This window comes from Hymenobacter aranciens (assembly GCF_030580865.1).
In the GTDB taxonomy this organism is placed as follows: Bacteria; Bacteroidota; Bacteroidia; order Cytophagales; family Hymenobacteraceae; genus Hymenobacter; species Hymenobacter aranciens.
On sequence record NZ_JAUQSY010000018.1, the window covers coordinates 57,280 to 114,950 of the forward strand.

Below are 57,671 nucleotides of genomic sequence, written 5' to 3' on the forward strand. Positions count from 1 at the left end.
TTTCAGGCCGAAGCCGCGGATGAAGGCTACGGCGGGCGGCACGCCCGGCTGGTAGCGATTGACGACGGTGAGTTTGAGAATATCCTGGGCCGCGTCGGGCACCAGCAGGCCGTTTTCGGCAGGCACCGGCAGGTTGAGGCGGGCGGTAATGAGCTGGCCGTCGAAGCATTCGATGACGGGTAGCATGGACTGTTGGCCGGTGGCGGGTAGTGCAAAATCAGCCGCTGTGAAGGGTTGGGCATGGAAGTTGTTGACCACCTCGATGGATGTAGCGGGCAGCCGCGACTGGCCGTTTTCGGCCACCAGCTCGCCATTCAAATAGGTTTGCAGCACTTGGAAATCCTGCAAACCCCGGACGACGATAAAATCCGCCGGGTCACCGACTTGCAGCAGGCCGACGGGCAGACGGTAGTGATGCACGGGATTGACGCAGGCTACGCGCAACACACTGAATACGTCCTGGCCGAGGGCCACGGCGCGCTGCACCAGCTGGTTGATGTGGCCCAGCACCAGCGTATCGGGGTGCTTGTCGTCGGAGCAGAACATCAGGTTGGGGTAGTGCTGGGGCAGCAGCTCGATAAGGGCGGCGAAATTGCGGGCCGCCGAGCCCTCGCGAATGAGGATTTTCATGCCCACGGCCAGCTTGTCGCGGGCCTCATCGGCGGTGAAGCACTCGTGGTCGGTGCTGATGCCGGCGCTGGCGTAGCGGGCGGCATCGGTGCCGCGCAGGCCGGGGGCGTGGCCGTCGACGGGGCGGCCGGCCTGCTGGGCCAGGGCAATTTTCTGCATTACATCGGCGTCGCGGTGCAGCACGCCGGGCCAGTTCATCATCTCGGCCAGGTAGCCGATTTTGGGGTTTTCGAACAGCCTTTCGATGTCGGCAGCCGTGATTTCGGCCCCGGCCGTCTCGAACGGCGTGGCCGGTACGCAGCTCGGCGCGCCGAAGCAGAACTTGAAGGGCGAGTGAGCCGCGTTTTCGAGCATGTACTCCACGCCCGCCACACCCAGCACGTTGCCGATTTCGTGCGGGTCGCTTACGGTGGCCACGGTGCCGTGCGTCACGGCCAGGCGGGCAAATTCGCTGGGCACCAGCAATGAGCTTTCGACGTGCACATGGGCATCGACGAAACCGGGCAGGGCGTAGGGGAGGGCCGGGTCGATTGCGGCCGCGCTGGTGGGCGTGATAGATGCGATATGGCCATCGACCACGCTAATGGTGGCGGGCTGGATGGAACGGGCAAAGATGTCGACAACGTTGGCCGTGAGAGTAAAAGAGGCGGGCATGGGCGCGGAAGTGAGGCAATAAAACCGGCCCCGGGCCGGTTACAGGCCCGCAAAGAACTTATATTTGAGCAAACAAACCCCCGTGGTCGTGAAAAAGATGGTGTCCGTGTTGCTGCTGCTGGCGGTGATATTCGGGGTAGCAGCCAGCAGCGGCTGCGCCCGCCGCACAAGCCTGCAGAAGAAAACCAAGATGTACAAGCGCCGCGCCGCGCACGGCAATGCGCCGTGTCCGTGCGATTCGCATTAGTTCTGCTTTTATGTTGCGTGTAAGCCTACTCGCCTTGCTGCTGGCGCTACCGCTGTTCGGCTCCGCCAAGCCCAAGCCGACGCCCATCGTGTACCAGGAAGGGCGCTACCGCCTGGCCAACGGCCAGCAATTGCGCGGCCGGCTCTGCCTGGTGAGCGACAACGACCTGCTGATAGCCGCTACCGACACCACCCCGGCGAAAAAGCTCGCCGCCGCCGAGGTCCGCAACTTTGTGATTGGCGCCGACTCGTTTGCCACGCTCCGCAACTACGACGTGGTGGTGAACGGCGTGGTGACGCACTACACCCACGGCATGATGCAGGTGTGCCCGGCCGGCGCGGGCCTGGAAGTGTACCGCGTGCAGGGCGTGATGGAAGTGCTGCGCGGCGTGCAGGACCCGGCCATGAAGTACGTACTCCGGGGCATTTCGGGCGGCGCGGCCGGCATTGCCACCGGGGCCCTTCTCGATAACCTGAATGACGCCCCCAACGGTTATTTTAAGGAAGAGCTGGTGACCTTGTACCTGTTGCGGCCGGCCAATGCGGCGCCGCTGCTCACGCTCCAGCCCAATACCAGTGAGGCCCGTAAGCACCTGAAGCTGGCAATGGCCGGCGATGAAGTGCTGACCAAAAAACTGCGTAATGCCATTATGAGCGAAGAGGGAATTGCCAAGCTCCTCGCCGAATACGCTACCCGCCATCCCCGCTAACTTATGCCCGATTCTCCCCAAGTAGTCGCCCTGCAAACCGCCGCCGAGCAGGTGCGCCAGCAGCTCAACCTCCCCGCCTTCAACGCCGATGCCGTCACGCACCTCGCCCGCTTCATCGAGGTGCAGCGCGCGGAGCTGCCCGCCGCCGAGCGCGAGGGCGTGGTAATGGCGCTGGGCTGTTTTCTGGGGCAGTGCCTGGTGCAGACCTACCGGGGCGAGTGGGCCGCCGGGCGCGACGGCACCACCGGCGTGGGCATCGCGAACCGATTTTTTTTCAATCCTTTCCAACTGGTGAATACTCAGCTGAATGAGGGCGAAAGCGCGTCCGTTGCCACGTTTTTTGCCTCGGTTCCGGCGCGGCTGGCGGCCCCACCCGCCGCTCGTAAGGGCTGGATTTCGTAATCTTGCGGGGCCAATGGCCGTTCCCGCGTCGTTATATGAAACCACTCGTTATCGCCATTGACGGCTACTCTTCGTGCGGTAAAAGCACGACAGCCAAAGCCGTAGCTGCCGCCCTGCATTACGCTTACGTCGACACTGGCGCCATGTACCGCGGCGTCACGCTGTATCTGCTCGAAGCCGGCATTGCCTTCGATGATATGGCGGCTATCGAGCAGGCTTTGCACGACATTCACATCAGCTTTAAGCGCCACCGCACCACCGGGCGCAATGAGCTGTGCCTGAACGGTAAGATTCGCGAAGACGACATTCGTCAAATGCGCATTTCCAACCTCGTAAGCGAGGTGTCGGGCATTCCGATGGTGCGGCACGCCATGGTGGCGCAGCAGCAGCGCATGGGCCGCAAGCGCGGTGTGGTGATGGATGGGCGCGACATCGGCACTACCGTTTTTCCCGATGCGGAGGTGAAGGTATTTATGACGGCCGAAGTGGAAATCCGGGCCCGCCGCCGGCAGGAAGAGCTGGCCGCCAAGGGCGAGCACGTGGAGCTGGTTGATATTATCGAAAACCTGCGCAAGCGCGATTACCTCGACTCGACCCGCACCGAGAGCCCATTGCGCCGGGCTGCGGATGCGGTATTGCTGGATACCACGCACATTACCATCAGCGAGCAGGTCGATTTTGTGCTCGACCGGGCCTCATCGGCGCTTTTTGCCACGTATGGCGCGTGGGCGGGCAAGACCAGCGCCTGAACATTTTCGTACCTTTGCAACCCGGCGCACAGGCCCGGTGTTGACGTAGGAACATGAAGGTCACGATTGATAAGAATTCCGGTTACTGCTTCGGCGTCGAGTTTGCCATTCAGATGGCCGAGGACGAGCTGGCGCACGAAAACACGCTGTATTGCCTCGGCGATATCGTGCACAACCGCATGGAGGTGGAGCGCTTGCACCAGCAGGGCCTGCGTATCATCGACCGCGAGCAGCTGGCCGAAATTCACGACTCGAAGGTGCTCATCCGGGCCCACGGCGAGCCGCCCGAAACCTACCAGCTGGCCCTGCGCAACAACCTGGAGCTGATTGACGCCTCCTGCCCGGTGGTGCTGAAGCTGCAAAACCGCGTGAAGCACGCCTTCGACGCAACCACGCGCCAGGATGGCCAGATTGTCATTTACGGCCAGCCCGGTCACGCCGAAGTAGCGGGCCTCACCGGCCAGACCGGCAACCGTGCCATCATCGTGATGAACGAGGCCGACCTCGACCAGATTGACTTCGCGCGGCCCGTCACGCTCTTCAGCCAGACCACCAAAAGCACGGCCGGCTTCTATAAAATGAAGGCGCTGATTGAGGCTCGCATCGCCGCCGCCGGCGGCGATTTGCAGAGCTTCGACGCCAACGACAGCATCTGCCGGCAGGTGAGCAACCGCGAGCCGCAGCTGGCCCGGTTTGCCGTAGAGCACGATGTTATCGTGTTCGTGAGCGGGCGCAAAAGCTCTAACGGCAAGGCGCTGTTCACGGTAGTGCAGCAGCATAATTCGCGCAGCTACTTCGTGGAAAACGAGGCCGAAGTGGAGGACGAATGGTTTGTGGGCGCCGAAACCGTGGGTATCTGCGGGGCCACCAGCACGCCGCTGTGGCTGATGCGCCAGGTGCAGGAGCGCATTGAGGCGGTGGACGTAGTGCTGGGCTAGAACGACAATTCCCCTCCTTGGAAAGGAGGGGATGTTTTGCCGCAGGCAAAACGGGGGTGGTTCGCCCGGTCGCGCCGCCTGGGCTTTTGTTGCTTCGGATAAAGAATTACTGCGTCGTTCGGGTATTGTTCTGACGGCGCGAGCGGGCGAACCACCCCCGTTCGCTGCTCAGCGCAGCTCACATCCCCTCCTTTCCAAGGAGGGGAGCTTTGTTCTCACTTCTTCTTCAGCATCCGCCGATATACCCGCGCAATGGCCGGCTGCGGCAGGTGCAGCACGTACATCGTATGCACCACAAGGTGCGTAAACTCGGTGCGTACTACCCCGTGCTGCAGATACTTGCGGGCCGAGGTGACGACGCTCTGCGGCAGCACCACGAAGCGGGCGAGGCGCTTGATGCGGTCGACTATTTCGACGTCTTCCATCAGCAGCAGCTGCTCGTTGAAGGGACCGAGGCGGCGGAAGAGGCGGGCTTGCACAAAGAGGCTTTGGTCGCCGAACTGAAAGTGGGGGGCGTTGAAGCGCGAGGCCCAGCTGCTGGTGCGCAGCACCCAGTGCCGCACGTTGAAGCGCAGGCGAAAGCAGCCGCTGCGGAACCCGGCCGCCAGGGCGCGGCGGATGATGTGGCCGAAATTGGCGGGTGGCAGCGTGTCGGCGTGCAGGAAGTAGAGCACTTCGCCACGGGCGTTTTCGGCGCCGTGGTTGAGCTGGGCGGCGCGACCCCGGCGCGGGGCCAGCAGCAGTTGGGCCCCGTGGGTGTGGGCGATGGCGGCAGTGCCATCGGTGCTGCCGCCGTCGCAGACCAGGATTTCGCAGGCGATGCCGGTGCCGATGTTGGCCACCAGGTGGGGCAGGGTGGTCGTCAGAGCCTCGGCTTCGTTGAGCGCGGGGATGATGATGGAGAGGTAGGGCGCGGGGGCTAGGGTCGGGTCCATACGTCGGAGAGGATAACAATGACCATGAACGAAATAAACAACGCTTTGTAGGTGATGGAGCGGCGGCGGCTGCGCACGGGCTTTGGGCCGCCCCACCAGCGGAAACCACCCAGCGCGGCGAAAATAGCCAATACCAGCAGGTAAAAGCCGACGTCAAGGATGTCGAAAGTGCCGTCGGTGATGTGCAGGAGTTGCAGCAGTTCGATACCCAGGGCCATGCCCAGCGGCAGCAAACTGAGCAGGCGGCTGCGCGAGAACGAGCCGAACCACAGGAAGGCGTACATCCAGAGCGCGCCGGGCAGATTGTATACCAGCCACTGGCCGTAGCGCAGCCGCCACATGGGCGGCTCGATGGCCAGTAGTGAATAAATCAGCTTATTGACGATGGTGTCGGGCGAGCGAAACAGCACGTAAATCACCAGCGCCACCATCAGCGGCAGCAGGCAGGTAAACAAAAGCTGACGTTTGCTTTTCATGCCAGGGGCCGGGGTTTGGTGATTTGCACGATGCTCCAGTAGCCAGGTTTGAGGGTGGTTATTTCGGGGTGCTGCAGGCCGGCGGTGAGGGCGCTGAGCGGGAAGTAATTCCGGAAGCCCAGAATTTTGCCGATGGGCGTCAGCAGTCGGTCGGCCAGCCGGAGCGGGCCGTGGGCGGGCGTGAAATGGTTGAGCAGGTAGAGCCGGCCGCCGGGCCGCAAGGCTTCGTAATAGGCCTGTAATAGCTGCGCGGGCTCCTGCACCACTGAGAGCACGCTGCAAAAAACAATCTGCTCATAGTCAGCGGCCCGACTGGCGTAATCCTCGGCCGAAGCTTCCTGCAAGTCAAGCGGCAGCGTGGTAAATTGGGCGGATTTTTCCCGCGCCGCCTGCAGCATCGGCGCCGAGCAGTCGATGGCCGTGACGTGCTTGCGCTGCGCATTATAAAACGGCAGCGAGATGCCCGTGCCCACGCCTACCTCCAGCACGCGCCGGCCAGGCTGGGCATTGACGGCTGCCACCAGCTGGCGCACCAGCGGCTGGTAGAAGCGCCGCAGCGCCAGGTCGTACACCCGGGCAAAGAGGAAATAACGCAGGTTATTCAGCCGGGTGCTCATGCGGCAGTAAGGGAAGCAAAGGGCGTACGACGAGGCAAGATAGGCGCTGGGCGGCGGCTGGCCGGGGCCGCCGGTTTTGCCGTACCTTTAAACAACCGCTAACGGCCTGCTCCTATGAAAGCCTACGCCCACCTAAACCCACCTGCCGCTGCTACGCCCGCCCCCCAAAGCTGGTGGCGCCGGGCTCGCTACAACACCGCCGGCCTCATTAGCATCATCCGGGGCGATATTATGCACAACACCCTGGGCGCCTACCACGTGCTGCGCCTGTGGCATGTGCAGAAACTCACGGCCGGCCTGGTGAGCAAAACCCACCCCTGGGCCACTGGCCTCAACCCCGACACCGCCGCCCCGGTGTGGCCGCAAAACGTGGTGTTTCGGACCGCGCCCACGCCGGGGCTCGACTGCGAGGCCGACGAGGTAATTCTGCGCAAGGTGGGCAATTTCCTGGCCGACATGGTGAAAAAGTCGGCTCAGCTGCCCGAGATTCCGCATGGGCCGGAGCGGCGCATGCCCCACGTGGTGAACTACCTGCACGGCTCGGTGCACTACAATGGCCTGTGGCTGCTGTTCAACGACTTTGTGGAGGCCAAGCAGCTGTTTTCGGACCCGACGTTCCGGCGGGAGTTCCGGCGGGTGGTGCGGCAGGAAAAGCGTGAAGTGACCCTGATTTTCCGCGAGCGCAAGTACAGCCCGCTGGAGTACGCCTACTTTTCGGGCTTCATCATGGCCAATCTGCCGTGGTTTGCCAACGTGAACGGGCCGGGCAAAAAGGTCATGTGGGGCAACCCTTCACCTTACCCGGCCATGAACATCATCAACGGCAGCTGGGTGCGCGACGTGGAGCGGCTGCGGCGCGGGCGGCCCGGCTTCCAGCGCCCACCAGTGCAGGCCGAACAGTATTTCACCGGCAGCTACGGGCGGCCGGTGCAGCCGTACTACTTCTCGGAGCGGCTGGTGGCCTACGTGGAGAATGAGTGGGTGCGCCGGCGCGGCTTTGATGCGGGCTTGTTCTTCATCAACCGCAAGAAAATTGACCCGCGCATTTATGAGAAATACCTGGCCGACAAGGCCACGCTGAACGAGCGACATACGCTGGTGCCGAGCCCGTTTAAGAAGAAGTAGGGGAGTGGTAGTACGAATTCCGCGTAGCGGTTCGTGCTACCACTTTGTCGTTTGGTGCGGTTGTGCGGTCATAACAACGTCAGAGTGGTAGTACGAACCGCTGCGCGGAATTCGCCCGACCACTTCGCCCATTTACGCCAACTCCCGCTCGTAAATTCGCCGGCTTTCATCGTCAAACACCACGAACTCCACCACCTGCGGAAACTCATTCTCGCTCAGAAACTGCCGCACCTCGCGCACCGCAATGGCGGCGGCTTCTTTTTTGGGATAACCGTAGATGCCGGTGCTGATACCGGGAAAGGCGACGCTCTCCGACTGCCGGCCCGCTGCGATTTTCAAGCAACTCTGATAACAAGAAGCTAATTCCTCTGCCTCATGCTGATGGCCGCCGTGCCAGACTGGACCTGCCGTGTGAATAACGACTTTTGCTGGTAGTTTCCCTCCGGTAGTGGCAACAGCTTTGCCCGTTGGCAGGCCTAAAGGGTATAGTCGTTCGCGCAGATGCCGGCACTCCTCCAGAATCTGGGGGCCGCCGGCGCGGTGGATGGCCCCATCGACGCCGCCCCCGCCGAGCAGGCTGGAATTGGCGGCATTGACGATGGCCGTGACCGGGCGGCTGGTAATGTCGCCCTGCACGAGGCGCAGGCGGGAATCGGGAGGAATGGGCATAAGAGGCGGACGCTTAGGGAGCGGTTTTCGGCGTTTCAGCCAGAAAAGTTGCGGCTTGGGTAACGGGAATTTGCGGCCGGGGGGTGAAAAAGTGCTGTTTTACATCATCAACCACCACAAAATACCTCTCTTATGGAACCCACGAACCTCATCCCCGCCCGCGACCCGCAACTCTGGCAACTGGCCAAAAGCCGCGCCCGCTTCAAGTCGCACCTGTTTACGTACCTCGCGGTGAATGCCCTGCTGTGGCTTATCTGGGGCGTGACCGACCACGGGCACTACGACCCTCTGCCCTGGCCGGTATGGTCTACCGTATTCTGGGGCATCGGGCTGTTTTTTCAGGGCGTGCGCACCTACGGCGGCTGGAACAAACAGAGCTTGGCCGAGCGCGAATACGAGCGGCTGACGCGGGAGCGGCAAGGATAGCGCGTTGCACCCTGGCTGCTGGTACGCGCTGTGCACTAAACGGCGGTCAGGCTGACTATTGTGTAACCTTGCCTGTCCCGCCCCGGTTAGCAGGCCATGAATACTTTCCGACTGCTGGCCGCCCTCGGCCTGCCCACGCTGGCGCTGGCCGCTGCCGTGGCCGCCCGCCCTGCACCCACCGCCCCCGTGGCCGACGCCAACCTAGCCAAAATCAAGCTGCCGGCAGGCTTCCGCATCAGCTACTTCGCGCAGGGCGTGAGCGGCGCCCGCGAACTGGCCGTGGGGGCCAACGGCACGGTGTACGTGGGCTCGAAGGAGCAGGGCAAGGTGTATGCGCTGCCCGATAAAAACCACGACGGCAAGGCCGATGAGGTCATCGTCATCGCCAAAGGCCTCAACAGCCCCAACGGCGTGGCCCTGCGCCAGGGCAGCCTTTACGTGGCCGAAATCAACCGCATTATTCGCTTCGATAACATCGCGGCGAACCTGAAAAAGGCCCCGAAGCCCAGCGTGGTGTACGACAAGCTACCCGCCGACGAGTGGCATGGCTGGCGCTATATTGCTTTTGGTCCGGATGGGCTGCTCTACGTGCCCGTGGGCGCGCCCTGCAACTCCTGCCAGCCCAAAAAGCCGGTGTACGCCACCATCAACCGATTGAAGGCTGACGGCACGGGCTTCCAGAACTACGCCAGGGGCGTACGCAATACGGTTGGTTTCGACTGGCACCCCGTCACGAAAGAGCTGTGGTTTACTGACAACGGCCGCGACAATATGGGCGACGACCAGCCCGCCGACGAGCTCAACCGGGCGCCCAAGGCCGGGTTACACTTTGGCTTCCCGCACTACTTCGCTGGCGACGTGCCCGACCCGGATTTTGGCCCCGGGCAGTCGGCCGACAACTTCGTGAAGCCCGCCCGCAAGCTGGGCCCGCACGTGGCCGCGCTGGGCATGAAGTTCTACACCGGCAAGCAATTCCCGGCCGCCTACCGCAACCAGATTCTTATCCCCGAGCACGGCTCCTGGAACCGCAGCAGCAAAAGCGGTTACCGCATTATGCTGGTGAAGCTCGACGCCACCGGCACCAAAGCCCTGAGCTACGAGCCCTTTGCTGAAGGCTGGCTACAGGGCCAGCAGCCCTGGGGCCGCCCCGTGTGCCTGCTGGTGCTGCCCGACGGCTCGCTGCTGGTGAGCGACGACCAGAACGACGCCGTGTACCGGATTTCGTACGGCGGCTAGGGCAGCGAAAAGAACGAAAACTCCCCTCCTCAGAAGAGGAGGGGATGTTTTTGCGCAGCAAAAACGGGGGTGGTTGAAGTCGTGCGCGCCGCCTGGGCAGCTCCGGCGCGCCCCAACCCACAACCCTTGATGCTCCGCCGATTACGAGACGCTGCTGGTGCTGTCTACCACCGGGCAGGCGCTAGCGGGCTTTGCGCCCGGCGCCTCATCGCCCGGCGCTACCTCTACGCGGCCGATTCGTGCCTGACGCTGCGGGTGGAAGGGCCGCGCTAAAAGCCCGTGCCGCTACTGCCAGCACCAATGTGGATACTGATGCCACCAATGCAGCTGGCACTGTCAGTAATACGCCTGATGGAATAACCAATACGGCTGCTGGCACAACCATTACGTTTAGTGCTGGCGCCGATGTGGCTATTTGTGCATTCAATTTGGCCGCTAGTACCGCCTAAATTGATAATGAGGCCACCAAAGTTGCTATGCACGTAGCTGATACAGCGAATAAAGTAACCAATAAGGCTGTTATTGCCAGTGATTGGGTGACTCATGTAGCCAATATGTATAATTAATACATTAATACCGCCAGTTGTCACCTTAATACGTTAAGTAGTGCTGGGGTCGACGACCAGGCCGCCGGTACCCGGTTCGGGTAGCGTAGCAACGAAACTCCGTGCTGCAAAAAGAAATGCAGTAGCTTAGCCCTCGATTAGCCCGCTTTCTCCTTATGTCCGCTGCCCGCCCTCCTAAACGACTGCTTGGCCGCCGCGAGCTGGTCGACTTTCCTGCCTTTGCATTGGTGGGGATAGAGGCCAAGGTCGATACCGGCGCCTATACCAGCGCCATCCACTGCACCGACATTCACACCGAGGCCGACGCCCAGGGCCGCCCCGTGCTGTGCGTGCGCCTGCTCGACCCCGACCACCCCGGCTTCGACGGCCAGCCCCTGGAATTTGCCGATTTCGGGCTGCGCGACATCCGCTCCAGCAACGGCGAGGTGCAGGAGCGCTACGTCATCCGGGCGGTGGTGCGGTTGTACGGCGAAGATTTTACCGCCGAATTTTCGCTCTCCGACCGCTCCGACATGAAGTACCCCGTACTGCTGGGTCGCAGTCTGTTGCGGCAGGGCCGCTTCGTGGTCGACGTGGCCCGGCGCAATCTTTCGCGCCGGGCGCAGGAACGCGCCGCTGGGCGGCGCCGTTCGTCCTGACCTAATTTTGGGGCGGCGGAGCCCCCCACCCATCCACCACCCACCCCACCCAATGAAGCTGGCCATCCTATCCCGCGAGCCCAAATCGTACTCTACCAAGCGGCTGGTGGAAGCCGCCGCCGCGCGCGGCCACGAGGCCCTGGTGCTCGACCACCTGCAGTGCAATCTGGTGCTGGAGAAGGGCCGCCCGGGCATCATCTACCAGGGCCAGCCCGTGGAAGACATCGACGCCATCATCCCGCGCATCGGCGCCTCGGTCACGTTCTACGGCACGGCCGTGGTGCGGCAGTTTGAGATGATGAAAGTGCGCACGGCCGTGGATAGCCAAGCCATTGTGCGCTCGCGCGACAAGCTGCGCTCGATGCAGATTCTGAGCCGCGCCGGCGTGGGCATGCCCAAAACCGCCTTCACCAACTACTCCGAAGACGTGCCGGCCATGATTCAGCAGGTGGGCGGCGCGCCGGTCATCATCAAGCTGCTCGAAGGCACGCAGGGCCTGGGCGTGGTGCTGGCCGAGAGCGCCAAAGCCGCCCAATCGGTCATCGAAGCCTTCCACAACCTCAAGGCCCGCATCATCGTGCAGGAGTTCATCGCCGAAAGCAAGGGCGCCGACCTGCGCGCCTTCGTGGTGAATGGCGAAGTGGTGGGGGCCATGAAGCGCCAGGGCAAGGAGGGCGAATTCCGCTCGAACCTGCACCGCGGCGGCACCGGCACCCTCGTGAAGCTGAGCCGCGCCGAAAAAGCCGCCGCCCTGCTGGCCACCAAGGCCCTGGGCCTGGGCATCGCGGGTGTGGATATGCTGCAAAGCGCCCGCGGCCCGCTGGTGCTGGAAGTGAACTCCTCGCCGGGCCTGGAAGGCATCGAAAAGGCCACGGCGCTGGACATTGCCGGGCGCATTATCGACTACACGGCGGCGCTGGCGGTGAAAAAGAAGGTGAAGAAGGTGAAGAAAGGACCGGAGGCCGTGGATATGCAGTCGGATATTCCGAAGGGGCGCTAGCTCGCGGGGCTGGCCATGAAGAACCGCTACCTGACGTGGCTGCTGGTGCTGCTGGTGCTGCTCGACCTGGCGCACACTTTTGCCCAGAGCTATTACCTGCCGCTCGACGGCGACCTGGCGGCGATTGTGTTGCCCAGTGCGTGGTACCAGCCCGTGCTGCACGACCCTTTTGGCTGGGCCGTGCTTTCCAAAAACGCTGTTTATGCGGCGCCCAACCGGTTTTTTGCTCACGCGGCGATGGTGGGCTACTGGCGGCAGGTGCCGCGTTGGCTGCAGGCCGTCGCCGCGCCCATCGACAGCATTTACCTGGCCGCCGCGCTGTTCAATGCTGCCGTGCAGGCCCTGCTGCTGGGGCTGCTGGCGGCTCACGCGCGGCGGCTGCTGCCCACGCTGGGCCGCGCCGGTAGCTGGCTGACGGCGGCCCTGCTCACGCCGCTGTTTCAGCTCACCAGCTTCGGCGCGCAGATGGGCATTCTCTCCCGTTCGCTGACTTACACCTTCTTTTACGCCTTTCCGCTGGCCTTGCTGCTGCTGTGGCTGCTGCCGTTTGGGCGGGCGGCTAGTCGGGCGCAGCCGCTGCGGCTGCCAGCCCCGGTGGTTGGGCTATGGGCGATGCTGGCGGTGGTGCTGGCCTTCAACGGGGCGGTGGTGACGGCCGCCGTGGCCGTGCTGGGGCTACTGATGGCTGGGCAGGGGGCCGCGCAGCGGTACCGTACCGGGCAGTGGCCGGCGTGGTGGTCGGGGCAGGCGCTGGGGCTGGGCTTGTGGCTGGGGGCGCTGTGCGCCTACTCGCTCTTCATTGGGCGCAACAATGCTGAGAACAGTCATCTCTACACCCTGGGCGCGCTGTATCAGCGCCTGCCGCAGGGCATCTGGAATGCGCTGACGGGCAAGCTCGGGCTGCCATTGCTGGTGCTGTTTGTGGTGCTGAACGGGCAGTTGGTGCGGCGCTTCACGCGGCCCACGGCCGAGGGGCAGCGGGTGCGCCAGCTGCTGCGCTGGATGGCGGTGTTTGCCGGGCTCTACCTGCTGCTGCTGCCGCTGGGCGGCCATCGGCCCTACCGCGACTACCTGGTGCGCAACGACTCGGCGCTGCCGGTGCTGCTGGGCCTGCTGCTGGCCTACGGCGTTTCGACGCTGCACCTGCTGGGCAACCTGCCCGCCCGCGCCCGGCGCTGGTACCTGGGCGGCGTGCTGGCGCTTACGGGCGTTTTCGTCGGGGCCGATTATCACCTCTGGTACCGCGGCGAAAACAACCATTGCGAGCGCGCCGGCCTGCAGCTGCTGGCGCAGTCACCAGCGCCAGTAGTGCGCCTGCCCGCCGATTGCAAGGTAATGTCGTGGGTGCCTTTGACCGACCCGCAGCAATCGGCCACCAATGCCGAGCTGCTCTATTACTGGAGCGTCACCCCCACACGAAAACTGTATTATCAGTAGATTAACGGCGGGCGTTGTTACTTGCAGGCTTATCACCCTGCCGATGCCCGATTCCGACGCTATCCACCTCAACGGCCTCGCCATTCAGCCCGGCGAGCGGGTACTCACGCGGCTCGTGATTTCGAAGCTGCCCTCCGGCACCGTTATCGACGTGCCGGTGCATGTGCTGCGGGCCCACGAGCCCGGCCCCACGCTGCTACTGATGGGCGGCATGCACGGCGACGAGGTAAACGGCATCGAAACCATCCGGCGCATGGTGCGGCGCGAGCTGCTGCAGCCTACGCGGGGCACCGTCATCGCCATTCCCATTCTCAATATCTACGGCTTTTTGAATTTCAGCCGCGACGTGCCCGATGGCAAGGATGTGAACCGCTCGTTTCCGGGCTTCCCGCGGGGCTCGCTGGCGGGGCGGGTGGCCCACCGCTTCATGCGCGAGATTATGCCGCTGATTGACTACGGGATTGATTTTCATACCGGCGGCGCGGCGCGGGCCAACTTCCCGCAGGTGCGCTGCCAACTGGGCGTCGATGCCGAGACGGATGCGCTGGCGGCGGCCTTTGCGGCGCCCTTCACGCTGCACGCGGCCCTGCGGGCGGGGTCATTGCGCGAGGCGGCACAGGCGCGGGGCAAGCGCATTATCGTGTACGAAACCGGCGAAAGCCTGCGGCTGGATGAGCACGGCATCGAGGAGGCGGTGGCGGGTACGCTGCGGGTGCTACACCACCTGGGCATGGGGGCCGAGGGGCCGCCGCCGGCGCGCCCCACCATCGTGTGCCGGCGCCAAACCTGGCTGCGGGCGCGCTACGCGGGGCTGTTCCGGGCCCACGTTGAGAACGGGCAGTACCTCGAAAAAGGCCAGATATACGGCTCGGTGGCCGACCCTTACGGCGAGCAGGCCGTGCGGCTGGAATCGCCGGTGAGCGGCTACGTGATTGGGCTGAACCACATGCCGGTGGTGAACCAGGGCGACGCCCTGCTGCACGTGGCGGTGCCCGAAGTAGCGCGGACTTTGTAGTCCGCGATTGATAACGTTCAGACTCGCGAACTGCAACCGAAGGTCGGCGAAGCCAAAGTCCGCGCTACCGCTTATGTCATTCACCTTATTCACTTCCCGCCTTACGCTACGCCCCCTGCGCCCCGCCGACCTGCCTGCTTTCCTCGCCTACCGCTCCGACCCTAATGTGGCCCGCTACCAGGGCTTCGAACCCTACACCGAAGCGCAGGCCGAGGCTTTCATTGCCAGTCAGACCAATCAACCCATTCCGGCGCCGCCCGGCGAGTGGGTGCAAATCGGTATTGCCCGCGCCGAGGACGATTTGCTGCTGGGCGACTGCGCCCTGCACCTCGACGGCCACGACCCGCGCCTGGCCGAAATCGGCATCACGCTCAGCGCGGCGTTTCAGGGGCAGGGCTACGCGCAGGAGGCCTTGCGGGGCCTGCTACGGTTTTGTTTTGAAACCCTTGAGCTGCACCGCGTGATAGCGAATATGGACGTGCGCAACGCGGCCGCCGTGCGGCTGGTGGAGCAGCTGGGGCTGCGCCGCGAGGGCCATTTTCGGCAGAATGGGTGGTACAAGGGCGAGTGGTGCGACGAGTACCAGTACGCCCTGCTGGGCCGCGAATGGGCCGCGCGGGCGTAGCCGGACGGCGGGTGTACTTTTGTGCTTTACTCACTTGATTTTCCCAATGAAAAACCCCTTGCAACTGGCCATCAATGCCGTTTTGTTCATTGCTGTGGCCGTGCTGTTTTATTTGCATTTCAGCTCCACGAAAGCGCCCAAGGTGGCTAAAGCCACTGCCCCGACGGCCGTGGTAGCGGCCGATTCGGCCGCCGCGCCGGTGGCCGAGGAAGAAACCGTGGTAACCGAGTCGGCCGATACGGCGGCGGCGGAGGTGGCGGCCGCCCCAGCCGTGGCCGGCGAGAAAATTGCCTACATCGAGTCGGGTCGCCTGCTGGATGGCTACCAGGGCATGAAGGATGCCCGCCGCTCATTTGAGGCCAAGGCCAAGGGCTGGGAGCGCCAGAACCAGGCCCTCATCAGCAGCTTCCGCACGGCCGTGGAGGCCTACCAGAAGCAGGCCCCCGGCATGAGCGCCGAGCAGCGCGCCGCCGCCGAAGAGAAGCTCCAGGCCCAGCAGCAGGAAAGCGGCATGCAGCAGGAGAAAATCGGCCGCCAGGCCCAGGAGGAAGAAGCCAAGCTGACCCAAACCGTGCTGGAGAGCGTGAACAAGAAAGTGGAAGCCTACGGCAAAGCCAACGGCTACAAGCTGATTCTCATCGCCGCGCCCAGCGGCACCATTGCCTACGGCCGCAAGGATATGGACATCACGGTGCCGGTGCTGGCGTACCTGAACGGGCAGTACCGGAAGCGGTAGGGGCCTGCCAGAACGATAGAAACAGAACGTCATCCTGAGCCGCGCAGCGGCGAAAGGACCTCGCCCACGCCGCGTGCAGCAGTAATTAATTACTACCACAACGAAGCGGGCGAGGTCCTTTCGCCGCTGCGCGGCTCAGGATGACGTTCTTTTTGTGCGCCTCACAAGCTGGAACGAAGTTTGCCAACCCACCCCCGGCAGCAACACGCGGGCGCAGTTTTCCTTGAAAACCGCCACGTTGCGTAAGCGCGCACAACCCGGGGCCCAGGGCTGCGCGGCTTATCCCGCTATTCGTTCACTTGGTTTATCGACCTGTTTTTATGCACATCAAATCGATGCTTGGTGCGCTGGCTTTGCTGGCGCTGGGCAGCTTCGGGGCCTCGGCCCAGGTGCAGGTGGTGGTGGGCGGCGGTGGCTACTATGGCTACGGCCCGCGCCACTGCCTGCCGCCTCCGCCGCCGGTGGTGTACTACGCGCCCCCGCCGCCACCGGTGTACTACGCCCCGCCGCCGCCGCCGCCGGTGGTGTACTACGCGCCCCCGCCGCCGCCCCGCTACTACAATGGCGGGGGCTACTGCGGCCCGCGCCGGGGGGGCTACCACGGCCACGGCGGCTGGCGCGGTGGTGGCCGCCGCTGGTAGCTGAGGGCTGCTGATTCCGTACCGGTATGTTTGGGAAAGCCCCGCCACGCTGTGGCGGGGCTTTTTTGGTGGGGGTAGGATTGCGTTTTGCCGATTATAGGGCGCGGGCGAAGGGCGACGTGGGTCGGAACGGCGGCGACGGGCATCGGGAAATCGGCGACGCGTATCGGGGAGCCCGCGACGTGACTCGGGATGGCGGCGACGGGTATCGGGAAGGCCGCGACGGGTATCGGGGAGCCCGGCGCGCGAGTCGGGACGGCCGCGACGTGGGTCGGGACGGCCGCGACGGGTGTCGGGAGGGGCGCGACGTGAGTCGGGATGGCGGCGACGTGACTCGGGACGGTGGCGACGAGCATCGGGAGGCCCGCGACGCGTGTCGGGACGGGGGCGACGGGCCTCGGGACGCATTAGGATATTATCGAATAATTTCCTACGTTTGGCTCGTTCATTTAACATCCTAAACGTCATGGAAAATAACCGCATGAATAGTCTGGTGCTGCGCGATAAGGCCACGGTGGAAGGCCTGGCCGACGACAAGCCCCATTACGAGCCGCTGGAAGAGGATATTGCTCCCTTGCGCGACGAGCACGCCGCCAATACTCTCCTGATAGCGCCGCTGGCGGAGACGCTGCTGGAAACGGCTACGGACGATGCTACTGAGCAGAAAACCAGTTCGAAAAAACAACTCAAGAACCTGGGCGAGCGGCTGGCGGGGGCCATGCAGGGCTACGCCGCCAGCAAGGCTAATACCGATACCGACCTACCCGGCAAGGTGAATATCAACCGCACCGACCTCAACGAGGCCGATGATGCGAGCTTCGCGACTATTCTGCGCAATTTGTTGAAGGTGGCCGAGCCCTTCGCTACCCAGGTGGCCAAGCGCGAGTTTTCGGCCGAAGACCGGACGGAGATGGAAAAGCTGTTGGACCGCTTCGAGAAGAAACAGGTGAAGCAGCAGGTGAACCGCACGGCCGGCAGCACCGACCTCAAGAAACTGGAGGCGCTGCTGCGCCGCAACGCCAGCCTGATTAAGGAAATCCGCAAGCAGCTGAAGGCTTACAAGAACTCGAAAACCAAGCACGCGGTGTGGGAACGGTTTGTGAGCTACACCAAGATAATTAACCGCCCGGGCGGCGGGGGCAGCAAGCCGCAGCCCTAAGAAACGGGAAGGCCCCGCCGGTAAGGCGGGGCCTTTTCGGTTATTGGCTACATTTGCGCCCATGCCCCAAGCCCCCGAAACCGCCCCCAAGCCCAGCGAATTGCCGATGCGCCTGACGCGGCTGCGCGTCAAGAATTTCCGCAGCATCGCGGAGCTGGATATTCCGCTCTCGCCCCTCACCGTGCTGGTGGGCCCCAACGGCTCGGGCAAAAGCAACGTGGTGGATGCCCTGCGCTTCGTGCGCGACGTGTTTGCGCGCGGGCTCGACCAGGCGGTGATGGATAGGGAGGGGATGGGGGTGATTCAGCGGTGGGGGACGGAGGGAGAGGGAATTACGATTGGGCTGACGTTCTCCCTCAAAGAATATATTGAGGTTGAGTTTAATGGAGTGGATGAAGCAGGGGAACCTGAATTTTCTGCTACTGGTATAAGTCCAGTGGTACAGCTTAAATATGAGTTTGTAGTAAAGAAATCAGCCTATGGCGAGGCCTATACTGAAAAGCAGACATTGGCTCTTTCGGCAGAGCAAGACGAATTTCCCAAACTTACTATATTGAAGAAAGGGAACGTCGTTTCGGGGAAATTGGGGGATGGAGAATGGGTGGCTGATTTGGGGAAAAGAAGATTTTTGCCACCATCAGTAGATGCCCCATCAGGGGATACTAAACTTGTAGACCTATTCCATTTCAGTAAGTCCTTATTTGGTGCTAAGGTTAGGTCATCGCACAGCTTCACAGAGCAAGATTTACTTGAAAAAGAAGTAAAATGGTGGACTAAATTCCGAGAAGCTGTTAACCGATTCGTGGAAGAAATAACTGATAGTAGCTTTTTTACATTAAATCCTACTGACTTAAGGCAGCCCCAGCAGATATTAAAGGAAAGTCCTTTTGACGAAAGTGGGCGTAATATGGCTGCGGTAATACGCCGAATAAAGCGTTATGATGAATCGAACTGGCCTGATTTGCAGTTTGCCTTACGTCAAGCTGTAGCAGGCTTTGATACCATCGAAATAGAATCCGTAGGCGGCTACCTCGCCACCAAACTCCTTTACCACACCGACGACCCTACCAAGCCCCGCGCCTCCTACCTCGGGCAGGAATCGGACGGCACCATTCGGATGCTGGGGCTGCTGGCGGCGCTGTACCAGGAACCGGCCCAGCCGTTTATCAGTATTGAGGAGCCGGAGGCTAATATCCACCCCGGGGCGCTGGCGGTGCTGGCGGGCGTGCTCGACGAGGCCAGCCTGCGCAGCCAGGTGCTGGTGACGACGCACAGCCCCGACATGCTCGACCACCTGCCGGCCGAGTCGTTTCTGGTGGTGGAGAAGGTGGGCGACGCCACCCGCGTGGGCCCGCTCGATGCGGGGCAGCTGGAGTCGGTGCGCAAGCGGCTGTTTACGCCCGGAGAGCTGCTGCGCATGGAGGGCTTGCAGCGGCAGGCCGACAACGATTCAGCCGAGTAGAGTATGCCGACGCTGCATCTTTTGGTGGAAGGGGAGGGCGACATTCAGGCCGCGCCGATTCTGCTGCGGCGGCTGCTACATGAGGAATATGGGCGCTATGAGTGGCAGGTGGAACCTAAGCATACCATGAAAGTGTGGGGCTTGGCTAAGCTACGCAGTCGGCTAGCAGATTTCATTGAACACCTGCGGGGCAAGCGCTGCGATGGTGCATTGATTCTGCTGGATTTGGAGGACCAGTTGCCTTGCGAAGAAGCCCCGGCATTGGCTGAAGAAATTGCTGCGTTGCGGCCCCTGCCGTTTCCGGTGGTTATTGTGTTTGCCTACCGCGAATACGAGGCGTGGCTGCTGGCAAGCCTGGCGAGCATCGCGGCGCAGTCGGCGCACTTTCCAGATGGCCTCAGCTATGAGGAAAACCCCGAAGGCAAGCGCAATGCTAAAAAAGAGTTAGAGGTGCGAATGCCAGCTTTGGTGAAGTATAAGGAAGTGCTGCACCAAGCCGAGTTTACCAAATACCTGGATTTTGAGCAAGCGCGGCGGGCACCGTCATTTCAGCGTTTGGAGCGAGCTATGCAGGAGCTACTAACGGCCGTGGATAATGGCGCGGGCGCGGGCATGGTTTCGCCCCGACGGAAGTAGCGCGGATTTTGTAATCCGCGAGTGAGAACGTTCGGACTCGCGGATTACAAAATCCGCGCTACAACAAAAAAGCCCCGCCAGGTTCTGGCGGGGCTTTCTGTTGCAGAAAGAAAGGACTTGCGGCTATTCTTTCACGAGGCGTTTGACCACGGTGCCTTCCTGGGCGTGCAGGCGCACGCTGTAGACGCCGGCGGGCAGCTCGCGCAGGTCGAGGGCCTGAGCGATGAGGCCTTGGCGGGGCTGGGCGCTGCGCTGCAGCAGCACCTGGCCCAGGGTGTTGACCACATCAATCTGCACCGGACCCTGCGCGCGCAGGCCGCTCAGCTCCACAGTGGCCCGGCCGGTGGCCGTGGGGTTGGGGTAGAGGCTGAGCCCGGCCTGCAGCTGCCGGGGGCGGGAGGCCAGGGGCAGCAGGCTCAGGGTGTGCTGGCAGCCGAGGTTGTTGGTCACGGTCAGGCGGACCTGCAGGCCGGGGCCGGGCGCGGTGGCGTAGCGGTGCCAGGGCGGGGTGGGGCCGTCGTAGGTGGTGCCGTCGCCGAAGTCCCAGTGCCAGGCCACGAGCTCGGCGTAGCGGGGGCCGGGCATCGACTGGTCGAGCACGAGCACAGAGTCGCCGCGCACGCTCAGGGCGGGGGCGAAGGCGGCCGTGGGCGGCGTGCGGCACAGGTCGGGCACATAGGGCACGCCCACCCCGCCAAAGGTGGCGAAGTAAGCGTTGAAGTTCGGCGGTACTGTACCGGCCGGGCCATACACGCTGCCGGCCAGATAGGCCGAGCCATCGGGGTGGCTCACCATCGAGTACCACTGCGAGGAAATAGCATTGGGGTAGAAATGCGTGTAGCGCCACGCCGCCGTGCCGGTGGGCGTGCGGCACTCCAGCAAGCCTGGCATGGTGTAGTAGGTAGAGTTGGGAATGGGCACCATGTCGTAGCCACCGAAGACGACATTGCCATTGGCCAGGGGCTGGAGCAGGTAGTAGGGCAGGTTGAAGCGCGGGTTGCTGCTGGTGCTGGTCCACTTCACGCGGCCCAGGGTGTCCACGAGCAGGGCCTGGCCCTGGGCTTTGGGCGAGGTGCCGGTGCCCAGGTAGCGCTCGCCGAGGATGGCCAGCGTGCCGTCGGGGCACAGGCGCAGGCGGCGGCCATACTCGTCGTCGCCGGGCTGGCCAAACCGGCGGGTCCAGAGGGTGTCGCCGCTGGGGCGCAGCTTCACGAGGTAGTAGTCCATGCGCCCGCGCGTCGACTGGCCGGGCGTGTAGGGGGTGCCATCGTCGCAGTAGCCCAGGGCCAGCAACGAGCCGTCGGGGTGGGCAATCACGTCCATAATGTTGCCCACGCCGCCGTAGCCGCGGCTGGCCCAGCTGTGCTGCCGCAGCAGCTGGCCTTGCCGGTCGAGCTTCCACAGGCCGGGCTTGGGAAAGCTGCTGGTGCCGGGAAACGCCAGCGAGTTCACCAGGGCCAGGTAGCCGTCGGCCGTGCGCAGCAGGTGGCCCACGTCGCTCACGTTCGCCCACGGGTAGGCGTGCTGCTGGCGGGCCCGCCCCAGCGTGTCCACGTTCACGAGCACCAGCGAGTCGGCGATGCCGGCGCGGGCGGTGTAGGACAGGCCGAAGTAGGTGAGGCTGTAGTCGGGCTCGGCTACCACCCCTTTGGCAAAGTCCTGGCCGCGGGTGCCGGTGTTGCGCCCCAGCTGGCGGTAGCGCACCGTGTCGCCCTGCGCCGTCGTTACCGAAAACATAAATTCGCTCGGAGCCAGGGCAGGTCGCGCGGGATTAATGTTATTAGCCGTGCCGCAGTGCGCATACCGCCGGCCGGGTAGCGGGAAGGAAAACAGCTCGCCCCACGAAATGGAATTAGGCTCGGCGCGGTAATAGTACGGTTGGGCGCGTTCGACTAGGAGTGTAGGCTGCGCATGTGCCCCTGCTGCAAGCAGCAGGGGCAGGCTCAGCAGCCGGGCAGCCCGGAGGGCTGTGGTCGGGAACGTGACGCCGGTCATTGAATGAGCAATTTATGATGAGCGAGGGAGCGCCCTGCTACCTCCAGCGTATAAATGTACAGCCCCGCCGGAAGTGTACGCAGGTCCAGCGTCAGGGTGTGCTCGCCTGCCGCCAGAGGCTCGGTGCGGCAGAGGCGGCCGCTTACGTCGCGCACCAGCAGGCGGGCCGGAGCGGTGGTGCGGTAGCTGATGGTGGTGGTACCTGTGCAGGGATTAGGCACATTCTGGGTCAGGTAAGTGCCCGGTACGGTGGCGCGGGACGTCGATAGCGTAGCCGCCGCACGCTGCAGGCCAGTTGTGTACCCAAGCGTGGTAAGGCAAGTGACCGACGAGTTGAACGTAGCGCCGGTGTAAGCTCCCTGTACCTGATTGTCGGGGCCCAGATGGTCGTCTTCTGCGTCGTTGGGCACAGCCGTTGCCGCCTGCTCATAGCGAGCGTAATTCAGCGGCGGATTACCGCTGCTGTTATACACGTGCCAATACGTGCTACCGGTAGCCGCATTATTATTCCCCGAGTTATTGCCCGTGAAAGCATTGCGCTGCAGGCGAAGGATAGTGCCAGGAATGCCTGGGGCTCCCGACGGCTCGAAGCTGAAATCAAGCTGCTCGAGGGGCTGCCCGGGGGCCGTGAAGATGCCCGGTGCGCGCCAGATGCCAAAGCTCTCGCCCCCCACACCGGCGGGCCGCATGAAGGAGTTGCAGTCGACCACGGCCGTGCCAGTGGGTAGGGTGGCATCCTGGCGCTGGAAGCGCAGGCCAATCTGGCAGCCCAGGAACGTATTGCCCAGCACCTCGCCATCGGCTTGCTCGGCCGGGGCCAGGTAGCCCTGGTACAACTGCTCAAAGTGATTGTTGCGCACCAGGGTGGTGCCGGGGCGGGCAAAGAGCCCGGTTTGCGGGTAAGGCACCGCGTAGCGGTAGAGCGTAAACGGTTGCTGCGTCTGCTCGAAGCGGCAGCGCTCCACCACCAGCGGGTCGCCCTGCGCGTAGATGCCAAAGCAGGTGCTAGGCTGCACCGGCCCGAGCGGGCCCTCCAGGGCCGTTACCTCGACTAGCGCATCCCGCACGAAATCCAAGGGCAGGTGGCTGAAGGCATTGTCGGGCACCGGGAACGTAATGACGTTATCGGTCCAGGTGCTGGGCCGCTTGTTGACGTAGTTGTAGGCGGCGGCCACGTAGCAGTCGGAGAATACGTTTTTGCTGGAGTTCAGGCCCTGTCCCTCTGGCATCCATACGCCAAACAGTGCGTGCTTGAGGGTATTGTGGCTGAACTGTAAGTAGCTCAGGTCGCCATTCAGGTTGAGGTGGCGCCAGCTGCAAAACTGTTTGGTGGGGGTGCGGTAGTGGTAAGGCGCACGCATCTGGTGCGGGTCCGAGTCGAAGGTGCAGCCCACGATGTTAATAATGCCCGGCGTTGCGCCGGCTCCCTCCTTCAGCATCACACTCTGCAGGTTGTTGAGAAAGCGCGTGTCGGTGAGGGAGAGGCCGTAAGGAGCCCCTGAGTTCGCGGGTGCGGCACTGGGGTCGAAGGCCAGCACAATGCCGTCAATGGCGTGGCTGATTTCGCTGTGCGCCGCCTGCATACCATACCAGCTCTTGATAAGAATGCCGCCCCACATGGCCTCGCAGCTGGCCGTCAGCGTGCCCTGGTGCACGTTCAGAAAGCCATCATCGCCGATTATCAGATACACCCCTTTGTCAAACGTGAGCGTTGCGCCGGGCTGCACATCAAAGAGGCCGTTGTGGAAGTACGTATCGATGGGGAAGTGATACGTGTAGCCGCTCTTAAACTCCAGGTCGCCGTGGTAGTCGCCTTTTTCCATTATAATCAGCTGACTGCTTTTCACGCAGTCGCCGCAGGTGGCGGGCCGCACCTTCACCGTTACTTTCCGTTGTGACTGGCAACCGCTGCCGTTGGTGGCCGTGACGGTGTATTCGGTCGTCACGTCGGGCGTTACCACCACCGACGAGCCGGTCAGGTTGCCGGGCTCCCAGGTAAAGGTGTTGCTGCTGGCTCCACCGGCGTGTAGCACTGTGCTTTCGCCCGCGCAAATCGAAGACTCTTCGGCTTTCACCGTAAAATCGGAGCCATTGGAGAAGTACAGGGTTACCTCGCGGCAGACCTGACAGGTCGTGCGGTCGCGGCTATTGCCGTACGAGGGCGTGCCCGGAATTCCCTGGAAGCTGGTCAGCCAGGCGCACAACGTGAGCGTAATCTGCTGCGCGCCCTGTTGTTGCAGGGCGTCGAGGCGCAGCTTGGTTCCCGGCCCGTGGCCCGCAATAAACGTATTGTGGTCCAGATAGGGGCTGCCGCTCCAGGCGAAGTTGGTGGTACCCCCCACGGCGTTCCCATTGATAGTGCTGGCCTGCGCGATACTGGCGGCCAAATCAATATTGGCGACATTCTCCTTCAGAATGTAGTAGGGCACGCCATCGGCGTCGGTGGCATACTCGGGGCCCGAGCCCACCAGGCACACTACCGGCGTCGGGGTATTGACCACCATGTCGACCAGCGGCCGCACCCGAATACGGATGGAGCGGTTGACACTGGGGCAGCCGGGCGGAGTTACCTTGCAAGTATAGTTGTATTCCTGCACACTAGCCCCCATCGTCGACACAATGGTGTTGGTGAGCGATTCGGTGAGCGTGCTGCTGGTGGCTCCCGCCAGCAGGCTGCCATCGCGGTACCACTGGTAGGTATAAGCGGTGTTGGCTAGGCCCCGCAGGGTAAGGGTGACGGCATCGCCGGAGCATATCTCGTTGAGCGGGTCGCCGGTGGCCGACGACGTCAGCTGCAGCGCCTGACTTTGGATGTCGCACAGGTTGCCCTGGCAGGTGGGAGTTGGGTTCAGGGTGATGTTCGCCGTTACATCGGGGCTGATGCCCAGGTTGGTGGCGCTGCTAATGGCCAGGGTGCCACTGCCGGCATAGCGCAGGCTGGCGCCGGGCTCAATGCAGAGGTAGCTGCCGGGCATCGTTTCCAGCACCCCCTGCTCAAACAGCACGTCGGCGTTGCTACGAATGTGCAGCGTAGCGCCGCTGGCCAGCTTCACTTTGAGCGCCCCGGGGTTGTTCGACAGGATGCGGTTAGCCGGGTCTTCAATCTGAATCAGCCCCGCGTTGTCGGCATCGGCGGGTGTCGTGGCCGGGGTGCCGCCCAGGTACAGCTGCAGGCCGTTGGGGCATTCGTAGGCGTCGCTGGTGCGGTACGTGCCTATGTCGGCCCCGCGCAGGATGAGGCGGCCCCCTTTGTGCACAATTATCTTGGCCGTGGGGCCGGCAAAGCCCAGGCGGCAACTCACAATCAGGGTAGCACCGCTTTTCACGTGGAGGTTACCGCGCATGTTGTGCACCGTGCGCCACGTCTGCGAACTGCTCACGTAGGTGTCTTGCCCAGCCAGCGGCTGGCAGTGGTCGCGCACCTGGGCGGCGTCCGTCCGAAACTGGTAAGTGGCATACCCCACGCCGGGCGGCATTACCTCGCCGGCATTCAGCCGGTTGTGCATAATACCAATCTGGCACTGCGACAGCGAATACCCCGGCAGCAGCGGATAGTCCATGATGTTGTTAGACTCCTGCTGGCCATTGCCCGGACCACTGAAGCTGCAGGTGGCCCCGGTGCCCCAGGCGTGGCCCAGGCCCAGGCAGTGGCCCAGTTCGTGCGACAGGTTCCACTGCAGCACCCGGAAGGACGCCTGCTGGTTGGCCACGTTGTTCGGGTTGCTGGGGTCGTCGGGGTTGAAGGCGGTGTTGGGCGCCATCAGCGGGTGATTATACAGATTCCAGTAGTAGCCGCGTAGGATGATGCAGCGGGTGCCCATAGCCACGCCGCCCATGCGGTAGCGGTTCACGGGCACCCCGTAGGCATCCAGGTTGGGCGTGCCCACGCCGGGGTGCTCCCCCGTAAAAACGTGGATAGCGTTATCCACCAAATCGTTCGGAATCGCATTCTGCTGGCCGGGGTTGGCCACGGTATTCACCACGTATTTGTCATACAGGTAACTGGTGCAGTTGCCGGCAGTGCCTCCCCCGGGGCAGGTGAGGGTGCTGCCCTCCGACATGTTCCAGGCGTAGGTGTCGCGGTAGTAGCGCACCTGCGCCACCTGAAACTGGATGCGGGTGTCCTGGAGCGGTGCGGGCGCGGTGGTAACCGGCGTGGTCCAGCCGCCAGTGGGCGTCGTCAGGCGGTTGTCCAGCTTGCGGTAAATGCCGTTGACGCCCGGTACCGGCCCGCCGGCCCAGTTGCCCAGGCCCGTTACTATGCCGCGCAACACGGCCTCCTGCGCTCCGCCATCCTGCGCCGGCGACTGCCAGTTTTCGGTGCCGTCGTCTTTCTGGAGCACGTGAATAACAAGCCGCACAGTTTTAACCGGCATATTCGGGATTTGCAGCTGATTGACGTAGTAGCCGGGGGCAGCTTCCTCGGGCGCCCCACAGCTTATTGTGCCAGTAGCTATCTGCATGGGGCCTCCCGGCCCTGGATTGCCGGGCGTATTGGCTGGCCGGGCGCTAAGGCCGGTGGAGTCGGCCGGCCGCCAGTAGCACTCCGGGAAGGAGTGGGCGTCCTGGGCCCAACTTAACCCAGGGTGCAGCAGTGCTGCGAAGTACAATGCCAGCCATAAGAGCCGGACATTACCAGGTAGGTAAAATTTGTTCATGAATGGTGAGAAAAAACGGGCGCAAATTGTCAGTCGAAGTGGATTGCTGATAAAATGCTGGTTAAAAGATGGTTGTTGGGGTGTTTTGGGGTGTGCTACATGCTAAAAACGGGCTAGAGGTGGAAGGTGCTTTGCAGAACAGACGAACGTTATGGCTGCACGGTGGAATACTTGTTTTTTGTTATAAAATAGCAGGTTATGAAAAATGATGGAACCAGGGAAGGGGGCTAATGCTCAATTCAGCAAGAGCGTAGCAAATGTCTTATGAGACGGAGAGGAAAAAAAAGGAAACAATGGCCGATTTTGAGACAGTTAAGTCGGCTCTTTTTGCTTGGTAATTCACATATTTGTCCTGAGTATAATGCTTTTCTAAGCGGGCTCATTAAAGCTAAATTATTTGGTGTTAAATTGTTATTCGAGTTTTGGTTCTTGCAGAAAAACGCGAATAATTTTAGTGGCTTGAAAATAAATTTTTCAACTTCTAGCCAGGGATTAACGCTGAGTGAGGAGTTGTTAGCAGTGCCGCTTCTGTTTTGGACCATCGGTATTTCTGGCGTTTTGCCCAGGTGCGGCGCACCAGCCCGTAGCTAAGGCCCGACTGTTAGCAGGCGAATAGAATAATTGCTTAAGCCCGGGCTGGTAGGTGTTCTACCGCCTACATTTTTGTCCACAAAAAAGCCCCGCCAGAACCTGGCGGGGCTTTCGCTTTGCAGAAAGAAAGGACTTGGCTATTCTTTCACGAGGCGTTTGACCACGGTGCCTTCCTGGGCGTGCAGGCGCACGCTGTACACACCGGCGGGCAGCTCGCGCAGGTCGAGGGCCTGGGCGATGATGCCCTGGCGGGGCTGGGCGCTGCGTTGCAGCAGCACCTGGCCCAGGGTGTTCACCACGTCGATGCGGACCGGGCCCTGCTCGCACAGGCCGCTCAGTTCTACGGTGGCCCGGCCGGTGGTCGGGTTGGGGTAGAGGGCGGTGGCGGCTTCCAGCTTGGCGGTCGTGCTCATTACCACTGCGGTGCGCGGGGCCACGAAGTTGAGGTAGAAGCGCTGACCGGCGAAGCGGGCGTCCATGGTGAAGGCGTAGGTGCCGTTCAGGATGAGGTTCTGGCGGCGGCCGAGCTCGGTATCTTCCAGCCACACTTGCGTGCCGGCGGGGAAGTCGGAGAGGTCGGTGAGCACCAGCTCGTGCTGGCCGGTGGTGCTCACGCGCACGCCCAGCGGGATGCTGCGCTCGGTGCTCATCTCGGGCAGGCCGTTGATGGCGAAGCTTTCGCTGCCGGCCTGGCTCCAGAGGCTGGGGCGGCCGGCGCCGTTGAGCTGCATCTTGTAGGCATCGTGCCGGGGCGAGAAGCCCAGGCCCGCGCCGGGCTCGAAGTAGATAACCGCTTCATCGGCGAGGCCGGTAGTGGTGCGGGCTTCGAGGCGCAGCACCGGGCGGGCAGTTACGCCATTGCTGGTTGGGGCCGGGCGGTTGAAGGTGGGCGACACGTAAGCGGTGGCGCGCACGGCGTTGGTCATGCTCACGCTGGCCGTGGCGCTGGTGGCCCGCACGAAGAAGCCCTGCATGGCGGCCAGGTCCTTGCTACCACCGTTCTGGCCGAGGCCGTTGATGTAGCTGGCGTAGGAGCCCGTGTAGCGGCCGGTGGGCTTGTGCACGTAGATAGCGTCGGCGATGCCGGTGAGCAGGCCGGGGGTGTTGCGCACTACGTCCCAGTCCATCGGGGCGGGGTAGGGGTTGCCGATGAGCTGCCAGCCGGCTTCCGAGGTGCTGCCGCGGGTGAGGCTGGTAGTCACGTTGCCGTTTTGCAGCAGGCCCTTGATGTCCACGGTGGTGGTGGCATCGGTTTGGGCGGTGTAGCCGCGCATCGGCTCCAGGTCCTCGGTAGCGGTGGGCACCATCCAGCCCCGGTCGAAGTTGTTGAAGGTGCTGCTCAGGCGCGGCTCCTCGTACTTAAACAGGGTGGGGAAGGGCGTCACCGAGTTGCCGGCGGTGTTGTAGGCCGTGTTCAGCTCGAACACCGGGAGGTCGTCGGCAAACTCCTGCACCGTGGTGCTGATGCTGCCGGCGCTGCGCTTCATGGGCGAGGCGTAGTGGCGGTAGCCGGGCGAGCCGCCTAGGCCGGTGATGAAGCGTTCCATGGTGGCTTCGCCGGTTACTTCGCCGCCGCCCACGGGGTTCACCACCATGGCGGTGCCGCTGGCGTTGCTCACCAGGGTGAGGTGGCCGTTGGAGGCCAGGTTGCCGGTGCTGAGGGTGAGGACGTGGGTCAGGAAGAAGTTATCGGTGGCCGTGACGCCGCTGGCGTTTTGCAGCACCAGGTCGTAGAAGCGCGTGGGCGTGGTGGATACGCCGCCGATGGTCTGGGCCGAGGTGCCGGTGCAGTACCAGGGGTAGGTGCCGCAGTTCACGAGGCCGGTGTTCACGAAGTTGCCGGTGAAGTATACGGGGCCATTGCAGGTGAGGCCCGTAGTGTTGCTCACGTTGATACCGTGGAAGCGAATCTGGGCCGAGCCGCCGCAGGTCTGGGCCGTGGTACCGTTGAAGTACACCGTCCAGGTAGCGGGGTTGAAGGGGCCGTTGCAGAGCCAGTTGCCGGTCACGTAGAGGTCGCCGCCCAGCACGCAGCCTACGGGGTTAGCCCAGGTGACGTGGTGGAAGGTGGTCTTGGCGGGCAGGGCCCCGGTAGTGATGGTCTGGCTGGCCGTGCCGTTGAAGGTGGTCAGGAAGCCGTTGCCGGTGAAGATGCCGGTGTTGTTCCAGTAGCCGGCTACCGTGATGTTGTGCAGCAGCTGCACGTTCACCGCGTTGGTGATGCCGACGTTGTAGAACGCCGTCAGTGCGGCGGTGCCGCCGATGGTTTGCAGGGCGGTGCCGTCGAAAATCACCAGCTGGTTGTTGTGGAGGAAACCGCCGTTGTTCACCCACAGGCCGCTCACGTAGATGCCGTCGAGCATCGTCACGCCCTGCAGGTTGTCGAAGGTGATGTCGTGGAAGTGCGTCCGGCCCGAGGTGCAGGTGATGGTCTGCGGCACCGTGCCGTTGAAGCGGGTGCGGTGGCCGCAGCCGCAGAAGCCGCCGCTGTTGATGAAGTTGTGCACCACATCAATGTCGTGGTCGAGGCTTACGTTCACCGGGTTGGCGAAGGTCACGTCGTAGAAGCGCGTGATGCTCGTGCCGCCGCAGGTCTGGGCCACGGTCTGGTGGTTGAAGAGCACCAGCAGCGAGTTGTGCAGGAACGAGCCGTTGTTGAGCCAGTTGCCGAGCAGCGAGATGTTGCGGTTAATCTGCACCGTGGCCCCGTTCTCGATGGTCAGGTGGTGGAATACCGTGTTAATCAAGCCGCCGATGTACTGCGTGGCGGTGCCTTTGAAGGTCACGAGGTGCCCATTGGCCAGGAAGCCGCCGCGGTTGGTCCAGTCGCCCAGCACGAAGATGTCCTGGTTGAGAGTGATGCCCGCCGCGTTATCCCAGATGACGTGCCAGAAGTTGAAAGTGCCCGCACCGCTGATAACCTGCGCAATACTGCCCCCGAAGGTGAAGCCGTAGGGGCTGCTGCAATGGAAGGTGCCGGCGTTGGCGAAGTTACCCAGCAGGGTGGTGTGCTGGTTCAGCGTCACGGTCGAGCCGGTAGCAATGTCCCAGCCGAAGAACGTCAGAGCCGAAACGCCGCCCACGCTCTGCGTGATGCCGTTGAAGTAGCAGGTGTACGTGCCGGGCTGGAACACCCCGCGGTAGAGGTAGAAATCACCCCGGATGTACACGTTCTGCATCAGCTGCACGGCCACGGCGTTGTCGGCGTAGAAGTGGTGGAAGCGGGTGATAGCACCTGGGCCCACATTCACAATCTGCGTAGCTGAGCCGCTGAAGCGTACCCAGTAGCCGGTGGTGCCATCGTAGCCGTAGAAGCCGCCGTTGTTCAGGAAATCGGCCACCACGTAGATGTTCTGCCGCAGGTTCACCACGGCGGTAGTGCCGAAGGTGACGTGATAGAACGTCGTGGGCACGAGGCCGCCGATGTACTGTGCCACGGTGCCGTTGAAGTACACCAGCAGCGAGTTGTGCAGGAACGAGCCGTCGTTAATCCAGTTGCCGGTGAGGGTGATGGTGCGGTTGAGCTGCACTGTGGCCGTCGAGGCAATGTTGAGGTGGTGGAAAATCGTAGTCGCCGTGCCGCCGATAAACTGCGTGCCCGAACCACCCACGAAGTACACCGTGTAGCCGTTGGCCAGGAAGCCGCCGTTGTGGCCCCAGTTGCCGTCGAGGCGAATGTCGGTGAGCAAACGCACTCCGGTGTTGTTGCCGATGAACATATTGCCGAAGTAGCCCGCCGCCCCGCAGTTGATGGTTTGCAGCGCCGAGCCGATGAAGCTGGTGAGGTAGCCGGTGCCGAAGAAGCGACCCATGCCCAGCCAGTTGCCGGTTACGTTGATGGCCTGGGCCAGGCTCACGCCGCCCACCAGGGCCGTGTTGCCGATGTTGACGTGGTAGAAGGTCGTGGCCGTGGAGCCGTCGATGAGCTGGGCCTCGGTGCCGTCGAAGTACACCGTGCTGGTGCCGCAGAAGAACACGCCGCCGTTGTACCAGTTGCCGCGCACATACACCGGGCAGCCGAAGGTCACGCCGCCCGCCACGCTGTTGTCGATGCGGATGTGGCCGAAGTAGTAGAAACCAGTGCCGCTAAGCACCTGCGCCACCGTGCCGCCGAAGTAGCTGGTGTAGTAGGTGTACACGCCGCCCACCACGTCGTAGCCGTAGAAGGTGCCGTTGTTCACGAAGCCGCCCAGCCAGGTGGCATTGTGCAGCAGGCGCACGTAGGCCCCGCTGAAGATGTTCCAGCCGTAGAAGTTGAGCACGCCGCTGGCGTAGCAGCCCACCGTTTGCACCACCGTCGGCCCCTCGGTGCCGTTGAAGTTGATGGTGTAGGTGGCGGGGTTGAAGACGCCGGTGTAGAGGTAGAAGTTACCGGCCACGTGGATGTTGGTGGCCAAACTCACGCTCACCGTGTTGCTCACGTAGAAGTGATAGAAGTAGGTGGTCGTGTTAGCCGTAATCACCTGGGCCGACGAGCCGCCGAAGCGCACGTAGTAGCCATTCACTACGCCGCCGTTCAGGTACCAGCCGTAAAAGGTGCCGGTGTTCACGAACGAGCCCAGCACGTAGATGTTCTGGTGCAGGGTCACGCTGGCCAGGGTGTTCTGGAAGACCACGTTGTAGAAGTTCGTCAGCTGCGTGCCGCCGATAATCTGGAGCACGTTGCCGCCGAAGGTCACCGAGTAGGTGCCACCCGTAAACTGGCCGTCGTTAATCCAGTCGCCGCGCACGATGATGTCGTCCACCAGCGTCACCACCGCGCCGGTGGCAATGGTGATGGTGTGGAAGTAGCTGGTGCCGGTAGACTGCCCGCCCAGGCTCACCGTGCCCATGAAGGTCACGCCGTAAGTGAGGGCGTTGAAGGTGCCGTCCACCACCACGTTGCCGTGGAAGATGGTGCCGATACCCAGGTTCACCGTCGCGCCGCTCAGCACCTGCACGCCGTAGAACGTGGTGGCGCTGCCCCCGCAGATGCACTGCGTGCCGTTGCCGTTGAAAATCACGCTGTAGGCCGCACCCGTATTCGCCAGGAAGCTACCGTCGTTGTACCAGCCGCCGCTCACGTAGAAGTTGGAGTTGTAGCTGGTCAGGTTGAGGGTGTTGCCCGTGCCGATGTACAGGTTGTTGGCGTAGAAGTAGCTGCCGCCATACACGTAGTGCGTGCCGCCGCCGGCGAAGTGCCAGCTGCTGCTGTTGCCGGCCACCCAGCTGCCGTTCACCGTCACGTTGCCGTAGAGGTTGAATGTGCCGTTCACGGTGAAGGTGGCGCCGGCTTGCACCGTCAGGTTCAGGGCCACGGCGGTGGTGCCGGTTACGATGGGGTAGATGGTCACGCCCGTGCCGGGGATGACAACCACGCTGGTGTTGGTGGGTACCTGGCCGCAGCTCCAGTTGGCGGCGTTGTACCAGTCAGCGGTGCCGGCCGCGCCGGTCCACACGAAGGTGATGGCGCCCACGGTCAGGTTCGCGCCATTGTCGGTGCTGCTGGTCATGGCGGGCGAGCTGCCTACCACGCGGATGCGGTAGCCGGTGCCGGCTGCCGTGCCCACGGGAATCTGGGCGCTGATGCTGGTGGCCGAAGCGCCACTCACCGCGCCGATATTCACCGGCGAGGCGAAGCTGCCGCTGGCGCTGGAGAGCTGGGCCGTGAACACGTTGCCCGCATCGAAGCCCGTGGCGGTGAAAGGCACCGTCACGAAGGAGCCGGGGCAGAACGAGCCGCTGAACGAGCCCGTGGCCAGCGTGGCGCTGGGCGTGTTCACGCTCACCGCCACAGTGCTTTGGGTCGAGCAGCCGGCCAGCGAGGTCGTCAGCACGTAGGTGCCGGCGTTGGCGCTGGTGGCGTTGTTGATGCTCGGGTTCTGCTGGTTCGGGGCCGAGTAGCCGTTCGGGCCGGTCCACGAGTAGGTGGTGCCTGCCAGGGTGGTGGCAGCCAGCAGATTGATGGTGCCGCCCGCCGCTACCGGCGAGTTGGAGCTGGCCGAGGCAATGGGCGTGGCGCTGATGCTGAGGTTCGAGCCGTTGGTGGCCGGGTTGGCCGTGATGGCCACGCCCGAGGTCAGGCGGATGCGGTACAGGCCGCCCTGCGCCGTGCTCACCGGGATGGTGGCCGAAATCGAGCCGTTGCCCTGGCCGTTGAAAGTTACCGAGCCGATGCTCACCGGCGTGCCGAAGCTGCCGCTGGCATCCGAGAGCTCGGCCGCGAGGCTGCCGCTGTGGTTGGCGCCCGATACATTGAAGCCGATGCTCAGCGAAGCGCCGGCGCAGAGCGAGCCGCCAAACTGGCTGATGGCCACAATGGGCTGCCCGGCCGGCAGCACCGTCACGCTGGCCGTGGTGCTGCTGCTGCAGCCGGCCACGGTCACGTACACGGTGTAGGTGCCGCTGTTCGCAGGCGTCGCGTTGTTGAAATTCAGCGTGGGGCTGCTGCCCGTGCTCACGTTGCCGAAGCCCGGCACGCTCCACACGTAGGTGGCGCCGCTCACGGCCTGGGTCGTCAGGGTCACGGTGCCGCTGTAGGCCACCGGCGAGTTGTTGCTCACGATGGTAGCTACCGGAGCGGCGTTGATTACCAGGTTCGCGCCGTTGTCGGTCTGGCTGGGCACGCCCGGGTTGGTGCCCACCAGGCGGACGCGGTAGCCGCTACCGGCCGGGGTGCCAGCCGGGAAAGCCACCGTGATGATGCCGTTGCCCTGGCCGGTGAAGGCCACCGTGCCGATGGTCGTGGTGGCACCAAACGAGCCGCTGGCGTCCGACAGCTGCGCCTGAATCTGGTTGCCCGCGCCGAAGGAGTTGCCCGTCACGTTGAAACCAATATTCAGGGTCGAAGTGCCGGCGCAGAAGGGGCCGCCGCCAAACTGCGTCAGGGTCAGAATCGGAGCCGAGCTGGGGCTCACCACCACGGTGGTGGTAGCCGGGTTCTGGCAGCCGTTCTGCGTCACCACCAATTGATACGTGCCTTGGTTCTGGGCCGTGGTGGCGTTGTTGATGGTCGGGTTCTGCTGTGTCGAGTAGAAGTTCGGGCCATACCACTGGTAGCTGGCGCCGGGGCCGGCGGTCTGGGCCGTCAGCTGGATGGTGCCGTTGTAGGCTACCGGTGAGTTGGAGCCGGCCACCGCCAGCGGCGGGGCGTTGATGGTCAGGTTCGTGCCGTTCGTAGCCGGAGCGGCGGCGAAGGGCGTGCTGGCCGTCAGGCGCACGCGGTAGGCGCTGCCCTGGAGCAGGGTGTTCGGCAGGGTCACGTTGAACGAGCCCGTGCCCTGGCCCACGAAGGGCACCGTGCCCAGCACCGTGGGCGAAGTGAAGGAACCGCTGGCGTCCGACAATTCGGCCGTCACGGTGTTGCCGCTCGGGAAGGAGTTGCCCTGCACCACGTAGCTGAAGTAGATATTCGAGCTGCCCGCGCAATACGAGCCGCCGAACTGGCTGATGGCCAGAATCGGCTGGGCCGAGGGCTGCACCGTCACCCGCACCGAAGCCGAGTCCTGGCAGCCGTTCGAGTTGCTCACGTACACGAAGTACTTGCCGCTCTGGCTGGGCTGCATGTTGCTCAAAGTCAGCGAAGCGCCACTGCCCACGTAGCTCGTGCCGCCGTTGCTGGCGTAGCGCACGTACCACTGGTAGCTGTTCTGGGCGGCGGGGCCGGCCGTGAGCGTGGTGCTGCCGTTATACACCACCGTGGTAGCCGAGGCTGCGGCCGTAGCCACCGGGGTGGGATGGATGGTCAGATTCACCGGGTTCGGCGTGCCGTAGATGACCGGGTTGGTGCTCACCACCCGCACGCGGTAGCCGTTGCCGGCCGGGGTGCGGAAAGCCACCGTGTCGGTAATCGAGCCGCCATTCGGGCCCACCGACACGCTCTGGTTGTAGATGCGCGAGCCGTTCGAGAACACGCCGCTGGCATCCGACAGCTGGAAGCCGAACTGGTTGCCGGCATTGTAGCCGCTCAGCAAGGTGCTGAAGGGCACCGTAATGTAGGTGCTGGCGCAGAAGCTCTGCGGCGACACCGTGCCGGTGGTAATTGTGGGCGGGTACTGGAAGCTCTGGGCCGAGCAGGTGCTGCCGGCCGTGGCCACCAGGCAAATCTGGCCGCTGGTGCCGCCCGCCGGGGCCACCACCGTCAGGCCGGTGGCGGTGTTGTTGGTGATGTTGGCCACCGGCACGGCCGTGCCGTTGAAGCTCACGCTGGTCACGCCAGCCAGGTTGGTACCCACGATGTTTACCGTGGTGCCGGCCGCGCCGCCCGTGGGCGTGAAGCTGGTGATGGCCGGGCCGTTGCAGTTGAAGTCGTAAGCGCCCACGTTCGAGATGGACGTCCACGAGCTGGGTGTGCTGGCTACCAGGCGCAGGCCGCGCACGTTGGTTTGCGGCACGGCCAGGGTGCGCACCACCTCCACGCTGCTGCCCGCCGTTACGGTGGTGCTGTACGTGTCCACCGTAGTCCAGTTGGTCATGTTCGACGATACCTGGATGGTGTAAGTAGCGCTGGTAGTGGGCGAAGCGCCGGGCGTGTAGCGCACCTGCGTCAGCTGGCGCGGGGTGGTCATGTCCACCTGCACGGTACCGCTGTAAGCGCCGGCGTTCCAGGCCCCGCCGTTGAATACCGATTGGGCCGAGCCGCTCCAGGCGCTGCTCTGCGTGTAGTTGGCGGTGGGCAGGTTGGCGGCGATGTTAGCCGACGAGCCGCAGCCGCTTTTCAGGAAGGTAAGGTTGCTCACCAGGCTCCACTTGCCGCTGGCATCCTGCGAGCGGATGAACAGGCGGTGGGTGCCATCGGCCAAGGCCGAGGCATCAGCCAGAATGCCCACCCCGTTCAGGTCGGGCCCGGCGGTGATGCTCGCGGCCGTGGCCGAGCCAAAGCCCGGGTCGGTATCGAAATAATACTCGATGCGCGTGATATTGGGCAGGGTCTGGGCAGCCACCACTTCGTAGTAGAAGGTGCGGCGGTTGGTCAGGCTCCACTTGTTTTGGTCGTCTTTCGAGCGCAGGTTCAGGGTGTGGAAGCCCGCGCTCAGGCTGCTCAGATTCACCTGGAAGCCGACGTTCTGAAAATCGAAGCTGAGCGAGTTAGCCGGCGTCACATCGGTGGCCAGGCCGAAGCCCGGGTCGGTGTCGAGGTAATACTCGATGCGCGTGATGTTGCGGTCGAGCGAGATGATGGTCGGCTCGTAGTAGAAGGTGCGGCGGTTGGTGAGGCTCCACTTGCCGTCGGCATCGCGCGAGCGGATGCCCAGGCTGTGGAAGCCGGTGCTGGCGCTGCTCAGGTCGATGGCCAGGTTCACGTTTGGCACGTTGGTGAGCGAAGCGTAGCCGGTGGCGGCCGTGGCCAGGCCAAAGCCGGGGTCGGTATCGAGGAAATACTCGATGCGGTCGATGTTGGCCAGCGGCGCGGCGGCCGTGGGCTCGTAGTAGAAGTTTTTGCGGCTGGTGAGGCTCCACTGCCCGTTGGCGTCGCGGCTGCGGGTGCCGATGGTGTGGAAGCCCGTCGTCAGCGCGCCCAGGTTGATGTTGTAGGCAATACCGCTGATATCGGTGGCGGCCGTCACCGGCACATCCGTCGCCAGGCCGAAGCCAGGGTCAGTGTCCACGAAATACTCTACTTTATTCACGTTAGCCAGCGTTTGGGCGGCCGTGGGCTCGAAGTAGAACGACCTGCGATTGGTCAGGCTCCACTGGCCGTTGGCATCGCGCGAGCGGTAGCCGATGGAGTGAAAGCCAGTGCTCAGGCTACCCACGCTTACGCTCAGCGACAGGTTGCTGATATCAGTGGCGGCCGTCACGGGCACGTCGGTGGCCAGACCGAAGCCCGGGTCGGTGTCGATGAAGTACTCCACCTTGTTCACCTCGGCCAGGGCCTGCGCGGCGCTGGGCTCGAAGTAGAACGTGCGGCGCGTGGTGATGCTCCACTGGCCGTTGGCATCCTGCGAACGGTAGCCGATGGCGTGAAAGCCCGTCGTGAGGCTGCCCACGTTGATGTTGGCCGTCAGGCCGCTCAAATCGGCGCCTGGGGTGATGGCCAGGGCCGTAGCCGCGCCAAAGCCCGGGTCGGTATCAATGAAATACTCCACCCGGGTGATGTTGGGCAGCAGGAAGCTGAACTGCGCCGCGCTGCTCACGCTCTGGCTGCCGCCATACAGCAGCGTCACCACGCCCGAGGCGCCGCCCACGGCCGGCGTGGCCGTCAGGCTGGTGTTCGACGAGGCCGAAAATGAAGCCGCCGGTACGCCGCCAAACAGCACGCCCGTCACGCCCGTCAGGTTGGTGCCGGTGATGGTGACGGTGGCGCCCGCCGCCGCGCTGGTCGGCGTGAAGCTGCTGATGGTGGGGGCCGGCAATACCGTGTAGCTGGTGCTGCTGGTAGCTGTGCCCGAGGCGTTGGTCACGCTGATAAGGCCGGTGCTGGCGCCTGCGGGTACCGTCACGGTCAGCTGCGTGCCGCCCGAGTTGGTGCTGAAGGTCGTGGCGGCCACCCCGTTGATGGTCACGCTGGTGATGGCGTTCAGGTTGGTACCCGTCACCACTACGGTGCTGCCCACGGTGCCGCTGGCGGGGGCGAAGCTGCTGATGGTGGGCACGCCCACGCTGGTGTTCAGGCGCACGCTCAGAGTGTAGCCGCCGTTGCCGCCGTAGTTGGCCGATACCAGGTCCAGGGCATCGTCGTTGTTGAGGTCGGCCAGGATGGCGTAGTAGCTGCTGGTTTGCACCGACACGTTCACCGGGGTGGCAAACGTGCGGCCGCCCAGGTTGCGAATCGTCAGCGCGTTGGCCGAACTGTACTGCGACACCACGACGTCGAGCCGGCCGTCGCCGTCGGCATCGCCCAGCATGGCGCTCACGGGGTTGCTGAAGCTGCCGCTGATGCTGGCCGTGGTGAAGCTGCCCGTGCCGCTGCCCCAGGCCACCGTGAGGGTGTTGGAGCCGTAGTTCGGAATAACGATATCGAGGAAGCCGTCGCCGTCGAGGTCGCCGAAGCTGGCGTAGCCGGGGTTGGTGCCGGTGGCGATGGTGGTGCTGGCCGAGGGGCCAAACGAGCCGCTGCCGTTGTTGAGGTAGAGGTAGGCGTTGCCGCCGTTCCAGCGCGTAGCCAGCAGGTCGAGGTCGCCGTCGTTGTCCACGTCGCCCAGCGTGGTACTGAAGGCAATGGCCGCGAGGCTCAGGTTGCTGCCGCCGGCAAATATGCCGCTGCCGTTGTTGAGGCGGATGCTGGCGGTGTTGGCCGAGTAGCCGGCCGTTACCAGGTCGAGGTCGCCGTCGCCGTCCACGTCGCCCAGGGCCACGCAGGTGGGGCCGGCGCCCACGGCCGCCGTGCTGCCCACGAAGGTGCCGCTGCCGTTGTTGAGGTAAATGAGGGCGTTGCTGCCGCTGTAGTTGGCGGCCACCACGTCCACGTCACCGTCGTTGTCGAGGTCGCCGGTGGCCACGGAGTGCACCTGGGCGCCGGCATTGTAGAGCACGGCGGCGGCAAAGCCGCCATTGCCGTTGCCCTGGTAGTAGGCCATGCCGCCCTGGTAGTTGGCCGCCACCAGGTCGGGGTTGCCATCGCCGTTGAAGTCGGCGGCGGCCACGCCCACCGGGCGGTTGGCCGTGGGGTTGGTGCTGCCGCTGAAGGTGCCCGTGGCCGCACCGCTGGCCGCCACAAACTGGCTCACGTAGCCCTGGCCCAGGGGGGTGTTGCTGGCGTCGCTCTGGGCGGCCGTGGTCACGGTTACGCTCACCTGCTCGCCGGCCCGGAAGTCCGTGGTGGGGTTGATGGTGAGCGTGCTGCTGCCGCCGCCGCTGTAGCTGGCGCCGCGCAGGCCGCTGTAATTACCAAACACTTTCAGCGCCGTGGCCGAAGCCGAGGCGCTGTTCAAAGCGGCTGAGAACGTCAGGCTGATGTCGCTGCTGCGGGCCGCGCTGGGGGCGTGGCGGGCGGGCGTCACGCTGCTCAGCGTGGGCACGGTGCTGGCCAGGGCAATGGCGTATTTCGAGCCCAGGTAGGTTTCCACCTGCCCGATTTCGGTGGCCGTCAGCACGCGGTTAAATACCAGCACTTCGGCAATCTGGCCGTTGAATTCGCGGCCTGTGAGGCTCCAGTTGCCCACCCGGAAGTTGGCCGGCGTGGCCCAGGAGTTGGTCGAAGCCGGGCCCGACAGCGCGTTGCCGCCGTTCAGGCGGCTCGTGCCGGTGCCGCCATTGGCAAACGTGCCGCCCAAGATGCTGAAGCCCGCCGTGGGCAGCACCTGGTTGGCGGCCGTTACGCCGTTGTTATAAAAGGTGTTGGTGCTGTTGCCATCCTGCTGAATGACGAAGCGGCTGCCGCCCGAGTGCGAGTAGTCGAAGATGTCGGCGTACTGCTTTTGGGTCGTGCCCGGCTTGGTTACGGCGAAGAAGGTGTAGTTCGTCTGCCCGGCCAGCAGGTCCACGGCGCCCGTCGATTGCAGCCAGTCGTCGTTGCCGTCGAGGCTCAAGGCAGGCTTGCCGTTCACGGCATTGCTGGTGAGGGCGGGGCACTGCCCGGCCGTAGCCTGGGCCACGCCGAAGCCGTTGCCGCTCAGGTCGGCCCAGGCGGTGACGGTGCCGCCGCTGCTGGTGAGGCCCTGGTCGGCGGCCAGGTGCAGGCGCAGGCCGCTGCTCACGGGCGAGCCCGAAGTCAGCGGGGTGGGATTGGCTGCCGTGGCAATGTTGTACTTGTTGCTTAGGTAGGTTTCAATCTGCGTTTGCTCGGCAGTCGTCACCTCGCGGTTGTAGATGATAACCTCCGAGAGGTCGCCGTTCAGGTACACGTTGCTGGTGCCGGCGTAGCCCACGCCCAGCCAGGCCGGGCTGCTGACGGCCGGCAAATACGAGCCGCTGCCGCCGTTGGTGCTGCTGGTGGTGCCGTTAAGGGCCTGGCCGCGCGAGGTGGTGCCCGCAGCCGCCATCCCGTAGATGTACGGCGCCGGGGCGGCCGGCCCGGCATTCGCCGACTCCAGGTAGTTCGTGTAGCCGCTGCCGCTGCTGCTGCGGTTGGCCGTGTATTCGGCATTGCCCGAGCCGCTGCTGCCCGCCTGCCAGTAGATTTCGATACCGGCGGCATTGCCCGTTAGGGCCGAGGCCACGCGGAAAATACCGTTGTAGTTCTTGCGCACGGCGTTGCGGCCCACCACAAAGATGGACAGCCCGCCGCTGGTCAAATCCACGTTCGACGTCAGCGACAACACATCGTCGGCGCCGTCGAAGCGCAGGGTGGGCTTGTTGCCCAGGCCGGTGGCCACGAGGGCCGGCCGCTGGGCGCTGCCCGACTGAATGGCCGTGGTGGCGTTGGGGCTCTGGTCGGCCCACACGGTCACGTTGCCGCTGCCGTCGGTGCTCACCCCGGCATCGGCCCGGAAGTGCCGGTAGAGCCCGCTCGTGACGGGCAGCGTCTGGGCCTGGGCCGGGGTGCCCAATCCCAGGGCCAGCGCCCCGAGGGCCGCCAGCCGCGCCAGCCAGCGCGGGGTGCCGGCCCGGTCGCGCCGTTGCGCGCCCGTCCGGCGGGTGAATATGATATTCATGGAATAGCGAGTGAAGTGAGAAACGCTATTGCCTAGTTGTTCGAACGGGTGCTCATGTTCACGTTCAGCGTGTTGCCATTCACCGAGTTCGAGAGCTGGTAGATGGCCGGAATGGCGGGCAGGCCGCCCAGCTTGTAGGGCGAGTTGCCGGCGAAGGCGCCGATGTCGAGGCCATTCTCGCCGGTGCCGCGCAGGGCGTTGGTGCCGGTCTTGAGCTGCCAGTGGGCATCGAAGGTCGGGTTGTTGTTAGCGAACACGCTGGCGATGGTCACGTTGTTCTGGTTGTTATTGGTCGTGGGCACGCCGGTGTTGTAGAAGGCGTTGTAGGCTACGGTGCAGTTGGTGAAGCTCGGCGTGTAATAGGCGCCGATGTAATTATTAATGACGTTGAAGTTTTGCAGCGAAAAGGTGCTGTACTGCAATCCGGTCACGTTTTGGCGGAACTCGCCGCTGCTGTTGGCGTTCAGCGACACATAACCCAGGATGATGTTATTGCTGATAAGGAGGTTGGTGCCGCCCGTGCTGTTGTTGTGGCGCAGGTTGCCGTCCAGGTAGTTCTGGCGGATGTTGACGTTGTTAATCAGCCCGCCGTTGTAGTTAATATAAGTTTCGCCGGTGATGTGGCAACGCTGCATAGTCACGCCGCTGGCACTGAATCCCGCGCTGCTGGCCGTGATGCCGGCTACGGAAGCTCCCGTGCTGCCGGTGGTGAAGTGCAGCAGGTTCACAATCGCTGGTTGGGCGTTGGCCTGCAGCCCGGTGTTTTGACTTGTGCCCAGAAAGTAGCCGGGGCCCACTACGGTTACGTTCTTGCTGATGGTCATGTCAAAACCGTAATCACCGGGCTCCATCTGAATGATGTCGCCAGGCGTGGCGGCCGTCTGGGCCAGAGCGAAGGTGGCGTAGATGTTGGTGCCGGTGGTGGTGGCACTCACGCGGCGGATGGTCTGGGCCGAGGCCGAGAGAGCAACAGCTGCCGTCAGCAGCAGAACGAATACGGAAGAGGCGAGCTTTTTCATAAAAAACGGGGGTGTTGGGAGTGAGAAAAAAATGTTGAAAAGTGACGGGTTGAGGCAGGCCCGAAAGCCCACAGGTTTGCGAGGGTAAAATTGCTTCTAAGCTATACCCGGGCGCAATCCGCGCTATCCCGCATTTTTTACCGGCAGCCGCCTCCGGGCTGGCACGGATGCGGGGCGGCGCGTTGCGCTTGCCCAACCGCCTTCCCGGGGCTGTCAGGCCACTTTTTGCTCCCGTATGATGTAAATGCAAACGGCCGGCTTCGCAGGAAGCCGGCCGTCGTCAAACGTACCTTCAAGCACCAAAAAGAAGCTGGGCTACCCGCGCTTCACCCCTCGCTGGCGGACTGCATTTCGGCCGAGCTATGTACCCGCACGCCGCTACTCTCGCCCGCCGCCGCGCGCAGCATGGCCCGCGCCACCGCACTGCCTTCAATGGCCCGCCACTCGCGTAGCGGCCCTCTTAGCAGCGGCCGTAGGGCAGCCATCACCACGCTCGCCACCTGCTCGCCCGTGCGCACCTTCTCGGTGCGCCCCAGCAGCAGCGAGGGCCGGAAAATATGAATGGCCCGAAAGCCCAGCTTGCGCACGGCCGCCTCCATCTCGCCCTTCACCCGCGAGTAGTAAAACATCGATTGCGGGTCCGGATTCAGGCTGCTCACTACCAGAAACTGTGCCCCGGGTGCACTCGTCAGCGCCGCCAGCGTCACCACGTACCCAAAATCGACTTTATAAAACGCCTCCTTCGAGCCGGCCTGCGCCATGGTGGTGCCCAGGCAGCAGTACACGTCGTCGGCCACCAGCTGCTCGCGCACCAACTCCAGCCGGTCCAGGCCAGTAACTACTTGCGTGAGCTTGGGGTGGCTGAGCGGCAGCTCGCGCCGGCCCACCACGGTCACTTTCGAGTAGCGGTCGGAGGCCAGTAGCAGCGGCAGCAGCTGGGAGCCGATGAGGCCGGTAGCACCAGCGAGGAGGGCGGTTTTCATGATAGAACGACAAGCTCCCCTCCTTGGAACCGAAGGTCGGCGAAGCCAAAGGAGGGGATGTGAGCTGCGCTGAGCAGCGAACGGGGGTGGTTCGCCCGGTCGCGCCGCCTGGGCTTAATCTTGAACGCCCAACTCGTTTCAAAGTTGGAAAGGCCGGTTTACTTGCGCTAACAACATCGTTCTAACGGCGCGGGAGGCCTAACCACCCCCGTTGCGCTTTCAGCGCAACATCCCCTCCTTGGCAGGAGGGGAGTTTTTCGTTCTACTTCAGAGTCGTCGCCTCCGGTTCCAGTGTCACCAGCCCCTGCTTAAACAGCGCACCCAGCGCCTTTTTAAACACCTTCTTGCTCATGCCCACCCGCCGGTAAACGTCCTCGGCCAGGCTCTTGTCGCCGATGGGCAGGCGGCCATTCGGCGCGGCCTTCAAGGCTTTCAATAGCGTATCCGTGGCCGTTTCCACCTCGCTGTAGCCGGCGCGCTGCAGGCGCAGGTCGAGCTTGCCATCGGGGCGGATGACGCGCACGAAGCCGGGTAGCTCCTCGCCGATGCGCAGGGGGCGGAACACCTCATTATGATAGAGAATGCCGAGGTGGCGGTTGTCCACGATGACGGTGTAGCCGAGCTCCGACTCGTCGGCCACCAGCAGGCGCACTTCGTCGCCCACATGGCCGGGGAAGGCGTCTTTGCTGAGGTAGGGCTTCCACTTGGCGGTGGCTACCAGGCGGTCGCTTTCCTCGTCGAGGTACACGTACACCAGCACGCGGTCGCCGGTGCGCAGGTCGCGGCGCTGGTTGCGGTAGGGGAGCAGCAGCTCTTTTTCGAGGCCCCAGTCGAGGAACGCGCCGGCGGGGCCGTGGTCGCGCACGGTGAGGGCGGCGAAGCTATCGACGGTGGCGAAGGGCTCCAGGGTGGTGGCAATGAGCCGGTCTTCGGAATCGCGGTACACGAACACGCGTAGCACATCGCCCACGCGGGTGCCGTCGGGCACGTACTTGTTGGGCAGCAGCAGGTCGCCGTCGTCGGAGGTGAGGTAGAGGCCCACGCTGGTATCGCGGGCTACTTCGAGGTCGTTGTAATCGCCGAGGAGGAGGCTGGGCATGGGGTGTTGTTAGGGCGTGAGGGTAGGAGAGTGCGGGGGTAGGAGCGGGGCAAAGGTCGGGAAAATACGCGGCCGGCTGGCGCTGGCCCCGCCGCTGGCGCGCGTCAGAGACGCGCGCCAGCCAGCGGCTAACCCCGCATTTACTTACCTTTACCCGCTATGCCATTACACTCTACCTTATCCCACCCACTCCGCCGCTTCGCCTGCTATAGCCTGCTGTTGCTGCTTGGGCTGCTGCTGGCCGCCCGCCCGGCCGCTGCCCAGAGCTGCCAAATCGGCTTCACCCGGCACGGCACGGCCGCGCCCACGGCCACAGGCTGCTACCGGCTCACGGCGCAGGGGGCGCAGGATATTCAGGGTTCCATCTGGAGCGACCAGACCATCAGCCTCACCAACGACTTCGACTTCACCTTCGGCATCAACCAGTGCGGGCCGGCCGATGGCGTCGTGTTTGTGCTGCACCGGGCCGGCCCCAACGTGAATACCGCCGAGCAGGGCGGCAGCATCGGCTACTATCGGGGCAATGGGGCCTTTAGCCAGTCCGTCGGCATTGAGCTCGATTTTTACCAGAACACCGGCGCGCCCTACAACGACCCCGCCCAGCCCCACGCCATGCTCGCCCTCAACGGCGACCCCGGCGGCGTGTTGCCCCCGGTGATATTGCCCACGCTCAACAACTGCGCCGACCACCTCCTGCGCATCCAGTGGAGCGCCGCCGCCCAAACCCTTACGGCCCAGTACGACGGCCGCCAGCTCTTCAGCTACCCGCGCAACCTCGTGGCCACCATCTTCGGCGGCAACCCCTCGGTGTGGTTCGGCTTCGTGGGCTCCACGGGCGGCTCTACGTCCGACCAGACCATCTGCCCGGCCAACATCCAGGCCGTGCCGGCCGCGCCGGTCATCGTGCCCGACGGACCTACCACCCTCTGCACCGGCGGCCGGGTGGGCCTGCGCATCAACAACCTGCCCGCCGGCACCACCTTCCAGTGGAGCCCGGCCGCCGGCCTCAGCGCCCCCGGCGGCGCCAGCATCACGGCGGCGCCGGCCGCCAGCACCACCTACCGCGTCATCGCCACCACTCCCAACGGCTGCCAAAGTCAGGATTCGGTGCGCGTGTCGGTGCTGCCCCGCCCCAACGTCACCGTGAGCCCCCGCCAGGTCGTCTGCGCCGGGGCATCCGTCACGCTGCGGGCCGACGCCCCGCTGGGCCTCAGCCAAACCTGGACGCCCGGCACCGGCCTCAGCACCCCGGTGGGCCGTGAGGTCATTGCTACGCCGGCCGCTTCCACGCTCTACACCGTGACGACCACCGGCCCCGGCTACTGCCTGCGGCAGGACACCGTGCGCGTGCTGGTGCGCCCCGCCATCGGCCTGCGCCTGGCCGCCGACCCGGCCACCGCGCCCGGCGCCAGCACCCGCCTCACGGCCGCCAGCGCGGCGCCGGGCGTCACGTTCAGCTGGAGCCCGGCCGCCGGCCTCAGCGCCAGCACCGGCCCCGAGGTGACGGCCACGCCCGCCCAGCCCACCACCTACACCGTCACGGCCACCGGCCCCGGCGGCTGCGCCGAGCAGGCCAGCGTGCTGGCCCAGCCCTTCCTGCTGCCCAACGTCATCACCCCTAACCACGACGGGCTCAACGACTCCTTCCGGGCGCTGGTGAGTCAGCAGCCCACCCGCCTGCAGGTATTCTCGCGCTGGGGCCGGCTGGTGTATGAGCAGGACAACTACGCCGACGGCTGGGGGCCCGACGCCGCCCCCGGCGTGTACTTCTACCGCCTCAGCACCGCCGCCGGGCAGAGCTGGAAGGGCTGGGTGGAGGTGCTACGGTAGAAACTGCCCTAGATTCCATATTCTCTGACCGCATCTTTTATGTCTGAAACATCTGCCTCGTCGCACTCTTACGCTGGCGCGCTGCGTCTAAACGGCATCGTGTGGGGCCTGCTGGTCTTCTGTGTGCTGATGATGGCGGCTACATGGGGCAGCTACGATGCCCTAATGCCGCTGATGGGCGTCATCTATGTGTCAGGCGCGGGAATGGTCGTCAATGGCGTAATGCTCCTGTGGAAGCTAGTCACCGGGCACTTCCGCCAGGCGGCTACCTATGGTCTGGGGCTGTTGCCGCTAGCTGGAATCTTCACCTGGATTTGTCATAATGTGCACCTCGGAAAAATCAGCGGCTAGCTGTTACGCTTAGCGAGTGTAACTCCAGCAGCACTTCAGAACTTTGTCGGATGCATACACCCTCCCCATGAAAAACCTCCTGCACCTTTCCTTCATCCCCCGCAGCGCCGATGCCGGCCTGCTGCTGCTGCGCCTCTGGGCGGGCCTGCCGATGCTGCTGCTGCACGGGCTGCCCAAGCTGCTGCACTTCGACGAGTATTCCAAGGGCTTTCTTAGCTTCCTGGGCCTCAGCTCCGGCGTCAGCCTCGGGCTGGCGGTTTTCGGCGAGCTGGTGTGCGCGGCCTTGCTTATCGTGGGCTTATTCACGCGCTTTGCCGCGCTGGTGGCGGCCATCACCATGGCCGTGGCTTTCTTCGTGGGCCACGACGGCGCGCTCACCGGTGCCGACAGCGGCGAGCTGGCCTACCTCTACCTGGGCATTTTCGCGGCGTTGTTTCTGAGCGGGGCGGGGCGGTTTTCGGTTGATAATGCCTTGCTGCGTAATAGCCAGGCCGCTACAATAGCCTAGCAAACTCCAGTTGCGGGATAGCCGCGAAGCGGCGCCACGTTGGTAGAATAGCTGAGCCAGGGAACCCCGAGCCGCGAAGTGGCGGCACGTTTGCCTGGTGAACGTGCCGCCGCTTCGCGGCTTGGGTCCCTAACCCTGCATTTAAACTATCAACATGTCGCCGCTTCGCGGCTATCCCGCAACTGGGGTTAGCAAGTCGTGAGGGCAGCGCTGGAAGGGCCTACCGGCTCTTTCGGAGATGCACTCCGCATTGGCCGCGCCACTAGCTGGTGGCGGGGAGTACAACTCTCCGGCAGATAACTTTCGGAATACAACTCCCAAAGAGTAAAGTAGAGCCCACCCTACCACAAAAACAAAGAGGGCCTCCAGGGGCCCTCTTTGCACGAAGTCAGTAGCTGAGAAGTGTTATTTCAGGCAGCCGCAGGGTATTACCTGGTCTGAGCCCGCCCCTTCCAGAAACATGCTCTGCTGGTAGCCTGCCCCGTTGTAGGCTTGCGAAAACAGGAAGTTCTGGTAGCGGCAGGTGCCATTGGGCAGCGTCGAGCTGATGGCGGCCACCAGCGTCCGCTTGGTGATGGCACCCGTGAGCTCGTTGCGCACAATATTCCACTCCTTGCTGGTGATGCGGACGGAAGAAGGCTTCTCGGGCCAGCCCTTGGCCTTAAAGGTCTGCATGACGGTGGCCTCCAGCTTGGGGTCTTTCATGCCGGCGGCGGGCATGCACATCTTGGTGTCGTTGGGGTCTACCGCGCTGGCGCCCACTTTCAGCTCAAATTCGCCGGTGAGGATGGGCTCGCCTTCCGCAGACGGCTGCTTGAAGAGGTCTACTACTGGCCGCATCACCACCTTGATTCCGTGGCTGCCCGGCGTGAGCTTGGCTTCGTTCTTCGACAGAAATTCCTGAAAAGCGTCGTTGCCGTCCTGCGCCTCCTTCGACGACAGCGCGCCCGCAGCGGAGGTTTCTTCAATTCTTCTCGTCAAACGTTCTCTGGTGGCCAAGGCCAGCGCTCCATCCAGGTAAAATTCTACTCGGTAAAGAGCTCCGTTGAGGTCGTGGATATCGGCGGCAGGAGCTAAGACCCGGCCGATATTATACAGGCTGTTCTCCATGTAGCCCCGGAAATAGATGGGCTGGCCCAGCGTAAACGAATTGCTGAACTGCGCCTCCTGCTCGTTGCGCAAGGCCAAAGCCTCGGCCGTGGAGGCAAATACCAGCTTACCCAGATACTTGGTATGAATAGGGCTCGTGATGCCATCGCTGGGCTTTACGGGCTCCTTCGATTTGCTAGGACCCTTTGACGGCCCTTTGGCCATTTTAGCCAGGGTTATTAGCTCGCCTATCTGGGCGTAGCTGCTCGCACTAACGCCGACCGCTAATAAAAGGGTAAATAGTATGGATTTCATCAAGGTGTGGGGAAAAAAGAAAAAAGGCTAAAAGACGTGTCAGTCAATTGGTGCTCTACAAGGCGGCGGTAAAGCGCTGCAATGTTAAGCAGAAAACAGGGAATGGTACTTGCGGCTAGTTTTGCCCTTCAAAAGCAAAGATGCTACAGAGCTATACGCCGCGTGGGCAGCACCGCTGGCGGGCAACGCGGCGTACGATTTCGAATGAGCCGAGAGATTTCCTTGCTTTGCACGAGACGTAGCTTTGCTTTACGCGGGTCGTATCCTTGCTTTGCACAGGTCTTGCAAAGCAAGGATACGACCCGCGTAAAGCAAGGGCCCCGCTTAGGCAATGGTGAGGGTGGCGGGCAGCGCGGCCGTGCGCAGGGTATTGCTGCCGCGCAGCTTGTTACGCACTTCCAGCCGGTAGGTGCCGGCCGGGAGGGTGGCGGGCACCAGGAAGAGCTGTTCCGAGGGCGTGTTTTTCTTCACCTTGTCCACGCGCACGGGGGCGTTGCTGCCGGTGGCCGGCACTAAGAACAGGCCCTGGTCGGGGTCGGTGGGGTCGTGCTTGAGGTGGGTGCCGCGCAGCAGGGCCAGCGTGCCGGTGGTCAGGGTGTCGTTCACGGCCTCGCTGAGCAGGTCTTCTACCCGCTCGGGGCGGGGCTCGGTCAGGCCTGCGGGACTTACCAGGGTGAAGCGCAGCTCGGTTTCGGCCCGGCGCAGCAGCGTGCCGGCCGCCAGGCGCAGCTGGCCGCGGTGGCGTTGCGGGTCGAAGGTATCGTGGGCATCGCGCCACACGCCGGTGAGGGTGGGGCGCAGCACAAACAGGTCGGTGATGATAGTCTCGCCGCGCTGGGCCCGGTGGATGACGGCCATCTTAAACTCCTCGTACATGGCCAGAAACTCGGCCTTGGTGACGGTGGAGCCGGGCCGCACCACGTCGTTGGCCAGGTCGTCGAGGGTGGCGGTGCCCGCGCTTTGCACCTGCGCCCGCAGGTCGTTGGGGTCGGCGGTGAGCTTGTTGTCGATAAGGGAGTAGGCGATGGGCATGCGGCGGGAAGGGGGTGAGAAGGTTCGGGGCAAAGATGAGGACGCGCATGGTCACCGCGCATCGGTAATTTTACCTAATCTCAGACACGCGGCCGGATTATTTTCCGGCTGACTGCCAGTGCCCGGGCCCCCGCTTACTGATACACCCCCACCCCCGGCGCCCCCAGCCCGAAGTCCGAAAACTGCACCGCCTCGCGCGCCGTCTCAAACATGCGCACCCCGTTCGGCGTCAGCAGCCCCTTGGGATAGAAGCCCAGCAGCAATTGGAACGTCCGAAACGCCGTGAACTCGTTACGCAGCCGCAGCCCCACCCCGAAGCCCGTGTAGGGCGCCTGGTGAAACGGCGAGCCGCCGCCCTGCCGCTCCGTCACCCAGGCCGCATCGGCAAACACCACCCCCGCCAGCCGGAAGCCCACCAGCGACAAGGGCGTAAAGAGCACCGTCTCGTACTTCAGGGCAAAGCGGCTCGTGGCCCGGATGGCCGGGTCGGGCGCGAAGCCCCGGATGCCCCGGTCGTCGCTCACGCCCAGCAGCACCTCGCCCGGCCGCCGGTCCAGCCCGATGGTGCCCCGGCTGCTCAGGAAGTGCCGGTACTGCCAGTTGCCCCGGTGGTAGAGCCGGGTGAAGGCCGTCAGCTCCGTGCTCAGCAGGCCCTGCTCCCAGGTGCGGGTGTGGTCGAGGCGCTGGTACACGCCCAGCTCCACGCTCGTGTAGAGGTAGCCCCGGGTGGGCGAAAACGCCCCCGTGGCCAACCGCCCCGCAAAGTAGCGCCGCGGCGTCACGTTGTTAAACTCGTAGCCCACCGTGCCGCTTACCAGCGTGCCCGTCGGCACGTCCTCCGTGCGCCCGAAGCCGAAGAGGTACCGGTCCTTGTAGTAGCGGCGCACCGAGTAGCCCAGCGTGCCCAGCAGCAGCGTGCCGTTGTAGTAGGGCCGGCCCTGGTTGGGCTCCAGCACCGGCACCCGCTGGTAGGTGGTGCGAATAAGGCGCGAGGCCACAATCAGCCGCCCCGGGTTCTCATACCCCAAATCAAACGAGCGCAGCCGAATCGAGCGGCCCACCCACGCATCCTGAATATTGTAGCGCAACGGCTGAAAAACCAGCGGCTCGCCCAGCGGCGGCAGCACCGGCACAATCATCAAATCGTACCAATCGGCCGAAAAAGCTCCCGCGTAGCGTGTCGTCGGCGAGTAAAAGTCGCGCCGCACCGACACCCCGCCCCGCTCCTGGTTATACTCGTTTAGATACCGCGCCTGCGCCTGGAAAAAGTGCCGGAACGGAACAGTGTAGCTCCCCTGGTACGCCCAGCGCTGCGCCTGCTCGCCCTCGTTGTTCGGCGTCAGGTTGCGCCCGTAGGTGTAGGCATTGTCAATCTGGTGCCCAAAGCCCAGGAAATTCTGGTCGCCCAGCGTGATGCGCCCCGCCGTGGCGTTGCTCAGCTCCGCCCCACCCGTCAGGCTGAACACGTCCGTCGTCAGCACCTCCAAATCCACGCTGTCAGCCGTGCTCGTGCGCTCGTTCACCAGCACCCGCGCATCCAGCAGCTCCGGCGTCTGGCGCAAGAGGCGTTCCGACTCCGTCAAATCCTGCGGCTGCAGCACATCGCCGGGCCGGAAGGTCAGCACCTGCCGAATGCGCGTCTTCGAGGTGCGCACGTGCAGGGCATTGCCCGCCCGCTCCAGAAACGTGCGCGGCTGCCGCAGCGAGTCGTTCAGGCTATACCCAAACGCCGAGTAGGGCCGGATGTTAATCCGCCGCACCACCTTAAAGTTGTGCTTGTCAAACTGCCGGTCGAGCAGCACCACGTCCAACCCCGCCTGCTCGTTGCTGCGCGGCGAAAAGTCGAAAATCGCCGCCACCGCCTTCCCCATAATGGTCTTGCGCCGCGCGTAAGCCTGCAGCCGCAGCCGCATCCGCTCCTGGTTAAACTGCCGCCGCAGCGAGTCGGGCGCATCGGGCCGCAGCACCGGGGCCGCCGGCAGCACCGCGTCCCGGGCCTTCAGCGAGTCGGGCGGCACCGCCCCGCGCGGGTCAAACCCCTGCGCCCGGCCGTGGCGGGCCAGCCCCGGCAGGGTCAGCAGCAGCAGCAGGAAGAAAAAACGGAAGCGAAACATTTAAAATCAGAAGCAGGCGCGGGGCCGGTGCAAGGTACGGAAAGGAAGAGGGTAGAGGTTGGGAGGGGCTCAGAACGACGAAATCAGAACGTCATCCTGAGCCGACCGCAGGGAGGCGAAAGGACCTCGCCCGCTTCGCTGGGGTGGTAATTAATTACTGCTGCATGTTACTGCTGCATGCGGCGCGGGCGAGGTCCTTTCGCTCCTGCGTCGCTCAGGATGACGTTCTTTTTCTTTAGTCATTCCAGCAGTTCTTAAAAGCACATTCCCGAACTTTTTCTAAAAAAATTAGCTTAACCCCTTGCACAAAATCCCCGCCTGTTTCTTACCTTTAAGGCCTCAAAGCCGCCCTCAGCCCGATGAACGAGCGCATTCAGGAAAAACTAAGCATTTTAGCCGACGCCGCCAAGTACGATGCCTCGTGCAGCAGCAGCGGCGGCAAGCGCAAGAACGAAAGCAAGGGCCTCGGCAACGCCGAAGGCATGGGCATCTGCCACTCCTACACCGAGGATGGCCGCTGCGTGAGCCTCCTGAAAATCCTGCTCACCAACCACTGCATCTTCGACTGCGCCTACTGCGTCTCGCGCCGCTCCAACGACGTCAAGCGCGCCGCCTTCACGGTGGACGAAGTCGTGGACCTCACCATCAACTTCTACCGCCGTAACTACATCGAAGGCCTGTTCCTGAGTTCCGGCATCTTCTCCAGCCCCGACTATACCATGGAGCGCCTCGTGCGCATCGTCCGCAAGCTGCGCACCGAGCACAATTTCAACGGCTACATCCACGTCAAAACCATCCCCGGCGCCAGCCAGGAGCTCATCCACGAAGCCGGCCTCTACGCCGACCGCCTCAGCGTCAACATCGAGCTGCCCTCCGAGCTGGCCCTCACCAGCCTCGCCCCGGAAAAGAATTACCAGGAAATCCTGACCCCGATGCGGCAGATTAGCGACGGCATCATCCAGAACAAGGAAGAAAAGTCGCTCTTCCTGAAAGTGCCCAGCTTCGCCACCGCCGGCCAGACCACCCAGCTCATCGTCGGCGCCAGCCCCGAAACGGACCTGCAAATCATCCAGTTGTCTAACTCGCTTTATCAAGGCTACGGCCTCAAGCGCGTGTACTACTCCGGCTACGTGCCCGTCACCGACGACGCCCGCCTGCCCCAGGTCACCCAGCCCCCGCTCATCCGCGAGCACCGCCTCTACCAGTCCGACTGGCTCATGCGCTTCTACGGCTTCCACGCCGACGAAATCCTCGACCCCGTCCACCCCCACCTCGACCTCGAAATCGACCCCAAGCTGGCCTGGGCCCTGCGCAACCGCCACGTCTTCCCGGTGGATGTGAACACCGCCGACTACGAGATGATACTGCGCATTCCCGGCGTGGGCGCCCGCTCGGCCAAACGCATCGTGGCCGCCCGCCGCTTCGCCAGCATCGACCTCGAAACCCTGCGCCAGCTCGGCGTGGTGCTGAAACGGGCTAAGTTCTTCCTCACCTGCCGCGGCATGGCCCAGCCCGCCCTGGGCGAATTGGACGAGCAGGCCATCCGCCGCCAGGTGCTGTTCGGCGCCGGTTCGGTGCGTTCGGCGCTGGTCACGCAGCAATTGGACTTGTTTGCCCAGGCTTCTTAATGAAAAGGTGTTAGGTGTTGGGTTTTAGGTATTGGGGATTTTTCAGAATGATGCCGAACACCTAAAGCCTAACACTCAATACCAAAAACCTCCTCCGATTTCAATGTCACCCTCCTTCCTCAACCTCCCCACCAACCCGCCGAGTGAGCTAGGCGGCATCCAAAACGACATCTTCTTCACCGTCATGAAAATCTCCCACCGCCAAGCCCAACCCACCACCATGGCTACTAACAAAGTAGCTCGCCTCTCCTGCGTCTGCCGCATCAGCGAGCTGATGCCGCTGGTGCGGCAGCTGCATGATGATGCGCGTGCCGCCCGGCAGGTGGTCGAGACCCTGCAGCAGGCCGCGTAAAGCCGTGGCAGTACGAATTCCGCGTTGCGGTTCGTTCTACCACTCTGCCGTTGAACAACTGCACCAAACGACTAATTGGTAGTACGAACCGCAACGCGGAATTCGTACTGCCACTCACACCACCGGCCGCCCCAGGTAAGCCGCATACCGCGCCAACGCTGGCTCCAGCAGCTCCCGTTGCCCCGCCGTCAGCGGCTCAAACGGCGACAACTCTACTGTCACGCCCTTTTTGCGCAGTGTGCGCCGCCAGGTGCCCACCACCTGTCCATCCAGCACCATCGTGGCGCTGAGGATGCCACCATTGGTAGGGTTCAGCAGCGGCCGGTGCTGCGGAGCCAGTGCCGCGCTGCGGTCGGTGTAGCCCAGCATCAACTCATCGAAGCCCGGGAGTAGGTAGGCCTGCGGCGGCGGCAACTGCGGCGGCAGCGTATCAGCCAGCCAGTAGGTGTTGCCCTCTATCGTCACCGAAGTCAGGGCGCTTTGCGCCAGCTGCAGCGCCAGCCGGGCGTCGCCCACCGGCAGCCCCGTCCACCATACAAAATCCGGCAGCGTGGCCGGGCCGTGACTGGTGAAGTAGCGTTGGGCCAGCTTCGCCAAAGCCTCCTCGCGGGCCAGCGGCGCGGTGGGCGGCACCCACTCATCGAGCAGCGCAAAGCTGGGCTGGGCGCCCTCGCGCGGCCCCTCGCAGAGGAGGCCCGTCTGCGCCAGGTAGCCGATGATGTGAATGCCGCGCTGCCCGGCGGGCGAGATGCCATTGGCCTCCAGTAGGGCGTACACTTCGGGGCGCGCCAGGCGGCGCTGGCCCTGGAGAGCACGGCCCAGCACCTCGGCGCTGCGGGCAAAGGTGGCTTCATCCAGCTCCAACTGCCGGTAGCGGCCGGCCGTGCGCGCCACGATGCGCGGGGCCAGCAGTGGCAGCAGCCAGCGCACATCGGCCGCCGCCACGAAGTGCAGGGTGCCGCGCATGGGCCAGGTCCGTACGATGGTTTTATCCCGAATGGCTTGGTCGATGGTGGCCTCGGTGGCGCCGGGCAGGCGCAAAGCCAACGACCATTTGGCCCCGGCAAAATCCTGGGCCTGCACCGCGCCCAGCCAGGCCACTACCTCGGCCGGCGTGCGGGCGGGGGAATGGCTGATTAGCTGGTTATGGAGGCGCAGGCGGGCTATTTCGGGCGGCGTAGTGAGCATAAGGCTCGGAATCGAAGATTACCGTTGCAAACCCATCCGACTTACCGTTTCGCCTTCAAAATCAAACTGAATGAGAATAGCCGGCACGTCGCCCACCACCCAGCCGTCGTGGCCGGGCGCGATTGCCACCACCTGCGGCGCAATGAATTCCTCAACCACGCCATCGGCATACTGAATGTTGAGGTGCCCGCTGGCCAGGAAGCCGACGTGCGCGTGCTGACACAGTTCGGTGCCGATGAGCGGCTTCAGGTTCTTCGACCAGCGGAAGCCCGCCGGGTACACAATGCGCTTCACCCGCGAGTTGCCGGTGCGGACGGTGTCGATGATGACGCCGCCCATTTCGCGGCGGTCGGCGTCTTTCAGGGGGGCGAGGAGTTGGTCGGGGCTCATGGGAATTAGGTGGTTGAGTGGGGGAAGGAGAGTGGTCGGTTTAAAGGTAAGCACAAGGTTAAATTTATAAGCGGCCCGCGCCGTATGTAGTCGTATGAAACCCGTTCGCCGCCCTTCCGCTACCGCCCTCGGCGCCGCCCAGGCCGCCCGCCGGCCGGCGCCCATCCTCAGCGCTCCGCCGCTCGACTACACTTACGACGGCTCCTTCGAAGGCCTGCTCACGGTGCTCTTCACCATCTACGACTGGCGGGCGGCGCCCAACAGTATTCAGCTGGAAGCCACGGCCCAGGGCGGCCTGTTTACCCAAGCTACCCACCGCGCTACCGACGAAATCCAGGCCGCCCGGGTGTGGGAGGGCCTCCTGAAAACGATGGACGCCGAGGCCCGTACCCGCCTCTACCACGTCTTCCTGAGCGAAGTGTCCGACCGTGAGCTGCTCATCTTCCGCTACGTCGATTTGGCTTTGCGCTCGCCGCTCGACATCGCCGAAAACTACGCCAACGCCGACGTACGCCGCGTGCAGCGCCTGGCCCAGCAGATGTACCGCGAAAAGCACCGCATGGAAGCCTTCGTGCGCTTCGAGAAAACCACCGACGGCCTGTTCCACTCCACCATCGAGCCCGATTTCGACGTGCTGCCGCTCATCGCTGCCCACTTCACCAAGCGCTACGCCGACCAGCGCTGGCTGATTTACGACCGCCGCCGCCGCTACGGGCTTTATTACGACCTCACGCGTACCGACGTCGTACATTTTGAGCAGGATGCCGGCCCGAAAACCGCCGCCGTCTCCGCTACCGTGCTTGATGAGCGTGAACCCCTGTTCCGGCTGCTCTGGCAGGCGTATTTCGACCACGTCAACATCCCCGAGCGCAAAAACCTGAAGCTGCACCGCCGCCACATGCCGCTACGCTACTGGAAATACCTCAGCGAAAAGCAACCCCGCGAAACGCGCTTCGTGCCCATTGCCAATAAGCGCGGACCGGCGGCCGAGGGCTAACTTGCGCCCCAATTCAGCAATTCGTATTCGCAGCTTATGGGGACGACCCTCGTTTTTGGTGGTGCCGGCCAACTCGGCCAGTGCCTGGCCCGCGTGGCTCGGGAGAAAAACTTTGCCGGCCTGATTTTCTTGTCCGAAACCGAAGGTAATATCCTTAATAACGAGAGCTTACAAGCGCTGTTCGAGCGGCACCAGCCCAGCCACGTCATCAACTGTGCCGCTTACACGGCCGTCGACAAAGCCGAAGACGAGGTAGAGCTAGCCCGCCGCATTAACCGCGACGGTGTCGAAAACCTGGCCCGCCTCTGCGCCGCGCACGATGCCGTGCTGCTGCAGATTTCCACCGATTTCGTCTTCGCCGGCACCGGCAACCAGCCCCTCACCGAAACCGATGCCACCGAGCCTCTCGGCATCTACGGCCTCACCAAGCTCGAAGGTGAGCAGGTAATCCCGCCGCTCACGGACAAGTATTTCATCCTGCGCACCAGTTGGCTGTACTCCGAATTTGCTAACAACTTCGTGAAAACCATGCTGAAGCTGGGCGCCGAGCGCGAGGAGTTGCGCATCATTTGGGACCAGGTGGGCACGCCCACATACGCCATCGACCTGGCCGCCTGCCTGCTGCACCTCATCGAAACCCAAAGCCAGGAATACGGCCTCTACCACTACAGCAACGAGGGCCTGACTTCGTGGTACGATTTCGCTACGGCCATCTTCGAGCTCCGTGGCCTGCCCACGCGCACGGTGCCCATCCGTAGCAGCGAATACCCCACGAAGGCAACCCGCCCGGCCTATTCGGTGATGGACAAGAGCAAGGCCAAAGCACGATTGGGCGTGGCTATTCCGCACTGGCGCACGAGTTTGGCGGAGTGTTTGAAACGGCTGAATTAAAAGTTAAAAGTTGAGAGTTAAAAATGAAAACCCTGGCGCTTTGCCGACGTCAGGGTTTTCATTTTTAACTCTCAACTTTTAACTTCTGTCAGCTCTTGCCCACCAGCCGCTGCACCGCCATGGCCGCCCCGGCCAGCGCCGCGCCCAGCGCGCACACGCCCCACCAGCCGCCGTGCATCCAGGCCAGCCCGCCCAGCACCGAGCCCAGCGAGCCGCCGGCGAAATAGGTAGTCATATACATCGTGTTAAGCCGGCTGCGGGCCTCGGGCACCAGCGCGAAAATGGCAGTCTGGTTGGAAATGTGGGCACCCTGCACGCCCACGTCGAGCAGGATAACCCCCGCCACCAGCCCCAGTAGGTAGCCGCCCGTCACGCCCAGCACGGCAAACGACAGCAACGCCAGCCCGATGCCCAGCCGGATGGTATAATCAGGACCTTTAATGTCGGCCGTCTTGCCCGCCCAGGAAGCCGCCAATGCCCCTACCGCCCCAATCAGCCCGAAGAAGCCCGCCACATCGGAGCCGTAGCCATAAGCCGGGCTCTCCAGGTAAAACGCCAGCGTAGTCCAGAACACGCTGAACGAAGCGAATAAGAACCCGCCCACGAGCGCCGAGCGCCGCAGCGCCGGCCAGTCGCGCACCAGTGTCAGCAGCGATTTCATCAGCGTGCCATAAGAGCCCGAAAAACTGGGCCGGTCCGTAGGCAAGCGCCAGGCCAGTACCGCCGTGAGCCCCAGCATCAGCCCCGCCCCGAGGCCAAACATGGCCCGCCAGCCCAGGTGCACGCCCACGTAGCCGCTCACCGTGCGCGAGAGCAGAATGCCCAGCAGTAGCCCGCTCATGATGCGCCCCACCACCCGGCCCCGGTCGGCGGGTGGGGCGAGGTGTGCGGCCATCGGCACCAGCAGCTGCGGCACTGCCGAGGTGATGCCCAGCAACACGCTCGCCCCGGCCAGCACCGCGAAAGTGGGGGCGCGCCAGGCCAGCGCCAAGCAGCCGGTAGCGCCCAGCAGCAGCAATAGCATCAGCCGCTTGCGCTCCAGCATGTCGCCCAGCGGCACCACGAACAGCATGCCCAGCGTGTAGCCCACCTGCGTGGCCGTGGCTACCAGACTAGCCGTGCTGGGTTGCAGGTGAAAAGTGCTGCCGATGGCTGCTAGCAGCGGCTGGTTGTAATAGATATTGCACACCACCAGCCCGCAAGTCAGGGCCATCAGCCACACCAGGCCGGGCGTGAGGGTAGGAGGGGAGGACGTCGAGGGTTGCGACACGAAAACGGGGTGGGTGGAGGAAAACAACCGCCCAACTGTGCCGATAGTTGCTTCGATAAATGAGTTCGCAGGGCCGAATGCCGCAGCAGCAGGCCGAAGGACACAAAAAAGCCCCGCCGGGTGGGGCGA

The 57,671-nt window shown here is 63.7% G+C and carries 44 protein-coding genes (1 of these 44 running past the window's edge); 26 read left to right on the forward strand and 18 right to left on the reverse strand.

Going from position 1 to position 57,671, the window contains the following annotated elements:
• Positions 1-1,284, reverse strand: partial view of an adenine deaminase gene (ade, locus tag Q5H93_RS21170; protein ID WP_305008702.1) — the 5' portion only. The gene continues 360 nt to the left of window position 1, outside the view; 1,284 of the gene's 1,644 nt are visible here — the first part of the coding sequence; it begins with the start codon at positions 1,282-1,284; its stop codon lies beyond the left edge, outside the window.
• Positions 1,285-1,348: 64 nt separating this feature from the next.
• On the opposite strand from ade, the gene Q5H93_RS21175 reads away from it, so the two are divergent.
• The 5 genes from Q5H93_RS21175 to Q5H93_RS21195 are packed head-to-tail and all read left to right on the forward strand — an operon-like array spanning position 1,349 to position 4,329.
• Complete coding sequence (locus tag Q5H93_RS21175) at positions 1,349-1,531, forward strand: hypothetical protein (RefSeq protein ID WP_305008703.1); 183 nt, start codon at positions 1,349-1,351, stop codon at positions 1,529-1,531.
• A gap of 10 nt (positions 1,532-1,541) precedes the next feature.
• Complete coding sequence (locus tag Q5H93_RS21180) at positions 1,542-2,240, forward strand: hypothetical protein (RefSeq protein WP_305008704.1); 699 nt, start codon at positions 1,542-1,544, stop codon at positions 2,238-2,240.
• Between the two features lie 3 nt (positions 2,241-2,243).
• Positions 2,244-2,642, forward strand: a complete 399-nt coding sequence (locus Q5H93_RS21185) for a hypothetical protein (RefSeq protein ID WP_305008705.1) — start codon at positions 2,244-2,246, stop codon at positions 2,640-2,642.
• A 35-nt stretch (positions 2,643-2,677) separates the two neighbouring features.
• Entirely contained in the window at positions 2,678-3,391 is a 714-nt protein-coding gene (gene cmk / locus Q5H93_RS21190; RefSeq protein WP_305008706.1) for a (d)CMP kinase, read from the forward strand.
• 53 nt (positions 3,392-3,444) lie between these two features.
• On the forward strand, positions 3,445-4,329 hold the full coding sequence (locus tag Q5H93_RS21195; RefSeq protein ID WP_305008707.1) for a 4-hydroxy-3-methylbut-2-enyl diphosphate reductase: 885 nt from the start codon (positions 3,445-3,447) through the stop codon (positions 4,327-4,329).
• A 215-nt stretch (positions 4,330-4,544) separates the two neighbouring features.
• Here the strand turns inward: Q5H93_RS21195 and Q5H93_RS21200 are convergent, their stop codons facing one another.
• The 3 genes from Q5H93_RS21200 to Q5H93_RS21210 are packed head-to-tail and all read right to left on the reverse strand — an operon-like array spanning position 4,545 to position 6,357.
• Positions 4,545-5,264, reverse strand: coding sequence for a TIGR04283 family arsenosugar biosynthesis glycosyltransferase (locus tag Q5H93_RS21200; RefSeq protein WP_305008708.1), 720 nt, complete (start codon positions 5,262-5,264; stop codon positions 4,545-4,547).
• Positions 5,249-5,740 carry a hypothetical protein gene (locus Q5H93_RS21205; protein WP_305008709.1) on the reverse strand — a complete coding sequence of 164 codons (492 nt, stop codon included), beginning with the start codon at positions 5,738-5,740 and terminating at the stop codon, positions 5,249-5,251. Before Q5H93_RS21205 ends, Q5H93_RS21200 begins: the two co-directional genes overlap by 16 nt.
• Positions 5,737-6,357, reverse strand: coding sequence for a class I SAM-dependent methyltransferase (locus tag Q5H93_RS21210; protein ID WP_305008710.1), 621 nt, complete (start codon positions 6,355-6,357; stop codon positions 5,737-5,739). Before Q5H93_RS21210 ends, Q5H93_RS21205 begins: the two co-directional genes overlap by 4 nt.
• A 114-nt stretch (positions 6,358-6,471) precedes the next feature.
• On the opposite strand from Q5H93_RS21210, the gene Q5H93_RS21215 reads away from it, so the two are divergent.
• The gene (locus Q5H93_RS21215; RefSeq protein WP_305008711.1) at positions 6,472-7,482 is read left to right on the forward strand and encodes a hypothetical protein; all 1,011 of its coding nucleotides are present in this window, start codon (positions 6,472-6,474) and stop codon (positions 7,480-7,482) included.
• A 132-nt stretch (positions 7,483-7,614) separates the two neighbouring features.
• On the opposite strand, the gene Q5H93_RS21220 is transcribed toward Q5H93_RS21215, so the two are convergent.
• Positions 7,615-8,151, reverse strand: coding sequence for an O-acetyl-ADP-ribose deacetylase (locus Q5H93_RS21220; protein WP_305008712.1), 537 nt, complete (start codon positions 8,149-8,151; stop codon positions 7,615-7,617).
• A 132-nt stretch (positions 8,152-8,283) separates the two neighbouring features.
• On the opposite strand from Q5H93_RS21220, the gene Q5H93_RS21225 reads away from it, so the two are divergent.
• The 3 genes from Q5H93_RS21225 to Q5H93_RS21235 all read left to right on the forward strand — a co-directional run bounded on the left by Q5H93_RS21225 (position 8,284) and on the right by Q5H93_RS21235 (position 10,086).
• Complete coding sequence (locus tag Q5H93_RS21225) at positions 8,284-8,577, forward strand: 2TM domain-containing protein (RefSeq protein WP_305008713.1); 294 nt, start codon at positions 8,284-8,286, stop codon at positions 8,575-8,577.
• Between the two features lie 96 nt (positions 8,578-8,673).
• Complete coding sequence (locus tag Q5H93_RS21230; RefSeq protein WP_305008714.1) at positions 8,674-9,813, forward strand: PQQ-dependent sugar dehydrogenase; 1,140 nt, start codon at positions 8,674-8,676, stop codon at positions 9,811-9,813.
• A 126-nt stretch (positions 9,814-9,939) separates the two neighbouring features.
• Entirely contained in the window at positions 9,940-10,086 is a 147-nt protein-coding gene (locus tag Q5H93_RS21235) for a hypothetical protein (protein WP_305008715.1), read from the forward strand.
• Here Q5H93_RS21235 and Q5H93_RS21240 read toward each other — a convergent pair.
• Complete coding sequence (locus Q5H93_RS21240; RefSeq protein ID WP_305008716.1) at positions 10,083-10,358, reverse strand: hypothetical protein; 276 nt, start codon at positions 10,356-10,358, stop codon at positions 10,083-10,085. The genes Q5H93_RS21235 and Q5H93_RS21240 overlap by 4 nt on opposite strands.
• A 176-nt stretch (positions 10,359-10,534) precedes the next feature.
• On the opposite strand from Q5H93_RS21240, the gene Q5H93_RS21245 reads away from it, so the two are divergent.
• The 10 genes from Q5H93_RS21245 to Q5H93_RS21290 all read left to right on the forward strand — a co-directional run bounded on the left by Q5H93_RS21245 (position 10,535) and on the right by Q5H93_RS21290 (position 19,728).
• Positions 10,535-11,017: an ATP-dependent zinc protease family protein gene (locus Q5H93_RS21245; RefSeq protein WP_305008717.1), complete on the forward strand. Its 483-nt coding sequence runs from the start codon at positions 10,535-10,537 to the stop codon at positions 11,015-11,017.
• 52 nt (positions 11,018-11,069) lie between these two features.
• A complete protein-coding gene (gene rimK / locus Q5H93_RS21250) occupies positions 11,070-12,017 on the forward strand; it encodes a 30S ribosomal protein S6--L-glutamate ligase (RefSeq protein WP_305008718.1) in 948 nt (315 codons plus the stop codon).
• A gap of 15 nt (positions 12,018-12,032) precedes the next feature.
• A complete protein-coding gene (locus Q5H93_RS21255) occupies positions 12,033-13,454 on the forward strand; it encodes a hypothetical protein (RefSeq protein ID WP_305008719.1) in 1,422 nt (473 codons plus the stop codon).
• A gap of 43 nt (positions 13,455-13,497) precedes the next feature.
• A complete protein-coding gene (locus Q5H93_RS21260) occupies positions 13,498-14,469 on the forward strand; it encodes a succinylglutamate desuccinylase/aspartoacylase family protein (protein ID WP_305008720.1) in 972 nt (323 codons plus the stop codon).
• Positions 14,470-14,542: 73 nt separating this feature from the next.
• Positions 14,543-15,094 (forward strand): GNAT family N-acetyltransferase, encoded by a 552-nt coding sequence (locus tag Q5H93_RS21265; protein ID WP_305008721.1) that lies wholly within the window; start codon positions 14,543-14,545, stop codon positions 15,092-15,094.
• 46 nt (positions 15,095-15,140) lie between these two features.
• Positions 15,141-15,830, forward strand: coding sequence for an OmpH/Skp family outer membrane protein (locus tag Q5H93_RS21270; protein WP_305008722.1), 690 nt, complete (start codon positions 15,141-15,143; stop codon positions 15,828-15,830).
• A 320-nt stretch (positions 15,831-16,150) separates the two neighbouring features.
• Positions 16,151-16,471, forward strand: coding sequence for a hypothetical protein (locus Q5H93_RS21275; protein ID WP_305008723.1), 321 nt, complete (start codon positions 16,151-16,153; stop codon positions 16,469-16,471).
• Positions 16,472-16,937: 466 nt separating this feature from the next.
• Entirely contained in the window at positions 16,938-17,630 is a 693-nt protein-coding gene (locus Q5H93_RS21280) for a hypothetical protein (protein ID WP_305008724.1), read from the forward strand.
• Positions 17,631-17,691: 61 nt separating this feature from the next.
• Positions 17,692-19,092 carry an AAA family ATPase gene (locus Q5H93_RS21285; protein ID WP_305008725.1) on the forward strand — a complete coding sequence of 467 codons (1,401 nt, stop codon included), beginning with the start codon at positions 17,692-17,694 and terminating at the stop codon, positions 19,090-19,092.
• Positions 19,093-19,095: 3 nt separating this feature from the next.
• On the forward strand, positions 19,096-19,728 hold the full coding sequence (locus Q5H93_RS21290) for a DUF4276 family protein (protein ID WP_305008726.1): 633 nt from the start codon (positions 19,096-19,098) through the stop codon (positions 19,726-19,728).
• Between the two features lie 123 nt (positions 19,729-19,851).
• Here Q5H93_RS21290 and Q5H93_RS21295 read toward each other — a convergent pair whose 3' ends face one another.
• From Q5H93_RS21295 to Q5H93_RS21320, 6 genes are all read right to left on the reverse strand, one after another.
• Positions 19,852-21,723, reverse strand: coding sequence for a T9SS type A sorting domain-containing protein (locus Q5H93_RS21295; protein ID WP_305008727.1), 1,872 nt, complete (start codon positions 21,721-21,723; stop codon positions 19,852-19,854).
• Positions 21,720-26,381, reverse strand: coding sequence for a T9SS type A sorting domain-containing protein (locus Q5H93_RS21300; RefSeq protein ID WP_305008728.1), 4,662 nt, complete (start codon positions 26,379-26,381; stop codon positions 21,720-21,722). The genes Q5H93_RS21295 and Q5H93_RS21300 overlap by 4 nt, the downstream gene beginning before the upstream one ends.
• Before the next feature lie 728 nt (positions 26,382-27,109).
• Entirely contained in the window at positions 27,110-40,486 is a 13,377-nt protein-coding gene (locus tag Q5H93_RS21305) for an FG-GAP-like repeat-containing protein (RefSeq protein ID WP_305008729.1), read from the reverse strand.
• A 32-nt stretch (positions 40,487-40,518) separates the two neighbouring features.
• A complete protein-coding gene (locus Q5H93_RS21310; protein ID WP_305008730.1) occupies positions 40,519-41,505 on the reverse strand; it encodes a right-handed parallel beta-helix repeat-containing protein in 987 nt (328 codons plus the stop codon).
• A 326-nt stretch (positions 41,506-41,831) separates the two neighbouring features.
• Complete coding sequence (locus tag Q5H93_RS21315; RefSeq protein WP_305008731.1) at positions 41,832-42,488, reverse strand: NAD-dependent epimerase/dehydratase family protein; 657 nt, start codon at positions 42,486-42,488, stop codon at positions 41,832-41,834.
• Between the two features lie 262 nt (positions 42,489-42,750).
• On the reverse strand, positions 42,751-43,587 hold the full coding sequence (locus Q5H93_RS21320) for a CvfB family protein (protein WP_305008732.1): 837 nt from the start codon (positions 43,585-43,587) through the stop codon (positions 42,751-42,753).
• Between the two features lie 159 nt (positions 43,588-43,746).
• On the opposite strand from Q5H93_RS21320, the gene Q5H93_RS21325 reads away from it, so the two are divergent.
• The 3 genes from Q5H93_RS21325 (at position 43,747) to Q5H93_RS21335 (ending at position 46,276) form a co-directional block, all read left to right on the forward strand.
• Positions 43,747-45,417, forward strand: coding sequence for a lectin-like domain-containing protein (locus Q5H93_RS21325; RefSeq protein WP_305008733.1), 1,671 nt, complete (start codon positions 43,747-43,749; stop codon positions 45,415-45,417).
• A gap of 39 nt (positions 45,418-45,456) precedes the next feature.
• Entirely contained in the window at positions 45,457-45,768 is a 312-nt protein-coding gene (locus Q5H93_RS21330) for a hypothetical protein (RefSeq protein ID WP_305008734.1), read from the forward strand.
• Between the two features lie 67 nt (positions 45,769-45,835).
• Positions 45,836-46,276: a DoxX family protein gene (locus tag Q5H93_RS21335; RefSeq protein ID WP_305008735.1), complete on the forward strand. Its 441-nt coding sequence runs from the start codon at positions 45,836-45,838 to the stop codon at positions 46,274-46,276.
• A 405-nt stretch (positions 46,277-46,681) separates the two neighbouring features.
• Here Q5H93_RS21335 and Q5H93_RS21340 read toward each other — a convergent pair whose 3' ends face one another.
• The 3 genes from Q5H93_RS21340 to Q5H93_RS21350 form a co-directional block, all read right to left on the reverse strand.
• Positions 46,682-47,680: a hypothetical protein gene (locus Q5H93_RS21340; protein ID WP_305008736.1), complete on the reverse strand. Its 999-nt coding sequence runs from the start codon at positions 47,678-47,680 to the stop codon at positions 46,682-46,684.
• 324 nt (positions 47,681-48,004) lie between these two features.
• Positions 48,005-48,712 (reverse strand): DNA-binding domain-containing protein, encoded by a 708-nt coding sequence (locus tag Q5H93_RS21345; RefSeq protein WP_305008737.1) that lies wholly within the window; start codon positions 48,710-48,712, stop codon positions 48,005-48,007.
• Positions 48,713-48,846: 134 nt separating this feature from the next.
• Positions 48,847-50,826, reverse strand: coding sequence for a BamA/TamA family outer membrane protein (locus Q5H93_RS21350; RefSeq protein ID WP_305008738.1), 1,980 nt, complete (start codon positions 50,824-50,826; stop codon positions 48,847-48,849).
• A 359-nt stretch (positions 50,827-51,185) separates the two neighbouring features.
• Here Q5H93_RS21350 and Q5H93_RS21355 point away from each other — a divergent pair, with 359 nt between their 5' ends.
• Positions 51,186-52,454 (forward strand): putative DNA modification/repair radical SAM protein, encoded by a 1,269-nt coding sequence (locus Q5H93_RS21355; RefSeq protein ID WP_305008739.1) that lies wholly within the window; start codon positions 51,186-51,188, stop codon positions 52,452-52,454.
• 103 nt (positions 52,455-52,557) lie between these two features.
• Positions 52,558-52,806 (forward strand): hypothetical protein, encoded by a 249-nt coding sequence (locus tag Q5H93_RS21360; RefSeq protein ID WP_305008740.1) that lies wholly within the window; start codon positions 52,558-52,560, stop codon positions 52,804-52,806.
• A gap of 114 nt (positions 52,807-52,920) precedes the next feature.
• Here the strand turns inward: Q5H93_RS21360 and Q5H93_RS21365 are convergent, their stop codons facing one another.
• Both Q5H93_RS21365 and Q5H93_RS21370 read right to left on the reverse strand, forming a co-directional pair.
• Complete coding sequence (locus Q5H93_RS21365; RefSeq protein WP_305008741.1) at positions 52,921-53,994, reverse strand: winged helix DNA-binding domain-containing protein; 1,074 nt, start codon at positions 53,992-53,994, stop codon at positions 52,921-52,923.
• An 18-nt stretch (positions 53,995-54,012) separates the two neighbouring features.
• On the reverse strand, positions 54,013-54,384 hold the full coding sequence (locus Q5H93_RS21370; protein WP_305008742.1) for a cupin domain-containing protein: 372 nt from the start codon (positions 54,382-54,384) through the stop codon (positions 54,013-54,015).
• Between the two features lie 94 nt (positions 54,385-54,478).
• On the opposite strand from Q5H93_RS21370, the gene Q5H93_RS21375 reads away from it, so the two are divergent.
• On the forward strand, positions 54,479-55,381 hold the full coding sequence (locus tag Q5H93_RS21375) for a TIGR03915 family putative DNA repair protein (protein WP_305008743.1): 903 nt from the start codon (positions 54,479-54,481) through the stop codon (positions 55,379-55,381).
• A gap of 36 nt (positions 55,382-55,417) precedes the next feature.
• Positions 55,418-56,272 carry a dTDP-4-dehydrorhamnose reductase gene (gene rfbD / locus Q5H93_RS21380; protein WP_305008744.1) on the forward strand — a complete coding sequence of 285 codons (855 nt, stop codon included), beginning with the start codon at positions 55,418-55,420 and terminating at the stop codon, positions 56,270-56,272.
• 88 nt (positions 56,273-56,360) lie between these two features.
• Here rfbD and Q5H93_RS21385 read toward each other — a convergent pair whose 3' ends face one another.
• The gene (locus Q5H93_RS21385; protein WP_305008745.1) at positions 56,361-57,542 is read right to left on the reverse strand and encodes an MFS transporter; all 1,182 of its coding nucleotides are present in this window, start codon (positions 57,540-57,542) and stop codon (positions 56,361-56,363) included.
• Positions 57,543-57,671: the final 129 nt, after the last annotated feature.

Bases quoted from the DNA above. Each gene is read 5' to 3' on its own strand.
- Q5H93_RS21370 (WP_305008742.1), bottom strand. From the start codon at position 54,384: ATGAGCCCCGACCAACTCCTCGCCCCCCTGAAAGACGCCGACCGCCGC.
- Q5H93_RS21330 (WP_305008734.1), top strand. From the start codon at position 45,457: ATGTCTGAAACATCTGCCTCGTCGCACTCTTACGCTGGCGCGCTGCGT.
- Q5H93_RS21185 (WP_305008705.1), top strand. From the start codon at position 2,244: ATGCCCGATTCTCCCCAAGTAGTCGCCCTGCAAACCGCCGCCGAGCAG.
- Q5H93_RS21340 (WP_305008736.1), bottom strand. From the start codon at position 47,680: ATGAAATCCATACTATTTACCCTTTTATTAGCGGTCGGCGTTAGTGCG.
- Q5H93_RS21320 (WP_305008732.1), bottom strand. From the start codon at position 43,587: ATGCCCAGCCTCCTCCTCGGCGATTACAACGACCTCGAAGTAGCCCGC.
- Q5H93_RS21315 (WP_305008731.1), bottom strand. From the start codon at position 42,488: ATGAAAACCGCCCTCCTCGCTGGTGCTACCGGCCTCATCGGCTCCCAG.
- rfbD (WP_305008744.1), top strand. From the start codon at position 55,418: ATGGGGACGACCCTCGTTTTTGGTGGTGCCGGCCAACTCGGCCAGTGC.
- Q5H93_RS21295 (WP_305008727.1), bottom strand. From the start codon at position 21,723: ATGACCGGCGTCACGTTCCCGACCACAGCCCTCCGGGCTGCCCGGCTG.
- Q5H93_RS21215 (WP_305008711.1), top strand. From the start codon at position 6,472: ATGAAAGCCTACGCCCACCTAAACCCACCTGCCGCTGCTACGCCCGCC.
- Q5H93_RS21290 (WP_305008726.1), top strand. From the start codon at position 19,096: ATGCCGACGCTGCATCTTTTGGTGGAAGGGGAGGGCGACATTCAGGCC.
- Q5H93_RS21355 (WP_305008739.1), top strand. From the start codon at position 51,186: ATGAACGAGCGCATTCAGGAAAAACTAAGCATTTTAGCCGACGCCGCC.
- Q5H93_RS21205 (WP_305008709.1), bottom strand. From the start codon at position 5,740: ATGAAAAGCAAACGTCAGCTTTTGTTTACCTGCCTGCTGCCGCTGATG.
- Q5H93_RS21345 (WP_305008737.1), bottom strand. From the start codon at position 48,712: ATGCCCATCGCCTACTCCCTTATCGACAACAAGCTCACCGCCGACCCC.
- Q5H93_RS21245 (WP_305008717.1), top strand. From the start codon at position 10,535: ATGTCCGCTGCCCGCCCTCCTAAACGACTGCTTGGCCGCCGCGAGCTG.
- Q5H93_RS21375 (WP_305008743.1), top strand. From the start codon at position 54,479: ATGAAACCCGTTCGCCGCCCTTCCGCTACCGCCCTCGGCGCCGCCCAG.
- Q5H93_RS21210 (WP_305008710.1), bottom strand. From the start codon at position 6,357: ATGAGCACCCGGCTGAATAACCTGCGTTATTTCCTCTTTGCCCGGGTG.
- Q5H93_RS21280 (WP_305008724.1), top strand. From the start codon at position 16,938: ATGGAAAATAACCGCATGAATAGTCTGGTGCTGCGCGATAAGGCCACG.
- Q5H93_RS21335 (WP_305008735.1), top strand. From the start codon at position 45,836: ATGAAAAACCTCCTGCACCTTTCCTTCATCCCCCGCAGCGCCGATGCC.
- Q5H93_RS21265 (WP_305008721.1), top strand. From the start codon at position 14,543: ATGTCATTCACCTTATTCACTTCCCGCCTTACGCTACGCCCCCTGCGC.
- Q5H93_RS21285 (WP_305008725.1), top strand. From the start codon at position 17,692: ATGCCCCAAGCCCCCGAAACCGCCCCCAAGCCCAGCGAATTGCCGATG.
- cmk (WP_305008706.1), top strand. From the start codon at position 2,678: ATGAAACCACTCGTTATCGCCATTGACGGCTACTCTTCGTGCGGTAAA.
- Q5H93_RS21255 (WP_305008719.1), top strand. From the start codon at position 12,033: ATGAAGAACCGCTACCTGACGTGGCTGCTGGTGCTGCTGGTGCTGCTC.
- Q5H93_RS21270 (WP_305008722.1), top strand. From the start codon at position 15,141: ATGAAAAACCCCTTGCAACTGGCCATCAATGCCGTTTTGTTCATTGCT.
- Q5H93_RS21275 (WP_305008723.1), top strand. From the start codon at position 16,151: ATGCACATCAAATCGATGCTTGGTGCGCTGGCTTTGCTGGCGCTGGGC.
- Q5H93_RS21325 (WP_305008733.1), top strand. From the start codon at position 43,747: ATGCCATTACACTCTACCTTATCCCACCCACTCCGCCGCTTCGCCTGC.
- Q5H93_RS21230 (WP_305008714.1), top strand. From the start codon at position 8,674: ATGAATACTTTCCGACTGCTGGCCGCCCTCGGCCTGCCCACGCTGGCG.
- Q5H93_RS21220 (WP_305008712.1), bottom strand. From the start codon at position 8,151: ATGCCCATTCCTCCCGATTCCCGCCTGCGCCTCGTGCAGGGCGACATT.
- Q5H93_RS21300 (WP_305008728.1), bottom strand. From the start codon at position 26,381: ATGAACAAATTTTACCTACCTGGTAATGTCCGGCTCTTATGGCTGGCA.
- Q5H93_RS21240 (WP_305008716.1), bottom strand. From the start codon at position 10,358: ATGAGTCACCCAATCACTGGCAATAACAGCCTTATTGGTTACTTTATT.
- rimK (WP_305008718.1), top strand. From the start codon at position 11,070: ATGAAGCTGGCCATCCTATCCCGCGAGCCCAAATCGTACTCTACCAAG.
- Q5H93_RS21360 (WP_305008740.1), top strand. From the start codon at position 52,558: ATGTCACCCTCCTTCCTCAACCTCCCCACCAACCCGCCGAGTGAGCTA.
- Q5H93_RS21225 (WP_305008713.1), top strand. From the start codon at position 8,284: ATGGAACCCACGAACCTCATCCCCGCCCGCGACCCGCAACTCTGGCAA.
- Q5H93_RS21310 (WP_305008730.1), bottom strand. From the start codon at position 41,505: ATGAAAAAGCTCGCCTCTTCCGTATTCGTTCTGCTGCTGACGGCAGCT.
- Q5H93_RS21180 (WP_305008704.1), top strand. From the start codon at position 1,542: ATGTTGCGTGTAAGCCTACTCGCCTTGCTGCTGGCGCTACCGCTGTTC.
- Q5H93_RS21260 (WP_305008720.1), top strand. From the start codon at position 13,498: ATGCCCGATTCCGACGCTATCCACCTCAACGGCCTCGCCATTCAGCCC.
- Q5H93_RS21195 (WP_305008707.1), top strand. From the start codon at position 3,445: ATGAAGGTCACGATTGATAAGAATTCCGGTTACTGCTTCGGCGTCGAG.
- Q5H93_RS21365 (WP_305008741.1), bottom strand. From the start codon at position 53,994: ATGCTCACTACGCCGCCCGAAATAGCCCGCCTGCGCCTCCATAACCAG.
- Q5H93_RS21350 (WP_305008738.1), bottom strand. From the start codon at position 50,826: ATGTTTCGCTTCCGTTTTTTCTTCCTGCTGCTGCTGCTGACCCTGCCG.
- Q5H93_RS21200 (WP_305008708.1), bottom strand. From the start codon at position 5,264: ATGGACCCGACCCTAGCCCCCGCGCCCTACCTCTCCATCATCATCCCC.
- Q5H93_RS21305 (WP_305008729.1), bottom strand. From the start codon at position 40,486: ATGAATATCATATTCACCCGCCGGACGGGCGCGCAACGGCGCGACCGG.